This is a genomic window from Polyangium sp. 15x6 (assembly GCF_029960785.1).
Lineage (GTDB): Bacteria > Myxococcota_A > Polyangia > Polyangiales > Polyangiaceae > Polyangium.
The window spans coordinates 56,414-114,084 of the sequence record NZ_JASBQE010000010.1 but is presented as its reverse complement, the minus strand read 5'-3'; the positions used below and the strand labels follow the sequence as shown (position 1 = coordinate 114,084).

General features: G+C 69.6%; 48 protein-coding genes and 1 pseudogene (2 of these 49 running past the window's edge). 31 read left to right on the top strand and 18 right to left on the bottom strand.

What is annotated here, in order from left to right; all coding sequences use genetic code 11:
- On the top strand, positions 1–1,396 hold the 3' portion of the coding sequence (locus QHF83_RS10385; RefSeq protein WP_282417621.1) for a tetratricopeptide repeat protein. It extends 1,043 nt beyond the left edge of the window; 1,396 of the gene's 2,439 nt are visible here — the last part of the coding sequence; the start codon falls outside the window, past its left edge; its stop codon occupies positions 1,394–1,396.
- A 66-nt stretch (positions 1,397–1,462) separates the two neighbouring features.
- Here QHF83_RS10385 and QHF83_RS10380 read toward each other — a convergent pair whose 3' ends face one another.
- The 4 genes from QHF83_RS10380 to QHF83_RS10365 are packed head-to-tail and all read right to left on the bottom strand — an operon-like array spanning position 1,463 to position 6,069.
- Positions 1,463–2,845: a hypothetical protein gene (locus QHF83_RS10380; protein WP_282417620.1), complete on the bottom strand. Its 1,383-nt coding sequence runs from the start codon at positions 2,843–2,845 to the stop codon at positions 1,463–1,465.
- 11 nt (positions 2,846–2,856) lie between these two features.
- Positions 2,857–3,603: a hypothetical protein gene (locus QHF83_RS10375; RefSeq protein ID WP_282417619.1), complete on the bottom strand. Its 747-nt coding sequence runs from the start codon at positions 3,601–3,603 to the stop codon at positions 2,857–2,859.
- A gap of 28 nt (positions 3,604–3,631) precedes the next feature.
- A complete protein-coding gene (locus tag QHF83_RS10370) occupies positions 3,632–4,843 on the bottom strand; it encodes a DUF1549 domain-containing protein (protein ID WP_282417618.1) in 1,212 nt (403 codons plus the stop codon).
- A gap of 23 nt (positions 4,844–4,866) precedes the next feature.
- Positions 4,867–6,069: a hypothetical protein gene (locus QHF83_RS10365; protein ID WP_282417617.1), complete on the bottom strand. Its 1,203-nt coding sequence runs from the start codon at positions 6,067–6,069 to the stop codon at positions 4,867–4,869.
- Between the two features lie 267 nt (positions 6,070–6,336).
- Between QHF83_RS10365 and QHF83_RS10360 the strand changes: the two genes are divergently transcribed.
- Complete coding sequence (locus QHF83_RS10360; RefSeq protein ID WP_282417616.1) at positions 6,337–7,089, top strand: hypothetical protein; 753 nt, start codon at positions 6,337–6,339, stop codon at positions 7,087–7,089.
- Between the two features lie 21 nt (positions 7,090–7,110).
- Here QHF83_RS10360 and QHF83_RS10355 read toward each other — a convergent pair whose 3' ends face one another.
- On the bottom strand, positions 7,111–7,959 hold the full coding sequence (locus tag QHF83_RS10355) for a uroporphyrinogen-III synthase (RefSeq protein ID WP_282417615.1): 849 nt from the start codon (positions 7,957–7,959) through the stop codon (positions 7,111–7,113).
- A 92-nt stretch (positions 7,960–8,051) separates the two neighbouring features.
- Here QHF83_RS10355 and QHF83_RS10350 point away from each other — a divergent pair, with 92 nt between their 5' ends.
- Entirely contained in the window at positions 8,052–8,327 is a 276-nt protein-coding gene (locus QHF83_RS10350) for a hypothetical protein (RefSeq protein ID WP_272417137.1), read from the top strand.
- Positions 8,328–8,332: 5 nt separating this feature from the next.
- Here QHF83_RS10350 and QHF83_RS10345 read toward each other — a convergent pair whose 3' ends face one another.
- The 4 genes from QHF83_RS10345 to QHF83_RS10330 form a co-directional block, all read right to left on the bottom strand.
- A complete protein-coding gene (locus QHF83_RS10345) occupies positions 8,333–8,821 on the bottom strand; it encodes a TerB family tellurite resistance protein (RefSeq protein WP_282417614.1) in 489 nt (162 codons plus the stop codon).
- 34 nt (positions 8,822–8,855) lie between these two features.
- Positions 8,856–12,005, bottom strand: a complete 3,150-nt coding sequence (locus QHF83_RS10340; protein WP_282417613.1) for an MXAN_5808 family serine peptidase — start codon at positions 12,003–12,005, stop codon at positions 8,856–8,858.
- Between the two features lie 96 nt (positions 12,006–12,101).
- Positions 12,102–12,305 (bottom strand): twin-arginine translocase TatA/TatE family subunit, encoded by a 204-nt coding sequence (gene tatA, locus QHF83_RS10335; protein ID WP_136930433.1) that lies wholly within the window; start codon positions 12,303–12,305, stop codon positions 12,102–12,104.
- Positions 12,306–12,452: 147 nt separating this feature from the next.
- Complete coding sequence (locus tag QHF83_RS10330; protein WP_282417612.1) at positions 12,453–13,475, bottom strand: hypothetical protein; 1,023 nt, start codon at positions 13,473–13,475, stop codon at positions 12,453–12,455.
- Between the two features lie 72 nt (positions 13,476–13,547).
- Between QHF83_RS10330 and QHF83_RS10325 the strand changes: the two genes are divergently transcribed.
- Positions 13,548–14,831, top strand: a complete 1,284-nt coding sequence (locus tag QHF83_RS10325) for an adenylosuccinate synthase (RefSeq protein WP_282417611.1) — start codon at positions 13,548–13,550, stop codon at positions 14,829–14,831.
- A 3-nt stretch (positions 14,832–14,834) separates the two neighbouring features.
- Here the strand turns inward: QHF83_RS10325 and QHF83_RS10320 are convergent, their stop codons facing one another.
- A complete protein-coding gene (locus QHF83_RS10320) occupies positions 14,835–15,884 on the bottom strand; it encodes an NAD(P)-dependent alcohol dehydrogenase (RefSeq protein ID WP_282417610.1) in 1,050 nt (349 codons plus the stop codon).
- Between the two features lie 51 nt (positions 15,885–15,935).
- Complete coding sequence (locus tag QHF83_RS10315) at positions 15,936–19,643, bottom strand: serine/threonine-protein kinase (protein ID WP_282417609.1); 3,708 nt, start codon at positions 19,641–19,643, stop codon at positions 15,936–15,938.
- Positions 19,644–19,809: 166 nt separating this feature from the next.
- On the opposite strand from QHF83_RS10315, the gene QHF83_RS10310 reads away from it, so the two are divergent.
- The 3 genes from QHF83_RS10310 to QHF83_RS10300 all read left to right on the top strand — a co-directional run bounded on the left by QHF83_RS10310 (position 19,810) and on the right by QHF83_RS10300 (position 23,030).
- Positions 19,810–20,811: a tetratricopeptide repeat protein gene (locus QHF83_RS10310; protein WP_282417608.1), complete on the top strand. Its 1,002-nt coding sequence runs from the start codon at positions 19,810–19,812 to the stop codon at positions 20,809–20,811.
- Positions 20,808–21,833, top strand: coding sequence for a hypothetical protein (locus QHF83_RS10305; RefSeq protein WP_282417607.1), 1,026 nt, complete (start codon positions 20,808–20,810; stop codon positions 21,831–21,833). Before QHF83_RS10310 ends, QHF83_RS10305 begins: the two co-directional genes overlap by 4 nt.
- Positions 21,834–21,905: 72 nt before the next feature.
- Entirely contained in the window at positions 21,906–23,030 is a 1,125-nt protein-coding gene (locus tag QHF83_RS10300) for a hypothetical protein (protein WP_282417606.1), read from the top strand.
- On the opposite strand, the gene QHF83_RS10295 is transcribed toward QHF83_RS10300, so the two are convergent.
- From QHF83_RS10295 to QHF83_RS10280, 4 genes are all read right to left on the bottom strand, one after another.
- A complete protein-coding gene (locus QHF83_RS10295) occupies positions 23,027–23,677 on the bottom strand; it encodes a hypothetical protein (RefSeq protein WP_282417605.1) in 651 nt (216 codons plus the stop codon). The two genes, QHF83_RS10300 and QHF83_RS10295, sit on opposite strands and share 4 nt — an antisense overlap.
- A gap of 31 nt (positions 23,678–23,708) precedes the next feature.
- Complete coding sequence (locus tag QHF83_RS10290; protein WP_282417604.1) at positions 23,709–25,742, bottom strand: hypothetical protein; 2,034 nt, start codon at positions 25,740–25,742, stop codon at positions 23,709–23,711.
- Positions 25,743–25,771: 29 nt separating this feature from the next.
- Entirely contained in the window at positions 25,772–28,081 is a 2,310-nt protein-coding gene (locus QHF83_RS10285; protein WP_282417603.1) for a S16 family serine protease, read from the bottom strand.
- A gap of 108 nt (positions 28,082–28,189) precedes the next feature.
- The gene (locus tag QHF83_RS10280) at positions 28,190–28,954 is read right to left on the bottom strand and encodes a hypothetical protein (protein ID WP_282417602.1); all 765 of its coding nucleotides are present in this window, start codon (positions 28,952–28,954) and stop codon (positions 28,190–28,192) included.
- Positions 28,955–29,275: 321 nt separating this feature from the next.
- On the opposite strand from QHF83_RS10280, the gene QHF83_RS10275 reads away from it, so the two are divergent.
- From QHF83_RS10275 to QHF83_RS10190, 19 genes and pseudogenes are all read left to right on the top strand, one after another.
- Complete coding sequence (locus QHF83_RS10275) at positions 29,276–30,496, top strand: hypothetical protein (protein WP_282417601.1); 1,221 nt, start codon at positions 29,276–29,278, stop codon at positions 30,494–30,496.
- Positions 30,493–31,101: a hypothetical protein gene (locus QHF83_RS10270; RefSeq protein WP_282417600.1), complete on the top strand. Its 609-nt coding sequence runs from the start codon at positions 30,493–30,495 to the stop codon at positions 31,099–31,101. The genes QHF83_RS10275 and QHF83_RS10270 overlap by 4 nt, the downstream gene beginning before the upstream one ends.
- Positions 31,098–31,640, top strand: a complete 543-nt coding sequence (locus QHF83_RS10265; RefSeq protein ID WP_282417599.1) for a hypothetical protein — start codon at positions 31,098–31,100, stop codon at positions 31,638–31,640. The genes QHF83_RS10270 and QHF83_RS10265 overlap by 4 nt, the downstream gene beginning before the upstream one ends.
- 111 nt (positions 31,641–31,751) lie before the next feature.
- A pseudogene (locus tag QHF83_RS53455) lies at positions 31,752–32,624 on the top strand (2-isopropylmalate synthase); the annotation flags it as partial.
- Between the two features lie 180 nt (positions 32,625–32,804).
- A complete protein-coding gene (locus QHF83_RS53450; RefSeq protein WP_348980439.1) occupies positions 32,805–33,371 on the top strand; it encodes a (2Fe-2S)-binding protein in 567 nt (188 codons plus the stop codon).
- Positions 33,372–33,373: 2 nt separating this feature from the next.
- Positions 33,374–35,758 (top strand): molybdopterin cofactor-binding domain-containing protein, encoded by a 2,385-nt coding sequence (locus QHF83_RS10255; protein ID WP_282417597.1) that lies wholly within the window; start codon positions 33,374–33,376, stop codon positions 35,756–35,758.
- Positions 35,759–35,765: 7 nt separating this feature from the next.
- Positions 35,766–36,761, top strand: a complete 996-nt coding sequence (locus QHF83_RS10250; protein ID WP_282417596.1) for an FAD binding domain-containing protein — start codon at positions 35,766–35,768, stop codon at positions 36,759–36,761.
- Positions 36,762–36,909: 148 nt separating this feature from the next.
- On the top strand, positions 36,910–37,890 hold the full coding sequence (locus QHF83_RS10245) for a hypothetical protein (protein ID WP_282417595.1): 981 nt from the start codon (positions 36,910–36,912) through the stop codon (positions 37,888–37,890).
- 206 nt (positions 37,891–38,096) lie between these two features.
- Entirely contained in the window at positions 38,097–39,215 is a 1,119-nt protein-coding gene (locus QHF83_RS10240) for a hypothetical protein (RefSeq protein ID WP_272458277.1), read from the top strand.
- A 233-nt stretch (positions 39,216–39,448) separates the two neighbouring features.
- Positions 39,449–39,805: an NADH-quinone oxidoreductase subunit A gene (ndhC, locus tag QHF83_RS10235; RefSeq protein WP_281327590.1), complete on the top strand. Its 357-nt coding sequence runs from the start codon at positions 39,449–39,451 to the stop codon at positions 39,803–39,805.
- Positions 39,793–40,380: an NADH-quinone oxidoreductase subunit NuoB gene (gene nuoB, locus QHF83_RS10230; RefSeq protein ID WP_282417594.1), complete on the top strand. Its 588-nt coding sequence runs from the start codon at positions 39,793–39,795 to the stop codon at positions 40,378–40,380. The genes ndhC and nuoB overlap by 13 nt, the downstream gene beginning before the upstream one ends.
- Positions 40,377–40,958 (top strand): NADH-quinone oxidoreductase subunit C, encoded by a 582-nt coding sequence (locus QHF83_RS10225; protein ID WP_282417593.1) that lies wholly within the window; start codon positions 40,377–40,379, stop codon positions 40,956–40,958. The genes nuoB and QHF83_RS10225 overlap by 4 nt, the downstream gene beginning before the upstream one ends.
- A 3-nt stretch (positions 40,959–40,961) precedes the next feature.
- Positions 40,962–42,176, top strand: a complete 1,215-nt coding sequence (locus QHF83_RS10220) for an NADH-quinone oxidoreductase subunit D (RefSeq protein WP_282417592.1) — start codon at positions 40,962–40,964, stop codon at positions 42,174–42,176.
- 1 nt (position 42,177) lies between these two features.
- Positions 42,178–43,803: a molybdopterin-dependent oxidoreductase gene (locus QHF83_RS10215; protein WP_282417591.1), complete on the top strand. Its 1,626-nt coding sequence runs from the start codon at positions 42,178–42,180 to the stop codon at positions 43,801–43,803.
- Positions 43,800–45,569: a complex I subunit 1 family protein gene (locus QHF83_RS10210; RefSeq protein WP_282417590.1), complete on the top strand. Its 1,770-nt coding sequence runs from the start codon at positions 43,800–43,802 to the stop codon at positions 45,567–45,569. The genes QHF83_RS10215 and QHF83_RS10210 overlap by 4 nt, the downstream gene beginning before the upstream one ends.
- Positions 45,570–45,581: 12 nt before the next feature.
- Positions 45,582–46,256 carry an NADH-quinone oxidoreductase subunit I gene (locus QHF83_RS10205; protein ID WP_282417589.1) on the top strand — a complete coding sequence of 225 codons (675 nt, stop codon included), beginning with the start codon at positions 45,582–45,584 and terminating at the stop codon, positions 46,254–46,256.
- Between the two features lie 108 nt (positions 46,257–46,364).
- Positions 46,365–47,813, top strand: a complete 1,449-nt coding sequence (gene gatB / locus QHF83_RS10200; RefSeq protein WP_282417588.1) for an Asp-tRNA(Asn)/Glu-tRNA(Gln) amidotransferase subunit GatB — start codon at positions 46,365–46,367, stop codon at positions 47,811–47,813.
- A complete protein-coding gene (locus tag QHF83_RS10195) occupies positions 47,810–48,625 on the top strand; it encodes a lysophospholipid acyltransferase family protein (RefSeq protein WP_282417587.1) in 816 nt (271 codons plus the stop codon). The genes gatB and QHF83_RS10195 overlap by 4 nt, the downstream gene beginning before the upstream one ends.
- Positions 48,626–48,694: 69 nt before the next feature.
- A complete protein-coding gene (locus tag QHF83_RS10190; protein ID WP_282417586.1) occupies positions 48,695–51,976 on the top strand; it encodes a GAF domain-containing protein in 3,282 nt (1,093 codons plus the stop codon).
- A 120-nt stretch (positions 51,977–52,096) separates the two neighbouring features.
- On the opposite strand, the gene QHF83_RS10185 is transcribed toward QHF83_RS10190, so the two are convergent.
- A complete protein-coding gene (locus QHF83_RS10185; protein WP_282417585.1) occupies positions 52,097–52,348 on the bottom strand; it encodes a hypothetical protein in 252 nt (83 codons plus the stop codon).
- A 126-nt stretch (positions 52,349–52,474) separates the two neighbouring features.
- Here QHF83_RS10185 and QHF83_RS10180 point away from each other — a divergent pair, with 126 nt between their 5' ends.
- From QHF83_RS10180 to QHF83_RS10165, 4 genes are all read left to right on the top strand, one after another.
- On the top strand, positions 52,475–53,083 hold the full coding sequence (locus QHF83_RS10180) for a 2-hydroxychromene-2-carboxylate isomerase (RefSeq protein ID WP_282417584.1): 609 nt from the start codon (positions 52,475–52,477) through the stop codon (positions 53,081–53,083).
- A 62-nt stretch (positions 53,084–53,145) separates the two neighbouring features.
- Positions 53,146–53,493: a hypothetical protein gene (locus tag QHF83_RS10175; protein WP_282417583.1), complete on the top strand. Its 348-nt coding sequence runs from the start codon at positions 53,146–53,148 to the stop codon at positions 53,491–53,493.
- Between the two features lie 100 nt (positions 53,494–53,593).
- Positions 53,594–54,712 carry a D-alanine--D-alanine ligase family protein gene (locus QHF83_RS10170; protein ID WP_282417582.1) on the top strand — a complete coding sequence of 373 codons (1,119 nt, stop codon included), beginning with the start codon at positions 53,594–53,596 and terminating at the stop codon, positions 54,710–54,712.
- A gap of 1 nt (position 54,713) precedes the next feature.
- A complete protein-coding gene (locus QHF83_RS10165; RefSeq protein WP_282417581.1) occupies positions 54,714–55,748 on the top strand; it encodes a zinc-binding dehydrogenase in 1,035 nt (344 codons plus the stop codon).
- 1 nt (position 55,749) lies between these two features.
- Here QHF83_RS10165 and QHF83_RS10160 read toward each other — a convergent pair whose 3' ends face one another.
- The gene (locus QHF83_RS10160) at positions 55,750–56,706 is read right to left on the bottom strand and encodes a hypothetical protein (protein ID WP_282417580.1); all 957 of its coding nucleotides are present in this window, start codon (positions 56,704–56,706) and stop codon (positions 55,750–55,752) included.
- A gap of 216 nt (positions 56,707–56,922) precedes the next feature.
- Positions 56,923–57,324 carry a hypothetical protein gene (locus tag QHF83_RS10155; protein ID WP_282417579.1) on the bottom strand — a complete coding sequence of 134 codons (402 nt, stop codon included), beginning with the start codon at positions 57,322–57,324 and terminating at the stop codon, positions 56,923–56,925.
- A 244-nt stretch (positions 57,325–57,568) separates the two neighbouring features.
- Between QHF83_RS10155 and QHF83_RS10150 the strand changes: the two genes are divergently transcribed.
- A protein-coding gene (locus tag QHF83_RS10150; RefSeq protein ID WP_282417578.1) for a SulP family inorganic anion transporter crosses the window boundary here: on the top strand, positions 57,569–57,671 show its beginning. 1,526 nt of this gene lie beyond the right edge of the window; the window shows 103 of its 1,629 coding nt (coding positions 1–103); its start codon is at positions 57,569–57,571; its stop codon lies beyond the right edge, outside the window.

Here is a 57,671-nt window from a genome sequence, read left to right as displayed (position 1 = left end):
CCAGCCTTCGCACCACGACGACGAGGCCCTGCGCGCGCGGCACATCCTGCAGCGCGCCGAGGCAGCCCGGAGCCAGTACGACTACGCCAACGCGATCGTGATCCTGCGCGACGGCGTGACCATGGTGCCGAGCTCGCACGAGCTGCGATCGCGGCTCGTCGACGTCCTCAAGGAGGCCGGCGACGAGGAAGGCGCCATCCGCCAGATGTTGATCTTCGCGCAGCGACTGAGCGTCGAGGGCGACGTGCGGAGGGCGGCGGAGCTGCTCGACGAGGTCCTGCTCATGGATCCCGCGCAGCCCGAGGCGATCCAGATGCTGCGCGCGCTCGGCTACCAGGTCGAGGCGCCGCAGCCGCAGCCGGTCTACCCGCCGCAGAACGGCCACCCGTACCCGCCGCAGCCCGGGCAGCTCGCCGCGCTCGACGATCCGTTCACGGGCGTTCAGGCGCAGCAGCACCACGGCTACGCGCAGCAGCCGCAGTACCCGCCGCAGCCGGTCTACCCGCCGCAGCAGCCCGCGCCGACGCGTAGCCAAACGGGGCACGTCCTCGACGAGGATGTCCTCGAGCAGATCGATTTCTACGCGAACCAGGGCATGCTCGACGACGCGCGCGCCATGCTCGACGAGCAGCTCGCGCTCCTGCCGAACCACCCGCTTCTGCTCTACAAGCACGCCGAGCTCGAGCAGATGGGCCGGCCGTCCTACGTGCCGGAGCTGCCGGGCGGCGGCAGCGGGATCCTCACGAAGAAGAGCGAGTACCCGGCCGACAACGACTTCGAGACGATCCAGAACATGATCAATGAGCTGGAGTTCGCGCCCGAGGCCGCGGCGGCGCCGCCCGAATTCCCCGGGGTCAACGTCGACACGATCTTCCAGCAATTCAAGGCTGGCGTGCAGGCGCAGATCTCGGACGCGGACGCGGCCACGCATTACGATCTCGGCGTCGCCTATCGCGAGATGGGCATGTACACGGACGCGATCGGCGAATTCGAGGTCGCGGCGCGAGACCCCGCGCGCGAATGCGTGTGTCGGTCGGTGATCGGGATGATCCACCTGCAGCTCGGCAACGTGGACGCGGCGATCGACGCATTCTTGCGCGGGCTCGAGGCGCGGCAGAAGACCCGGGAGCAGGAGCTCGCGCTCGCGTACGAGCTCGCGGACGCGTACGAGGCCCGGAAAAACCCGGAGCAGGCGCTCTATTACTTCAAGCGCGCCGGGCAGATCGATTCGAACTACCGGGATCCGCGCGGCGGCGTGCAGGATCGTATTCGCCGACTGGAGCCGATCCCGGGGCCGGCCAAGCAAGCGAAGGCCGCCGGCGCGGAGCTGCTCGGCGACGATTTCGATCTCGCGTTCGACGATCTGCTCAGCACCAGCAAAGGCAAGATGCCGTAAAGGCGCCGAACGAAATGAAAAAGGGGCCCCCGGGTCGTTCCGGGAGCCCCTTTTCGTTTCAACCCGTCAAACCGGGTTTTCGTTCACGATGCCCTTGATGCTCGGACCGGTGTAGAAGTCCTGCACCCGGCGCATGTCGCCCTTGGCCACCGCGAAGGCCACGGCCGCGCCCGCCGCCGCGCTCGTCGCATTGCTCTGCTGGCCCGGCACGTTCTCGCCCGTCGTGGGATCGAACCCGTCCGTGCTGCCGTCGGCGCGCACGCCGCCGAACCAGCCCGTCTTCGTGTAGCCATTGCCCATCACGTAGAGCCAGTTCGAGTTGTTCGGCGTCCCGTCCGGCCAGCCGCCGCGGTCGCGCGGGTTCTTCGGCGTGTCGCCGTGCACCGTCATGACGATGTTGTCGGCGAGGGTGCGCGACGTGCAGACCGGGTCGGGAATGGCCGCGAGGTCGTTCACGAACTCGTCGAACATCTTGCCGAGCTGACCGACCGTATTGCGCAGGTTGTTCATGTCGTTGAACGCCCCGTGCGGATCGTCGCGCATCGCCGGCATCATCACGCTCTGCGTCAGGCCGAGCTTGAAGGCGCGCGCCGTCGTGATGAAGGCGCGGCCAATCTCGGCGAGGCGGTTCGGCGTGCCTTGCCCGATGTTGTAGCGGGTGAGGTCGTCGGCCGTCGGCGCGAGCTGCGCGGAGAGGTTTTTCCCGAGGAAGTTGGCGCTCGTCTTGCCCACGCGGAGCTGGCGCGACCAGGTCGGGCGGCCGGCCGCCGCATTGAGGCCGACGAAGGCCTTGTAATAGGCCTCGAACAGCGCCGCGTCCTCCTCGACGGCGAGCGTCACGCGGGACGCCGCGCTGTCGAAGAGATCGACCATGCCGCCCGCGTTGTTCACCGTCGCGACCTGCGGCGCGCCCGGGGCGGCGCCGAAGTTCAAGGGGTTGATCGCGATGACCGGCAGGAGCGACGGGGTTTGCCTTTGAATGGCGGCCGCCGTCGCGAGCATGCTGACGCCATTGCCGAGCGTCGCGGCGGAGCCGGGCGTCGGCGTGTGCGTCTGGTTCGTCCCGGCCATGAACGCCGAGATGCGGAAGCGCTTGTCACGCGCCTTCCAGGGGCTCTCGGGCGCGTAGACGAACGGTTTGTCCGTGTCCTTCGCGTCTTCGGTCTGGCCGAACGCGTGGAACGCGAAGTTGTCGTTGTTCGCCTTGGCGATCTGCGTGTGGGGCCAGAGGAGCTGGAACCACGCGAATCCGCCGTCGCCGGCCACGAGGTGGACCGAGCGGTTCGTCGCGGCGCACGCGTCGTCGGCCATGGCCGTGCCGGCCGAGTCCGCGATGACGTCGAGCACCTTCGCGCGATCGAGGGCGAGGACGGCGCCCATTGCGGTGGTCCAGCGCAGGAAATTGCGCCGGGCATTGCCTTGGAGGTACTTGAGCTTCTCGTCGACCATGGTCTCCTCCGTCACTCGCACGAATGGGCCGCGGCCATCATCGTACCGACCGCGATGCGCTTGCCTTTTTCCACATCGGAGGCGCTCGTCACGACCTTGTTGCAGATCGCGACGTGCGAGTCGGTCGCGGGGCGACCCGTGATGCAGGCGATGGCGTCCCGATTGCACTGGTTGTTCGCGTCGAACATCTCGACCCCGACGCCGTCGACCTTGCATTGGTCGACGTTCGGCAGGTTCGCGATGATCTCGGGCGCCGCTTGCACGAAGATGTCGAAGAGCTTGGCCGCGCCGGCCGCGCTCCACACGACCGCCTCGCCGACGCGCGCGTCGTAGCTCGCCGCGCCGAGCGCGCCGCCGCCGCCCTTGAAGAGCTGGCCTGCGGTGGGCACCTGCGCTGTCGCGTCGATGTTGACGCCGAGCGAGGTGAGCACGTTCTGGAGCGCATTGTTTTGCAGCTTCTGGCACGAATGCAGGCGCGTGCGCACCTCGGGCGGGCCCTCTTCCTGGCGCTGCGCGAGGACCTCGAATGGATCCTTGAACACGCCCTCACCGAGGTCGCCCATGTGGCTGTGCGTATTGTCCTCGTCGCCCGCGAAGACGCCCGGCTGGTTTTCGAAGTCCGTCGTCGGATCGTCGATCACCGGGTCCGGTCGCGAGAGGTTTCCGGACGGCGGCTCCTGCACGCAGGCCGTTGCGAAGAGGCCCGCGGCGAGGGCAAGGGGTGCGCCGCGGAGGAACGTCGAGATGATGCGATTCATGGTCTCTCTCCTTTCTTTCCGCATGCGCCTAGAACTTGGTGAAGTCGTCGCTGAGCAGGATCGTGCGCAGCGTCTTCTTCAGGTTCATGCCATTCGCGAGGAAATCCTCGACGTAGGGCTTGAGCACCTCGGGCGGCACCGTCGCGAGGTCCGAGACGATGTCTTCCTTCGACATCGCGAAGTTGTACATGCGCGCCACGGCGCAATCGTGGACGTCCTTGTCCGCCGCCATGGCCTGGCCGAGCGCCGGCAGGTCCGCGACGGGCTCGCCGAAGCGCCACGCCGTGCCCTCGCCGTCCTTGAGCCAGTGGGAGAGCACCGTCTTTTGCGGATCGGGCACGGTCGGGGTCTCGACCTGGCTGTCGTTCGCCCATTGCCCGTTCATGTTGAAGTTCGCGAAGAGCGGCGCGATGCGGTTGATCGTCACGTGGCAGTTCGCGCAGACGACCGACGACGTGTCCTGGAAATCGATCGGGGCCGTCGCCACCGATTCGAAGTTCCAGGGGCCCGTGTAATCGGCGCCGTTCACCTGCTTCGGCTCGGCCGCGTATTCCGCGGGGAACTTCGTGCAGACGAAGATCTCCTGCACCCAGCGCACGCGCCGGAACGCCATGTTGCCGTAGAACTGCATCATGACGCCGGGATTCGTGAGCACGCCGGCGTGCGTGGGGACGCCGTTGTCGCAATTGCCGTCGTTGAACGTGTTCGTCGCGCCGTCGTACGTCGGGCAGGTGTTCGTGGTGGCCGTGAAGAGGTCGGTGTAGGGCTTGTCCTCGATCATCACGCGCGTCGCGAAGACGGGCGCGGTGTCGCGGCTCGGCTTGTTGTCCTGCGCGCCGCCGCCCTGGCGCATGGTATCGCGCCACCATTTGATCATGCGCGCGGTGAAGCGCTGATCGGCGAGCATCGCGTCGATCTCGGCCTCGTACGCGGCGCGCTGATCGGTCGCGGTCTCGACGTTCTTGATCTGCTGGAGCGTCGGGAGGTTTCGCACGAGCTTCAGCGACGCCGTGCGCAGGGCCTCCGTGTAGCTCGTCACCCGGTCGTCGAGCACGGTCTTGTCCGGGATCGGGGGCGCCTCGGGATCGCCGCTGGTCGTGTTTTCGCCGCCGGTCGTGTTGTTGTTCCCGCCGGTGGTCGTATTGCCTCCCGTCGGCGGCTCGAGGCTACTGGGCCCCGAGCTCGAGCACGCGCCCGCCGCGAGCGCGGCGAGCAAGGTGAGCATTCTGGTCCGCTTCATGGGCCGCCTACCTTTCGTCCTCTTCATTTCTCCGCCGCGATCCAAATGGATACGCTGTCGCGGAAGTTGTTGAACGCGCCGCTCTGCCCGCCGAACTTGAACGGATGCGCGGCATTTCCGCCGGGATTCGTGGTGATGAAGATTTGGCTCGAGGCCGGGTCGTTCGGGTTGACGCGGTTTCTGATCTGCCCGCAGGCCTTCGCCGAGTCGTTATTGAGCCCCGTCATGTCGACCGCCGCGACGGCCTGGCCATTGCCGCCGCCGTGGCAATTCAGGCAGCTCCCGAACTGCTGCTTCGCATTGGCGTCGAACGAGGCGACGTCCTTGCATCCGCCCGTGGGCCCGCCGTCGCCCGCGTCCGGCGACGCCGGCTCGTACTTCTGGATGAGCTCGAACGCGAGCGAGACCTTCGCGTCCTTCGAATAATTCACGAGAATGAGCGTGCCGGGGCCGAGCGGGCCGGATTCGCCGGCCTGGTAAATCGTGTCCACGTTCGAGAAGCTGTCGACCGGATCCGGATTCGGGTCCTTGCCGAGCGGGTGCACGACCCAGAGCGGGTGGACGATCTTCACGCCCGTCTTCGAGGTCGGGTGCAATTCGATGTTCGTGAGCTCGAGCGTGGTCTCGGCGAGCAGGTCGGCCTGGAACGTGACGGCCATTCCCTCGAACTCGGGCCCGAGCGCGCCGAGGTAGATCGCATTGAAGCCCATGATGGGCACGAACGGATCGATGTGCGGGCCCGCCGCCGGCGGCGGCTGGGTGAAGTTCTTCGCCTCCTGCGCGAGCCACGCCTTGACCTTCGGCAAGAGCGTGTCCTTGAGCGCCGGCGAATCGAGGTTCGTCCCGCTGTGCCCCTTGCCCGTCATTGCATACGTGAGCAAGAGGCTGTGCTCGGCATCCGTGGCCACGACGCCCGGCCAGCTCGCGAAGGATTGATAACGATCCGGGCCGGCGAGGAAGGGCGTGTCCGCGAGCCCGGCGACGTCGTGGCAGAGGCCACATGCGCTCATCAGGTCCGCCTCCATGGACTCGAAGAGCTCCCGCCCGTTGATGATGACGGGTCCCCCACCCCCGGAACCGGCATCCTCCGTGCCGCCGCCGCCGGTGGGGCCGGGCGCGAGGCCCGAAGGCGCCTCGACACAGCCCGCAAAAGCGGCGGAAGCAGCGACCGTGAGCGCCCCGAGGCCGATGGCAATCGCTCGAAAGTATTGCTGTTTCGGTTTCATCTTCGCAAGCATGCCCATGGTTCGAGAATGGCCGAGTCGAAGACCGGCGAGAAGCCCCAAATGCTCTTGCACGCCCTGCGCCATCCGCTCTGCCTGTGCGTTTGCATCCGAGCCGTACGAACGAGGCCCTTGGGACGTCCTCACTGCGGGGGGGTGGGTGAGCGATGCCCCAGGGTGGATCTGTGTTGAACCAGGTCCAACGGACCAACCCGCGCCGATTTTTGGATCGCACAAAACTGGTCCCGATCCGCCCGGCGGATGTACCCGATGCGCATGAATCGGATCCTGCTCCCCGCCCTCGTATCGCTCCTCGCCATGGGCTGCGGCAAAGCCGCGGTCCGCACGCAAGCGCTCGCCCCGGAGAAGCCCGCTCCGGCCGTCACCGCGCAAAAAGAGACGGTCGCAAAGGCCGAGCCCGAGGCTTCCAAGGAGCAGGCGCCCGAGGAGGGTCGTCACGAGGTCGGCGATTACGTGGTGTATCGATTCTCGGGCAGCTTCCAGAAGGCGCCCGTGACGCTCACGGAGCGCGTCGTCGCCCGCGAGAAGAATGCACTCGTGATCGACTTCATCCTCGAGGAGGGCAAGGTGGCGACCGAGCTGCGCGTGCGCCTGAGCGATGCGTCCGAGACGCGCGGCGAGGTGCTCGGCGTGCAGCGCATCGAAAAAGGAAAGCTCGTGCCGGCCGGCGTCGACGAATACGAGGCGCTGATGGCGAAGACGATGGTCGTCGCCGACGAGAACGAGGCGGCCCTCGGCTCGGAGCACGTGGTCGCCGTGATGGGCAACGACCTCTTGCCCGCGAAGCGCACGAGCTTCCGCGTGAAGATCGGCGAAAAGAAGGCCACGCTCACCACGGTGGTCAGCGACAAATTCTCCTGGGGTGATCTCTCGGGCGAGATCACGGCCGATGACGGCTCGGTCATTTATCGCGCCGAGGTCGTGAACGTCGGCCACGTGGTCGAGACGAAGACGGGCAAGGAGCCCCAGGTCGCCCGCAGCGATTACGAAGATTACGAGTGATCGAAATGGCCACGCCCGGCGTCACGGGCGGCCTTTTCGCGTAAGGATCTCGTCCGCGCGGGTTGCCGCCTCCTTGACGAGGTGGCCCATCTTGGAATGCTCCGGCTCGACGTCGGGGCAAAGCCCTTCCTGCCGGAGCGCCTCCGAGCAGACAGGGCCGATCGATCCAAGGAGGCCGCGAGCGAGCGCCGCGCGAACAGGGCCGTCGATCCCCTCCTCGGCCGCGACGAGGAGCGCATGCTCGACCTGCGCGCGGCTCGTGAAGAGGGCGATCGGGATCTCGCCGGCCGCGAGCCTGTGGAGCGCGCTGCGGAGCGGCGCCGTGTCCTCGGGCAAGGCGTAACGATACACGGAGACGGGCAGGACCTCGGCTCCGCGCGCGAAAATGCCCTCGTGGAGCGCGGCGTTCGGAACGCCGTACTCCTGCACGGCGACGCGCTTGCCCACGAGCGGGCCTCGTGTGTCGAGCACGTCGAGCACCTCGCGGTGGCTGTTCGGCGCGGCGACCGTGACGAAATCAGGGACGCCGAGCTCACGGAGCGCGACGGCCGGCTTCGGGCCACGCACGACGACGGTCGTGCGGGCGAGCGCCGCGGCGAACGCGGGGCGATCGAGCACGGGCAGAACGGCGTCCACGAGGCCGCGGGTGCCGACGCCGGTCATGAGGACGACGACGTCGATCGTGCCCGCGGCGAGGGCCTCGGCAAACGCGAGCGCGCCCTCGGGCGCGTCGAGACCGACCTCCCGGAGCGCAGGCGCGCGGACGGGCAGGCCGCCGTGGCGCTCGACGAGCGAGGCCATCTCGGGCGCGCGCCGGCTCTCGAAGGAGACGACCAGGCGTCCGCCGAAGGAGGCAGGACCGGGAGACACGTGGGCCATCGTGCGTCCGCGCGTCCCGCGCCGCCAGCGCTTCGTCGAGGGCCGAGTCTGCGCTAGACTCGGATCGAGCAAGGAAGGTGCGCATGGACGAGAGCGCAGACGGGCTGCACGGAGCCGGCGGCGACCAGGAAGAGGTCGGGGAAGCGCTCGACACGAGGAAAGCAGAGGGGCCCGATCCGGTGATCGGCGCCGGCCTCGCGCTGTTCGGCATCTTCTTGATGGGCCTCGGCGGCGCGCGCGACCTGCACTACGTGTTCAACGCGGGGATGTTCATCGCGGTCGGCGGGGCCGTGACGTTCGTCCTGTTCGTCGCCCTTACGGCGATGAAACAACGCGCGGCGCGCAGCGCGAAGAGCTAGCGGACTTAGTCGACCTCTTCCTCGACCGCGGCGAGCTCGCTCTCGGGCACGCCGAGGTCCGCGGCGACGTGGTGCAGCTCCGCGCGCTCCACCTCCGAGAGCCTTCCATCCGCCACCGCGACCTTGGCGAGGAGCCGGATGACCTCGACGCGCTCGCGGCCGTCGCAGAGGCTCTTGAGCTCGCGCACGCAGAGCGTGAGCTCCTCGTCGCGGAGCTCCGGCAGCTTGCCCTTCAAGGCGTGCGTGACGGCCTCGATCGCCTCGGGGGACAAGCCCTCGATGTGCGCGAGCAAGCTGCGGAGCGTCTGCTCTTCCCCCTCGGTGAGGCGGCCGTCCACGCCCGCGACCTTGCCGAGCAGGACGACCACCGCAGCGATGTAACGAAGGACGACGGCCTCGTCGTCAGGCAGGGCGCGGCGTAGCTCCGCGAGCAACGCATCCACGTTCGGATACGTGTCCCCTCGCTTGAGGCCGAGCCAGGCTAGGAGTCCCACGACAGACCAACGTACTCGGGGTGATTCTCGGGGGTCAATCCTCGGGGAGCGCCGCCTCGCCGAGCCACTCGGCGACCGGATCGTCCGTCTTCGGCGTCTTCAGGATCGCGCCGTCCGTCCCGTCCTTGCGAACGACGAGCGTGCGGCGCGTCGTCGTGTCCGGGTTCTCGCGCGCCACGACCGTGATGACGTTCACGCCCGGGCGCAGCGGCGCATCGAACTCGAACGTCGCCTTCTTGGGGTCGGCGCCGTCGCGGTTCGACTTGTAGTAGAGCTTGCGCGAGCCGACGAAGACGTAGAGGTCGAGCAAGCGCTCGGCATCGGAAGCGGCGCCCGTGATCTTCACCTTGTCGTCGCGCGTGGCCATGGCCGCAACGCTCACGTCGAGCGTGGGCGGCGCCTTCGAGTAGACGTCCTCGAAGGACGGCGTGACCGACGGCGCGCCGCTGCCCGGCGTCGTCTCGCCGACGGACACGAAGGCGAAGCGGCTCGAACCGAGGTCGACCTTGTAGATGTCACCCGCTTTGCCCGTGATCGCCATGGTCTCGCCGGGCCGCAGCTTGCCGAAGACGAGCCCGTTCGGGTCCGCCGTCGCGAACAGCGTCGCGCCCTGCGGCCCCGCCTTCGCCGTACCCGAGGCCTTCGGGATCGTCATCGGGTTGCCGACGGGGATTTTTACCTTTTCGGTGGCGACCTCGCGCAGGTCCCGATCGCCGACGGACAGGCTCAGCGTGGCCTCGTTGTCTTGCAACTCGGGCTGCACGTCGAAGGTGAAGACCACCTTGCGCACGTCGCCGGGGTTCATGTTCGAGATGTCGAACCGACCCGCGCGAAGGAGCAGGCCCTCGCCCGAGAGGTTCGCGATGTTCGCCTGCGTCTCGAACGAGCGGCCCTTGCCGACGTTCTTCACGGTCAGGTACATCGAGACGCCCTCGCCGCGCTGGATGCGGCCGTCGCCGTTGCCGCTGCGGTCGTCGACGATTTGGTAGGCGTACTGGAAGAGCGGACGCTCGAGGGCGCGGATCGTCGGGCGAACCTCCGCCGTCGGGGGCTCGAAGCCGCCCGCGGCCTCGAACTTCACCTTCACGCCGTCCGAGCGGCTCAGCGCGTCCATCGGGATCTTGCAGACGCGCTTCTGGTTCGCGAGGCGCGGCTTCGTCGTGCCGATCTTGCGGCCCTCGACGTCGCACCAGCCGAGCGGCGCCTTCGCGGTCTTGCTCTGGCCAGGCGCGATCTTGCCGAAGACGAGCTCCTTGCCGTCGAGGTAGCCGCTGTCGCTCTCGGTGGAGGCGCGCAGGCGGTAGATCGGCTGCTTGCCGTTGTTCTTCACCGTGACCGAGAGGCTCATCGGCTCGCCCGCCGTGACCTCGTTGTTCGCGCGGTCGGTCTCGATCTTCACCTCGAGATCGCTCTTCGCCGGTCCCTGCGCGCCTTCGGGTGCGTCGGACCAGTCGTAGCCGAGCTTCGAGAGCTCGGCGGCGACCTTGTCGAGCTCGTCCTTGCGCGCCTTCTCGATGTGGTCGCGTGCGGCGTCGATCTGCGCGTTGCGCGCGACGCCGGGGGGCATGCGCTGCGCGAGATCACGCGCGAAGCGGATCGGGAAGTCGACGCGGAAGTCGTCGTCGGTCTCGCCGCCGCGCTCGCGCATCTCCTCGCGCTCGGCGCTCGTGAGCTGGTAGCGCACGACCTCGCGCGGCTTCGACCCGGCCAGGGCTTTGCCGTTCGTCAGGTGCGCCGAGAGGTCGCGCTCGCGCAGGCCGTCCTTCTGGATCGTGAGATCCATCTCGAGCTCGTCGACGGTCATCGGATCGAGCTCGATGTCGGGCGTGACGCCGACGCCCTGGATCGAGACGTCGCCGGGCGTGAGGTACTGCGCGATCGTGAGCTTGAGCGCGGCCTTCTCCGGCGTGACGTCGGGGAAGACGAGCTGCACGCTGCCCTTGCCGAACGTCGTCGAGCCGACGATGACGGCGCGATCGTGGTTCTTCAGCGCGCCCGCGACGATCTCGCTCGCGCTCGCGGAGTTGCCGTTCACGAGCACGGCGATCGGATACGCCGGCTCGGTGCCCGGGCTCTTGGCCTTCTTCTCGTCGCGGCCTTCGGAGGCGCCGACCGTGGAGACGATGACGCCGTCGGCGAGGAACTTGTCGGCGACGCGCGTGGCCTGATCGAGGAGGCCGCCGGGGTTACCGCGCAGGTCGAGCACGAGGCCCTTCAGCGAGCCCTTGTTGCGAAGGTCGTCGAGCGCGAGGTCGAGCTCCGTCGACGTCGTCGCCTGGAAGTTCTTGATGCGCACGTAGCCGATGCCCGAGGTCTCGAGCGGGCGCGACTCGACGGAGCGCACCTTGATGACCTCGCGCACGAGCTCGTAGGGCTTCGGCGTCTGCCAGCCTTGCTCGCCGTCACGCGTGACCCACACCGTGACCTTCGTTCCGGGGTCGCCGCGCAGGCGGCGCACGGCGTCGTCGAGCGGCATGTTGAGCGTCGACTCGTTGTTGATCTTGACGATCCGATCGTGACGCTTGATGCCCGCGCGCCCCGCCGGCGTGTCCGGCATGGGGTTGATCACGGTGAGGACCTGATCGCGGATCGAGATCACGATGCCGAGGCCGCCGAAATGGCCCGACGTGGAGAGGTTCATCTCCTTGTAGGCCTCGGGGCTCAGGAAGACCGAGTGCGGGTCGAGCGTGTGCAGCATGCCGTTGCACGCCGCGTACTCGACCTCGCGCAGATCGACCTCGGTGCCGCGCAGGTTTTTCTGGAGGAACGCGAAGACCTCGCGCAGGCGCGCCGAGACGTCCCAGGGGCCCTGCACGTTGTCGATGCGGAACTTCTTCTCCGCCGTCTCGACGCGGACGGTCACCTCGTTCGGATCGTCGTTCACGACGATCACCTGGGCGACGTCACGCTGGACGTAGTTCAAGGCCGAGAGGAGCATCTCCTTCGGCTTGACCCGTCCCGGCTCGACGTATTTGTCGCGGATGAGCTTGAGCGTCTCGTTGACGGCTTCGAGGCGCGTCAGATCGTAGGGTGCTTTCGCCGTCGGGCCGCTGCCCGTCACGGCGAGCGCGGGTTCGAATCCGCGCCACAGACCGCCTGCCCCGAACTGCACCGCGAAAAACGCGGCGATGGCGAACGACGCAAACGCGATGCCGATCTTCCCGAGACGCTCGAGGATCTTCATACGATTCCTCGAGTATAGGCGTCAGGGCGTCCGCGTCGACCACGCGCTGCGCCCCCGAAGGCCCGCCGGCGAAGAAAGATCGCGGGCCGACGGCGCTCAGGACGTCGACTTCTCGCCGCCCTCTTCGTCCTTCTTCGGCAGCTGCTTCGGCGGCGGTTGGTCCTCGTCCTTGAGGCCCTTCTTGAAGTTCCGGATGCCCTCGCCGAGGCCCTTGCCGATGTCGGAGATGCGCCCGGCGCCGAACAAGAGCAGAGCGACGCCCAGGATGAGAAGGAGTTCGGTGATGCTCAGTCGGCCCATGGTCGTGCTCCTGCCCGGGGAAGCTCCGAGCCTCCCGCGTCCACATCACCACCCGTACCACCCTCGGGCCTCTCCGGCAATGGACGCCAAGGCCGCAGGATCGCGGGTGACGGGGACGAGGCGCGCTGGATCCGCCGTCTTCTTTCGTCATGCGCCCGGGGCGCGGCGCGACGACAGAAATCGCGCGAAGCGGGCCGCCAGGAGCGGACCGAGCAAGCCGAGCGCAGGGACGAGGCCATAAACGAAGAGCGGACTTTTCTCGCGTTCGAGCGCCGAAAGGACGAGGAGCGCGAGCGCCGGGCCGGAGAGGCCGACGAAAAGAGCGAGCGCGCGGCTGCCAATCGAGGAAACGAGCACGGCGAGGCTCACGAGAAGGGCGCTCGCCGAAGACGTCGCGCCGAGGAGCACGGCGCGCACGGGGGCCCGGAGGTTCGAAGGGCGGCCGAGGGGCAAAAGGCCTCGCACCGAAGCGCGGGCGACGCGGACGGTCATGGGGCCGGTCGTTTCGTTCGAGGGCAAAACAAGGACGAGGTCGTCGGCCACGAGCGAGGCCGTGTCGGCGGAGAGCTCGATCGAGCGCGCCGCGAGCGCGGATCCGCCGAGGAGAGAAGGCGTCATGACGAGGCGCGGGGGCTCGCCGGGCAAGCAGATCCAGGTGGCCTCGGCGATCGGGACCGTCGCGGCATGCGGGGTTTTCGGATCTCGCGCGGCGTCGTCGACACAAGCGGCGCGGGCGTCCGTGAGGAGGCGGGACGCGAGGCGGCCGGGCGCTTCGGCTTCCATTCCCCACGCGAGCGAGGCGAGCGCGGAAAGGACGAACGCGAGGAGCCAGACGGGAAGGGCGGACGCGACGAGCGATCGCGGCGAAGCGCCCAGGGCGAAGACGGCGCGCGCCTCGCCACGATCGACGAATCGAGCTGCCGCCAAACCCGCGCCGAGGGAAGGGGCGAGCACGAGCGCGACTTCGAGCGAGACGGCGAGGGCGGCACGGGCAAACGGCAAGCCGAGCCGCACGGGCACGCTCGGCGCGAGCAGGAGCGGCATCGAACGGACGAGGCCCGCGAGGAGCGAGACCGAGGTGACGAGCGCGGCCACGAGCGAACCGTCCCGGAAGGTGGGAAGCGCGAGCAGGCGGAGCCCGGGCGGGATCGGGACGATCGAGCGGCTCATGGGTGGGACGGGTGCGGGGAGTGTACTAACGTTCCGGCTCGTGACGGACCGAGCAGCACGCAAGGAGGCCGGATGTCCGCGGTCGTGATCGTCGGCGCCCAGTGGGGGGACGAGGGAAAAGGCAAGATCGTCGACCTGTACACGGAGAGCGCGGACGTGGTCGTGCGCTTCGCCGGAGGGCCAAACGCCGGGCACACGCTCGTCGTGGGCGACGACAAGATCGTCGTCAGGCTCGTTCCGAGCGGGATCCTCCGCGCGCAGGCGCGGTGCATCATGGCGCAAGGCATGGTCGTCGACCCGGCCGTGCTCGTGTCGGAGCTCGACGTGCTCGAGGCGAAAGGGCACGCGACGCGCGGGCGGCTGTTCGTCTCGGACCTCGCGCATCTGATCCTGCCGTACCACCGGCTCGTCGACGGGCTGCGCGAGGCGGCCGCGACGGACGGTCAGAAGATCGGGACGACGAAGCGCGGGATCGGGCCGTGTTACGAGGACAAAGCGGCGCGGCGCGGGATCCGCGTGGGAGACCTCGCGGATCTCGACGGCCTCGAGCAGAAGCTCGCGCGCGCAGCGAGCGCGTGGGGCCCGGTGGTGCGCGAGCTCGGCGGCGAGATGCCGGACGTGTCCGCGATGATGTCGGAGCTCCGGCCGCTCGCGCCGCGGATCGTGCCGCTCATCGCGGACACGGCGGTGCTCGCGAACGACGCGATCCAGAAGGGCGAACGCGTGATGTTCGAGGGCGCGCAGGGCACGCTGCTCGACCTCGATCACGGGACGTACCCGTTCGTGACGTCGTCGTCGGCGGTGGCGGGCGGCGCGTGTGTGGGCGCGGGCGTGGGGCCGACGCGGATCAAGCGGGTCCTCGGGATCACGAAGGGCTACGCGACGCGCGTGGGCGAGGGGCCTTTCCCGACGGAGCTCTCGGACCATCTCGGCGAGCGTCTGCGGGTCGCGGGAGGCGAGTTCGGCTCGGTGACGGGACGGCCCCGGCGAACGGGCTGGCTCGATCTGCCGGCGCTCCGGTATGCGGCGCGGGTGAACGGTCTCGACGGGCTCGCCGTGACGAAGCTCGACGTGCTCTCGGGGCTCGACACGATCGAGGTGTGCGTCGCGTACGACACGCCGGAGGGACGCACGAAGGAGCTGCCGATCCGTCACGTCGGAGCGGTGAAGCCCGTGTACGAGAAGCGGCCGGGGTGGCGCGAGTCGCTCTCCCACGCGCGGACGATGGCCGATCTGCCCCAGGCCGCGCAGGACTACGTGCGGTACCTCGAAGCCGAGATCGGCGTGCCGGTGTTTCTGGTGTCGGTGGGGCCGCGGCGGGACGAGACGATCGTCCTCAGGGACGCGTTTGGTTGAGGGTCAAACGGACAGGCTCTTCATGTCGATCACGAAGCGATAACGAACGTCGCCTTTGACGGTCCGGTCGTACGCCTCGTTGACCTGCTGCATCGGGATCACCTCGACGTCGGAGGCGATCCCCTTCTCGCCGCAATAATCGAGCATCTCCTGCGTCTCGGCGATGCCGCCGATGAGCGAGCCCGCGAGCGTCTTGCGCCCCATGACGAGGCCGAACGCCGCGATGGGGAGCGGCTTCTCCGGCGCGCCCACGAGCACGATCGTGCCGTCGCGCCGGAGCAGGCCGAGGAGCGCATTGACGTCGTGCGTCGCCGAGACCGTGTCGAGGATGAAGTCGAACGAGCCCATCGCCTTCGCCATCGCGCTCGGGTCGGTGCTCACGAGGAACTGGTTCGCGCCGAGCCGGCGCGCGTCGGCCTCTTTCCGCGCCGACGTGCTGATCACCGTGACCTCGGCGCCGAACGACGCGGCGAACTTCACGCCCATGTGCCCGAGCCCGCCGAGCCCGACGACGCCGACGCGTTGCCCCGGGCTCACCTTCCAGTGGCGCAGCGGCGAATACGTCGTGATCCCGGCGCAGAGCAGGGGCGCCGCGGCCGCGGGATCGATGCCCTCCGGTACGCGCAGCACGTAGTTCTCGTCCGTCACGATGACGTCGGAGTACCCGCCGAACGTCGGCGTTTTGCCGTCGCGCTCGAAGCCGTTGTACGTGACGTTCATCCCGGCCGCGCAGAACTGCTCGACGCCTTCCTTGCAGCTCCCGCACTCGCGGCACGAATCGACGAAGCAGCCGACGCCGACGAGATCGCCCTCGCGGAACTTGGTGACGCCCTTGCCCTTCCCGGTCACGCGGCCGACGATCTCGTGGCCCGGCACCATCGGAAAGATCGAATTGCCCCACTCATTTCGGACCTGATGAATGTCGGAATGGCAGATCCCGGAGTAAAGGATCTGGATGACGACGTCGTGGTCGCGGGGATCACGCCGATCGAACGTGAACGGCGCGAGGCCAGACTGTGCATTCTGCGCGGCGTAGCCTTGGGCTTTGATCATCCGTCCTGCGTACACGGAAAGCAAAGGCGCGGCAACCGCAGGGCAAGGTGGTCACATCCCCGCTTCTTCTTCCAAAAGCGCGGGGACGAACCCTTCCACCGTCGCGAGCGCTTCGAGTAGCCCCGTCCGCGGCACCGTGTTCTGCAATCCGACCGATTGCGGCGCGCGCACGGTGCGGCTCGGCATCACCTGCGCCGTCGACGACACGGAAGCAGCCGTCGGGTTTTGCCCACCGCGCGTCGTCAGAAGCCGCGACGGCGAGACCTGCTGCGCCGGCAAACTCCACTCGCCCGAGGTGCGGCTGCGCGCCTGCTTGCTCCGCCAGTAGTCGCGTGGGCGCATGCCCGCCGCGCGCGCGTCGAGGTCCGGGATCCGCGGCCAGAAGCCGCCGTTCGCCGTGCCGAGCGACTGCGCGAGCGCCTCGTGTCGGGCCCGCACGTTCGCCGCGTCCTCGCCGAGCCGCACCTCGGCGAGTGATTCCGCGAATCGCTCGAGCGCGCCGAGCAGGGGCGCGCGCTGGCCCGCGACGATCATGCGCGACGTGGCCTCTTCGCCGAGCCGACGAACCTCCCGCGGATCGCCGCGCCGGAGCGCGGTGATGTGCATGCGGCCGAGGAGACCGAGGCAGACGGCCTGCTCGTCGCCGTTCGGGCCCGCGCCCTGCTCGATGGCGCGTTCGTACGAGAGCAGCGCGTCGGCGAGGTGGCCCTCGACGAGGTGCACGTCGCCGAGGAACACCTGCCCGAGGGCGCGGCCGAGGCCCGTGCCCACGATGCGCGCGAGGTTCAGCGCGTTCGTGACGAGCATGCGGGCGCGGTGGAGGTGGCCGACGTGGAACTGGTGACGGCCCGCGTAGAGCGTGCCCATGTAGAGGTAGTGGCCGCCGAGCTTGTGCTCCTCGGCGTACGCGAGGAGCTGCGCCGTCGAGCTCACGCCGAGATCCCAGTCGTACCGCGCCTCCGCGAGCAGCGCGCACGCGTGCCACGCGCCGAGCAGACGCGCAGGATCGGCGAGCTGCTCGGCGAGGTGGGCGGCGGCCTGGATCTCGCGCTCGGCGCCGTCGAGATCGCCGGTCCAGCCGAGGGCCACGCCGTACAGGCTCCGCGCGTGGCAGAGCTCGACGAGGTCGCCTTCACGCTCGGCGAGCGAAGAGCCCGCGGCGAGCGAGCGCGCGGCCTCCTCGACGAAGCCGCGGGCGAGATCGACGCGGCCGAGGATGTTCGTCGCGGCGGACCTGTGCCGTTCGAGGGAGGGCTCCTTTCCCGCCGCGGCGATCGATTGCTCGGCGTGCCGGCGCGCCTCCGTGAGCTCGCCGCGCGCCTCGTGCACACGGGCGAGCGCGGCGCCGAGCATCGCCGACGCCGCGGTCGTGTCCGCGGTGCACCGCTCGACGAGCTTGAGCAGCTCCTCCGTGCCGGCGAGCAGCCAGCGCATGCGCACGAGCTCGGCGGTCGCGACGAGCTGGATGCGGCGCTGCTCGGGGGAGGCGGGGAGCGTGGCGACGAGATCGATGGCGCGGTGGAGCTTCGGGCCCGCGCCGGGATCGTTTCCGGGCCTCGCGAGGGCCGCCGTGAGATAGGCGTCCGCCGCCCGGAGCGTCTCGCCGGCGCGCTCGAGGTGGCGCGCGAGCGTGCCGGGATCGGCGCCGCGTCGTTCGAGCTGGCGGGCGATGCGCAGGTGATGCTCGCGTAGATCGGCGCGCACCGCGCGCCGTTCGAGCTGTTCGAGCACGACGTCGTGCACGAACGTGGTGGACGTCGGCGCGTCGAGCAGGAGGCACCGCTTCTCGCCCTCGTCGAGGGCGCGATCGATGCGCTCGATCGAGAAGAGCCCGAGCGCGCGCAGGTCCGAGCGCAGGAAGTTACGGCCGAGGAGCGCGGCCACGCCGAGCACCTCGCGTGACTCGGGCGAGAGGCTATCGACGCCGCGGCGGAGCGCTTCGGTGATCGAGGCGGGGGCGCGGTAATCGGCGAGGTTGCGCGAGCCGAGGGACAACGTGCCGAACGTGGTTCGACCGACGAACCCTTCGACTTCGAGGTTCCGGATCACCTGGATCCCGAAGAGCGGATTGCCCGCGGCGAGCAGCGGCACGTGCTGTTCGAGCTCGCGCAGGATCGACTCGTCTCCGCCGCGCGCGAGCTCGGCGAGCAGCCGCCCGTTCTCCTCGCGATCGAGCGGACCGAGATCCATGAGCGCCGCGCCGCGCCAGGCCACGCGCAGCGGCGGTCGCGTCGTGCCCAGCAAGAACACCTTCGCGGCGCCGAGGGTCCCCGAGAGGAGCTCCAGCACGGCGAGCGTCGCCTCGTCGCCCCAGTGCATGTCCTCGATGGCGACGAGCACCGGCAGGTCGGCCGCGATGCGCGTGACGAGCCTGCGCACGAGCTCGGCCACCCGCTTGGCCGACGACGGCCGCAGCAACGTTCGTCGCGCGTCGGCGTCGCCGAGGCCGCGGCCGAGCTCGGGGACGAGCGCCGTGAGCAGCTCCGCGTCCTCGTCGTTCGTCGCGTCGATCGCGGCCTGCACGAGCGCGCCCGTCATGCTCTTGCGCCGCGTGGCCGTGGCGACGCGGCTCAGCGCCTCGCGCAGCGGCGAGTACGGCACGAGCGCGCTGAGCTCGCGGCAGCGCGCGTAGATCACCACCGCCGCGCCGTCCTGCTCGACGACGTTCAAGAGCTCCGAGACGAGCCGGCTCTTGCCGATCCCCGCGTCGCCCACGATCACCACGGGCGTCGCCGCGCGCGACGTCGTGCCGAGCACGCGCGAGGCGAGCAGCGACAGCTCCCGCTCGCGCCCCACGAACGGCGCCTCCTCGGTATTGTGCCGCGGCGGCAAGGACGTCATGCGCCCGCTTTGCGGCACCCGCGTGCTCTGCGGCCCGCGCTCTCCCTCCGGCTCCTCGCCGCGCAGGGTGTCGTAGTAGACCTCTTTCAGCCGCGCGCAGAGCTGCGCCGCGCTCCCCGGCCGCTGCGAAGGATCCTGCGCGAGCAGCTCGTCGATCAGCGCCGCGATCGCGGGCGGCACGCTCGGGGCCACGTCGCGCAGCGGCACCATCTCGCCCACGGTCCGGTTCATCATGATCGTCCGCTGCCCGCGGCCCTCGAAGGGCAACTTCCCCGAGACGAGCTCGTAGAGGATCGTCCCGAGCGCGTAGAGATCCATGCGCGGATCGGGCCGCGCGCGCCCGCTGCGCAGGCACTCGGGCGCCATGTAGCCCACGGTCCCCGCGGTCACGCGCGTATCGTCCGGCTGCCAGCCCGACGTCAGCGTGGCGAGCCCGAAATCGAGCACTTTGACCCGCGGCTCGTGCGGATCGACGATCACGATGTTGCTCGGCTTCAGGTCGAGGTGCAGCACGTCGCGCGCGTGGCAGTGCGCGAGCGCCTCGGCCACCTTGCGCATGAGCCGCACCGCGTCGAGCGCGTCGAGCGCGCCGACGCGCTCGAGGTAGGCGTCGAGCGTCTCGCCCACCGCGATCTCCATCGCCAGGTAAAACCCCACGCCCTCGACGAACCCGTAGCCGTAGAGCTGGATCAGCGACGGATGGTCGAGCTTGAGCAGCGCCTCGATCTCGTTCTGCTGGCTGATCAGCCGCTCGGCCGTCAGCTCGGCTGCGGTCGTCTTGAAGACCTTCAGCGCGGCGAGGACCCCGGCGTCGCTTCGCGCGCGGAACACGGCTCCGAACCCACCTTCGCCGAGGAGATCCTCGATGGTGTAGTCCCCGACCCGCGCCCCTCGCTCGAGCCAGCGGTCGCCCTCCATCACATCGAATCCTTCGAGGTCGTTCTTTCTGCTTCTACAGACTGCCGGAGGCGACGCCCGAAAGATACGGCCAAGACGCGACGAATGCGTGCGCTCTCTCCGTCCCTGTTCGCTCTCGCGAGGACCGCGTGATGCGCGCCACGCCGCGGACCGGTATACTGCGGCTGTGATCCCGAGCGTCTTCCTCGCCTCGATCGTCCTCGCGTCTCCGACGCCTCCATCGAGCGGACAAGGCGCGAGCCTCGTCGCTGCCGCGGCCGCGTCGGGGCGTCCGCGGGAGTGCGCTTCGACCGTCCGACGTGGATTGTCCCGACGTCCCACGGTCTGGGAGCTCGTGCGCGCCCCGGAGCTCGGGCGGTATTGCGACCTCGTCGCGCGCGCCAAGGCGCTGCTCGTCTCGGACCCGGCCGCCGCGAAGACCGCCGCCGAGAACGCCGAAAAGGTGCTGCCCGGGTACGCCGCGCCTCGCGTGCTCCTCGCCCGCGCGGCACTCGCGCTCGGCAAGATCGACGACGCCGCGCGCGAGTTCGAGGCCGCGCGCGGAAAGGATCCGCGCAGCGTCGAGGACCCGCCCACGATGCACGACCTCGCCGAGGTCCTCCGGCGCACGGGCAAACTCGAGGACGCGCTCGCCGTCTACCGCGCGCTCGTGCCGCGCATCGACCTGCTCGGCTCGCCCGATCGCCGCGTCGCCGTGCTGCTCGAAGCCGCGCACGTCTCCATGGCCGTCGCGGCCTCGCGCGCGGCGGGCGGCGCCACACCGGCCGAAGCGCCTTCCACCGAACCGAAGCGCGCGCCGCTCGACGAGGCCGCGGCGTACCTGCGTGAAGCGCGGCAACGCCCGCCGAGCGCGCTCTCCGGGGACGTGCTCCTCTCGCTCGTGCTCGTCCTCGATCGCAACGGCGATCGCGTGCAGGCCGACGCGGCGCTCGCCGACGCGCGCGCCTCGGGCGTTCACCTGCGCACGGGCGGCCCGAGTTACCTCGCGGCGGCCGAGGACAAGGCTTGCCTCGAAGCGCTCGCGGCCGAGGGCGCGGCCGCGGTGAAACTCTGGGAGACGTACCTCGCCGGCCCCGGCGCCAAGACTCCGTGGGCGGCCTCCGCGCGGGCGCGGCTCGAAGCCGCCAAGAAGGCGCCGCGTCCCGCCGGCGCGAAGGGGGGCCCGTGAGACGAAGGTTCTTTGTCGCCGCGTTCGTCGCGGCCGCGCTCCTCTCCGTGCCCCTCGCGGGCGAGGCGCTCGCCGCGCCCTCCGTGTGGCTGCAGGCGCGTGATCCCGTCGCTGCGTCGCGCACCACGCTCCTCGAAGAGGCCGACCAGTTCCTCCTCAAGCACGACCTCGCGCAGAGCGAGTCCATGTTCGACGCGAGCCCCGCCGTCGACCTCCTGCGCATGCGGGACGTCTACTTGCTCGAAGCGCTCAAGCGCCTCGAACAGGCGGGCGGCGCGGAGAGCCCCGATCCGCGCGTGCGCTTGCGCATGGGCCACGTGCTGCGGAGGCTCGGTCAGGATCGCAAGCCGCCGAACCCGGGCCGCGTCGAGGAGGCGATCCGCGTGCTCCTCACCGTCGCGCACGGCAGCGCGCCGCAAGCGCTCACCACCTCCGCGTGGAACGAGCTCGCGATCGCCTACGCCGTCCTCGGCAAGCGCGACCAAGAGGTCCACGCGTATGGCGAGGCGCTCGCGCACGAGCCGCTCGGCCATCACCGCGCCGTCCTCTTCGCCAACCGCGCCGAGTCGTACATGGGCATGGGCCGCCTCGACGACGCCATCCAGGGCTACCGCCAGGCGCTCCGCTCGCTCCTGCCGATCGAGATGTTCCAGTACGGGGTCACTGCCCTCTGGGGCCTCGCCGTTGCCACGGATCGCGACGGCGACCTCGACGGCGCGCTCGCCTCGATCGCGCTCGCCCGCGCGTACGACCGCGACGATCGCAAGATCCACGAGCCGAGCTGGTTCTTCTCACCGCCGCACGACGAGGCCTGGTACGACGCGCTCGGCGCGTGGAGCGCGGCGCGCACCACCGACCTCGGCGCCGTGCGTGCCGAGGCGTACACGCGCGCCATCGAGGCCTGGGAGGCGTACCTCGAACGTGCGCCGGACGACGATCGCTGGGTCCCCCTCGGCCGCGTGCGCCTCGAAGCTTGCAAGAAGGAGCGGGAGCGCGTCCTTCAGGCCGCGCGAAGGCGCTGAGATCGCACTGACCTCTTTACGGTGACCCAAGGACGCTCCACGCTCCACTGTCACCACGGCGGAGGGCGTTGATTGAAGCGGGATTCGCTCTTCGAGGAGTCGGTCGTCTGGTCGGGTCGCCCCAAGGCCGTCACGTGCCCGGTGCTCTACCAGATCGCGGCCGCGATCGCGGGCATCATCTCGGCGATCACCACCGCCTCCGCCGTCGTCGTCGCCACCGCGCTCGGATCGAGCCCCGGAGCTCTCCTCGTGTTCGCCGCGTGGATGGCCATCCTCGCCGTCGCCTTCGCGCTCGGGCCCAAGTGGTGGCGCAGCGAGCTCGAGTTCGTCGTGACCGAGCGCCACATCATCCTCCAGCGCGGCAGCCTCCGTCGCATGATGGACCGCTCGGCGATCAGCTTCGCCCGCATTCATTGGGACCCCAAGCGTCCTGGCATCGGCGACCTCGAGCTCGTGCGCGCCGTGCCCACCGGCGCCTTGCGCCGCCGCCTCGCGATCGTCTTCCACGGCCTCGTCGCGCCCGACCGCGTCTGGGCCATCGTCCGCGGCGTCACGCCGTCCACCCCGGCGGGCGACGGCCAGCGCCTCCTCGCCCAGCGCCTCGACGACGGCGAGCGTGTCCTCTGGTCGGGCCATCCGCCCGACGGCTTTCGCAAATGGCTCCCGTCGAGCGGACGCGCGGCCCTCGGCCTCGTGCTCGGCATCGGCCTCTTCGTCGCGGCGATCGTCTCGTCGAGCCACGCCGTGCACGCGACGCGCACCGTCGTGCGTGGCGGCCTCTCGCCCGAGTCGCTCTCCTTCTTCGCGCTCGTCACCTCGCTCGCGCTCACGATCCTCCTGCTCGTCTCGGCGGGCGTTCTCGTCGTGTATGCCTCGATCGTCCGGCCTGCGCGCCTCGAAACGCGCACGCGGTACTGGGTGACGAACCGGCGTGTCCTCATCCAGCGCGGCGACGAGGAGCTGCACCTCGAGCGCACGCGCATCGTCGACGTCATCGACAGCCCGGCGGCGGGCGGCCTCAACGATCTTTTCCTGGTGCTCGACGGCCCGCGCGCGCGCGCCTTCGCCTCGAGCGGCGCGTTCGGCGAGCGTGATGCCGAGGGCCTCCAGCCCGTGCTCCGCCGCATCACGGACCCGGAGGCCGTGCGTCGGATCATCCTGCGCGCGCCGAGCGCGCCGGCGATCTCGGTGGCTTAAAAGCGGGGCTCGCGCGCCTTTTCGAGCAGCATCCGCGCGCAGGGGATCGCGTCTTCGGCCGCGGGTGTGTCGGCGCGTAGCTCCATCGCGTCGGCGTTCATCGTGACGAGCCACGTTCCTTGCGGGAACGAATCGATCCATCCGGTGAGGGCCGCGATATCGATCGCCGCGCCCTCTTCGTTCTCGATCACGAGCTCGACGCCGCCCGGCGTGACCAGCGTCGGCGCCTCGCCGGGGAGGCCTTCGCGCCGTTCGAGGGAGGTCTGCACGGGCGGCCGCACCTTCACCCCTGCGGGGAAACCGGGCGGGCCTTTGGTCTTTAGCTTCATCCAGTCGACGAGCTTGTCCTTTTTGAACGAGCCCGCGAAAACTGCGGGCGAGCCCATCCAAAAGGTGACGCCGTCGCTCGCTTTGGGCGCATGCAGCCGGAACGTGGTGGGAATCTCGGCGTCCTGCTCCGCGACGAACCCGAGAGCTTTCGCGACGGCGTTCGCGCGCTCGACGCTCCTTTGCAGCGCGCGGCGCTCCGTGCGGGGGTGCGGGCTCATGCGGGGGTGCGGGCTCATGCGGGGGTGCGGGCTCATGCGGTTCCCTGCGATGAGCGCGAAGAGCAGGGCGCCGAGGATTCCGAGGAGCAGGGCGGGCATCGAGGGGAAGGGGATACCACGCGATCCGGGATCACGCTTCGTCCTCTTCGTCCATCCAGTCTCCGCCGGACGTCGCCTCGGCCTTCTCCGCGTCGTCGGCGGGCTTCTTGGGCAAGCCGAGCCTCTCGCGGGTCGAGTACAGGTTCGAGCGCACGAGCGCGCGGTGGTCGGGGGCGCGCTGGATCAGCCGATCGAAGATGGGCAGATCGTCGACCGTCGCCTTCGCGGTGAGGCACATCGAGATCGGCATCGCGAGCTCCGGGCGCTCCTCGAAGGCCGCGAGAGCGCGATCGATCAGCGCGCGGTCCTCCGGGTGCCAGGGACCTTCGGGCAGGACGCCGAGGGTGCGCATCCAGGCCCCGTACTCGTTCGGGGGGTTCGCGTCCCGGGCGCGGCGCAGCGCGGTCCACTCGTCCTCGGTGACGGGGCCGCGGAGCTCCTCCGGCCCGAGGAACGGCGCGTGTTCGTCGCGCAGCTTGCTCCGCGCCTCGTCCTTCTCTGCGCCCGTGAAGACCCTCGAGAAGAACATCGGCGCGACGCCGCCCCAGAGCTCGGAGATCGCCGAGACCACGTTGAGCGCCTCCGTGCACGCGAGCTCTCCACGCCGGAGCGCGGCGCGTAGCGGCATGATGGCCATCTTGGTCAACGTGGGGTCGGCGACGATCAGGCCCCGCAGGCGCGCGTCCTCGCAGAGACGAGCCGCGAGCTCGATCCGGCTCCCGTCCGTCTCCGCGGCATATGCGTCCGTCAGGATGCACCGCAGCCCCCAGCGCGTGAGCTTGTCGTCCTCGCTCCGCAAGGCCTGCTCCACGGCGGGGCGGAGCAGCTCGAACGGCGCCTTTTGCACGAGCTTGTCGATGTTCGCGCCCATCCGCGACCAGGCGCCTGGATACCCGGCGAGGCGCGCCTCGAGCAGGCGCTCCGAGAGCGCCCCGGGCCTCGCGTTCTTCGCGCCGAGCACGTTCGCGATCTTGTTCATGATGAAGTCCATTCCTCGGCTCGTCGTCACCTCGGGCGCTTCGAGGACCATCTCGACGATCGGCGAGAGATCCGCGCCCGGAGGCATCACCTCCTCGGCGAGCTCGGCGGCCAGGAAGTAGGGCGTGGCCACCTCGTCGCGCATCGAGGCCGGCGCGGACAGCGCGTACTTCGCGAGCGCGAGGCCTACCGTCACGGCCCGCTCGTGCGACAGCGACGCGACCATCGCCTTGTGATCGGCCGTCAGGTGGAACGCGCGACCCTTGGCCCAGCCCTCGAGCACCCGGAGGAACGCCTCGGTGCCGCCTTCGCGTGACAGGAGGTGCGCCCCCGTCAGGGGCATCCTCGTCGCGTGGTTCCCGCCGGACCCGAGCGTCGTCTCCAGCACGTCGACGGCGATCGGGTCCGGCAGCTTCGCGACGAGCTCGGTGAACTCGCGCTCCTGCTTCATCAAGGTCCAGCGGGACTCGTCGAGCATCGCCGAGATGCGCTGGATCGGCTCGCGGATCGCCTCGGCGTCCGCCTCGGGCAGGTGCGCGAGCGGATCACGCTGCCACTTCCCTGCCCACCACGGCAGCTCGCCGCGCGACGCCAGCGCCTCCTGCGCGGGCTTGCGCACGTCGGCGATGGGATCCTTGGCCAGCCTCTCGAGGAGCTTGACGGCGCGCTCGTTCGTCGGGCGCACGCCCGCGGCGATGATGGCGCGGATTTCGTCGTTCGGGCTCGCGGCGAACGCCTCCACGCTGTCGTTCACCGGCGCGCCTCGCCGGAGCAGCTCCCCGAGCCCTTCGGCCACGACGTCCGTGTCCTTGTCGGCGTGATCGTCCCACCCGCCTTGCTCCTCCAGCAGCGCCACGACGAGCTGGAGCAGCGACGCGTCTCCGAGCAGGCCCGCCGCGGTCGCGCAGAAGCGCATGGCCTCCTTCGCGCCGCGGAACACGAGGTTGTCGAGCCTCTGCGCGTCCGGATCGTTCCACGCGACGTCGTCGTCGTGCCCCTCGTGCAGGACCTCCATCAGCGTGATGGCGCGGCGCGCGATCGTGCGGATCTCCTCGGCCGTCGCGAGCAGCGGATACTGTTTGGGCATGAGCGCGTCCTTTCCCTCGGAGCGCTCTCCTACGACGGGAAGAGCGCGCGGTATACTTCGTCGATCGTGCGCACGAACGTCACGTCGAGGTGGATGTCCTCGGGGACATCGGCGCGGTTCGCCTCGGGGATCACCACGCGCGCGAGGCCGGCGCGCTCGGCGGCGATGAGCTTCGCGCGGATGCCGCCGACGGCGAGCACGCGACCGCTCAGCGAGAGCTCCCCGGAGAGCGCGGTATCGGCGGGCGCCGGCCTGCCCGACAGGGCCGAGACCAGCGCGGCGAAGATGGCCGTCCCGGCGCTCGGGCCGTCCTTCGCGAGGCTCGCCTCGGGCACGTGCACGTGCACGTCGGTCGCCGCGAGCCTGCCCTGCTCGACGCCGTAGCGGCTCATCTCGGCCCGCACGTGCGAGAACGCCGCGCGGACGGACTCCTTCAGCACGTCGCCGAGGTTGCCCGTCGACACGAGCTCCCCGCGCCCCGGCATGGTCGCGGCCTCCACGAAGAGCACCGAGCCGCCGCCGGGCCCGACGGAGAGGCCGGTCGTCACGCCGACGGGCAGCGCGCCGAGGGCCTTCTCCTTCGTGAACCGCGGCGGACCGAGCGCGGCCTCGACCTCGGCCTGGGTGATCGGCGGGGCTTGCTCCTCGCCGGCGGCGTCGGCCTCGCCTTGCTCTCGGCGCGTGACGAGCGCGAGCGCGCGGGCGCGGAGCACCGTCGCGAGCGCGTGACGGAGCTGCCGGACGCCGGCCTCGCGCGTGTAGCCGTCGATGAGCACCGTCACGGCGTCGTCCTCGATCGCGGGCGTCTTCGGCAGCCCGATCTCGGCGCGCAGCCGGTCGAGCAGGTGCGTCCGCAGGATCGCGGTCTTCTCGACGGCCGTGTACCCCTCGATCTCGCAAAGCTCCAGCCGGTCGAGCAGCGTCGGGTGGATCTGGGAGGTGTCGTTCGCCGTGGCCACGAAGAGCACGTGCGACAGGTCGTACGGCACGCCGAGGAAGTTGTCCTGGAAGTGCGGGTTCTGCTCCGGATCCAGCACCTCGAGCAGCGCGGCCATGGGGCTGCGGGCGCGCCCTTCGCCGATCTTGTCGATCTCGTCGAGCAAGACGAGCGCGCTCGCGCTGCCTGCCTCCACGATGGCGCGCAGGATCCGGCCTGCCGACGCGGCGACGTAGCTCAGGCGGTGGCCGCGGATCTCGCTCTCGTCGTGCACGCCGCCGAGCGCGACGCGGGCGAAGGGGCGCCCGAGCGCCTCGGCCATCGCGCGGGCGATCGTCGTCTTGCCGACGCCGGGCGGGCCGGCGAGGCAGAGGATCATCGAGGCGTTCTCGCCGCCGAGCTTGCGCACGGCGAGGTACTCGGCGACGCGCCGCTTCGGCTTCTCCAGGCCGTGGTGGCCGCGATCGAGCGCGGCGCGCACGGCGGCGAGATCGATGGGGCGCTCCGGGTCGGGCTGCCAGGGCAGGCGCGCCATGAAGTCGAGGTGGTTCGTGTACGTGGAGTAGTCGTGGTGGTTCGACTGCATGCCCCGCAAGAGGCGCAGCTCGCGCTTGGCCGTCTCGCGCGCGAGCTTGGGCATCCCTGCCTGCGACAGCTTGCGCTGCAGCCGGGCGAGGTCGTCGCCCTCCTCGGCGATCGCGGGATCGTGCAGGTCGAGCCGCTTCTGCAGCTCGACGATCTGCGACCAGAGCTTCTGCCGGAGCGCCTTCGGCACCTCGGGTTTGGCCATCGCCTGGCGGAGCATCGCTTCGAGCTCGGGGGCGGCGTTTCGCCCCTCGGCGCGGGCCGCGAGCAGGAGCGCGACGCGGCGGATCCCTTCCTCGAGCGGGTGTTGCGTGAGCTCGGCGAACTCGGCCTTGCCGGAGACCGCGCGCGCGGCGGCGGCGAGCGCGGTGCGCAGGGGGGCGTGGAAGTCCAGGGGCTCGGGCACCGCGCCTCCGTCGAGGGCGGCGAAGAGCAGGTGGGCGGCGGAGAGCAGCGCCTTCGTGTCCGGCGTGGACTCGTCCTCGTCGGGCGTGTCCACGTCGGCCGTGTACGGGGGCTCCTTTCCGCGCGCGGCCACGAGCCGGCCTCTTCGGAGGCCGGCGAGCGTGAGGGTCGTCGCGTCGACGGAGACGATCCGACACGTCGTGCCCCACCTGCCGGTGACCAGCGAGGGCAGCTCGACCGAGGAGGTGATCGTGACCGCGAGGATCTCCGCGGGGAGCTTCGCCTCACGGGCGGCGCGCGACAGCGCGACGAGGGCGACGGTGTCGATGGCGGGCACGGCGAACGTGCGTTCTTCGCCGGGGAGGATGGCCTCTTCGAGGAGGCCGACGAGGGGGAGCTGGATACGCGCCACGTTCGTGCAATCAGGGTCCGAGGGCAGGGATTGCCCGTGGACGGACCGGGGTTTTACCGGGTCAGGGGTGTGTCGCGCCAGCCAGATTTCGGTGGGGGGAGGCGCGGGCTACGCCGGAATCGCGGTCGCGTCGGCTCGGACCGGCGGGGTGCGCGCGGCGGACGCGTCTTCCAGAGCCTCGTCGTCCGTCACCTCGACGTCCTTTCCGCCGGGCGTCGTTCGCAGGAACCCGAGCTGCCGGAGCAGGCCGCGCTGGGTGATGGCCCGCCGGGCGATGGCGCTCCATTCGAGGTACCAGGCCCAGAGGGCCGTCTCGGCCTTCTCGAAGCTCTCGTCCTCGGCGGCGAGCTTCTCCAGATCGGGCAGCGGCCCGTCGACGTTGCGGAGTTTTCCGAGCAGCGCCTTGGCCTCGTCGACCACCATCTCGGTGAGCCCGCGCTGGGCGAGCAGCGCGCGTGCATCCTTCCCCGCCTGGCCGAATCCGCCGTTCCACGCGGGGTCGTCGATGGTCTCGAGTCGTTCGACGAAGGTGCCGACGGAGACGATGACGGCCATGCCGTCGGTCTGGGAGAGGTTGCGGAAGACCTGCGCGTGAATCTCCGGCGCGTGCCGCTTCAAGGTGGCATCCGCGATGACGAACCATTGATTCTCCCAGGCGTCGAGGGCGCGTAGGGCGTCGGGGTCCGTGGTGGGCGGCGCCTCGACGAAATCGAGTTTTGTCCGCGTCACGTTCTTGAGGAGTGTCCATCCCTCGTCGAGGTCGGCGTTCGTGAAGCCGTGCCGGGCGAGGGGAGCGGCGATCCGCGGGTTGCGGAGCGCGATGAGGAGCTTGAGGACGCGTTCGGCCTTCTGACCAATCGTGAGCTTTGCCATGACGGAACCTCCCTATGGGGGGTGGACCCAGGTAGTTCCCGTCCGGAACGCGTGTGACAGCGATCGAGAACGACGCAATCGTGCTCTCGGAAGGTGAGCCCCCCGCTCCGGGAGGTGAGCCCCCGCGGGGGATCGGTGGTCGGAGGCGGGGGGTGGGTTCGAGGGAGCGGGGGGATGTGAAGTCGGATACGGGGGATCGGGTCCGGGAGCAGGGGGATGACCTGCGGGAGCAGGGGGATCGCTCGTGGGAGCAGGGGGGTGTGAGGGCGGATACGGGGGATCGGGGTTTGGAGGTGGGGGGAGCTGTGCGATGCTGGCTGCATGACGCGGCTGCAGCGCTTCAGGGCGTACATGGCTCGGATGAATCCGGTCGCCGACCCGGAGACGGCGTTGCGGGAAGGGCTCTACGTCGACCCGCCGGGCAGGACGGTGGCGAACGCGCTGGCCACGCGGTTGGAGCTGGAGCCGACGTCGACGCATTTGGTGCTCGGGGGGATCGGGTCGGGGAAGACCTCCGAGGTGCTGCGGGCTGCCGCACGTACCAAGGGATCCGTGGCCGATGCAGGCGATCTTGTGGAGTACTGCGATGTCAGTCGATTCCACGACGTGCAATCGGAATCGTGGACGGGCGTACTGACCGCTCTCGTGGGGTTATCGCTGGCTGATGCGTGTCGGGGGCTCGTGCCGCCGAAGACCCCCGAGGCCGCGGCGGTCCGAGCCGTGCGACACTACGCCCACGGGCGGACGCGCAGGCGTTTTCCTGATGATGATTTCGACTTCTCCATCGCTCACGATGATGGGAGCGTGACCGAGCACGTCGCGGGAGTGCTCAAGGCGCCTGACAAGCCGCTTCCCGATGAGCTCGCCGGAGTCGCCGCGCACATCCGCTTGCTCAAGAACGCCTGCCTTGGTGAGCACAAGCAGGCCATATTCCTCTTCGACTCCCTCGATCGCCTCGCGGATCCCGAGCGCTTTCGGGAGGCTGTGGAGGACGATTTGCGGGCGCTGAAGAGTGTCGGTATCGGTGTCGTCGTCGTAGGCCCCATCCGCTTCATGGCCGGCGTCGACCGCGCCATCGCCAATCTATTCGACGAGACGCACTATCATCTCGCCGCTGAGCCGGCGCGGCCCGAGGGGCACGATTTCCTGGTCGAGGTTCTACGGCGGCGCGCAGGAAGCGAGATGTTGCCGGACGCTTGCCTCGAACCATTGGCGCGGGCCTCGGGGGGCGTCCTGCGTGATCTCATTTCTCTGGCGAAGCGCGCGGGTGAGGAGGCATATGCGTTCGGCAACGACTACGTGACCCCGGAGGACGTTGCACGCGCGGCTGACGCATTCGGACGCGCACTCGCAGTTGGGCTCGACGATGCGCAGGTGAAGCTCTTGCGTCATATCCGAAAAACGGGGGGCTTCGTCATTCGGGGCGAGCGCGAGTTGTCTTTGATCGAGACGGGGCGGGTCCTTCTGTACGAAGGACCGCGCTGGGTCGTTCACCCGACGCTGGCCCCGCTGCTCGATGCCATGCCCGAGGTTGCCGCGTGAACGAGCTCGGGTTGGCCCCCATCGCGATATGGCCGCTCGCGGCCAGGCTCGCCAGTACACCGACCATGAATGAATGGGTCGTCCTTGCTACTGCCTCCGGAACGGTCGATGCCGCCGCCGCTGAAATGACGGCTCAGCTCCAGTCTCTGTTCGAGGGGCCTGTAGAGCGACGGCGCATCACATCGCTCTCCGAGCTCATGAAGGTCATTGGCGAGCATGGAGATAGAATGCTCGTCTTGCACGGCCTCGATGAGTTCGGACCCCGTGACTTGCGGCAAGTGGACATGTACCGCAGCCGTCTCATCCGCGAGCAGCCAACGGTGCTGGTGCTAGCCGAGCCGGTCGTAGCGCTGTTCCCCGAGCACGCCCCGAATTTCTGGAGCTGGGTCCGTGCGTCGACGTTCCGTGCAATTCTCGAAGACACGTTGCCCGAGGAGGACCGCGAGCAGCGGCTCGCAGCAATGCGGGAGCATTTCGGGTTCAATGATGAAGAGCTCGTGCGTCGGGCCCTCGATGGGTCCTTGCCCGACGAGCCAGACATTGCGGAGTGGCTGGTGCTAATCGGTCGAGGGGAGCTTGTCGGACGCCGAGGCCCCGGCACATGAGGGCAGTACAAGCCCGTATCCTGGGCGCAGGGCTCCCGCTCGGGGTCACGACGCCGAAGGAGCTCCGTGATCGCATCCGGACGAGGCTCCTCCGCGCCTCCAATCAGGAGCGCATCCGTACGCCCCTTCAAGGGATTCACAGGTGGGTGAACGAAGGGCCGGGGGACAAGCGCTACGAACGTGTGATTACGGGTGGAATCAAAGATTTTGCACGTCGTCCGGAGAGTGCGCGCATCAAGCGGGACGATGGAGCGTGGCTCCACTTCACGATGACCGTCCGCTGGGACGGAAAGAGCGCGCTGGAGATGCTCGCTTACGACTTCGAGCTCGTCTTCCCTACCGGCCACGTGCCGCCCTTCGTTCGCCTCGACCTCAACGAGCCGGGTCACCACAACGAGGCGATTGGGCTGCGGAGCCACATCCATCCCGGCAATGACGATCTCCAACTCCCGGCCCCCCTCATGACCCCCGAAGAGCTCCTCGACCTGTTTCTAGGCGACGAGCTGCGCCCGAGAGACAAGGACAAGCCCCGTACCTGATCTCCGCCGCACCGCGCCATACACGTCTCCCCATACGTCCGCGCGATCCAGCGTCCCGGCCGAACCTCGTTCCGTGGTACTCATCACCTCGGATCACTCCCGGGGGTTGCCATGTACGACTGGAACGACAGCGTCCCGTCCGTCGATGGATCGGGCCGCGTGCTCTCCCTCTCCGGCGGGCCCGTGCGGCGCGACTTCGCGCGCAGGGTGCGGGCCGTCAAGGTCGTCGACGAGACCCTCCGGGATGGATTGCAGAGCGCCGCCGGCTATCAGCCCGATGCCGCGCAGAAGATCGATCTCCTCTACGCCATGGCCGCGATCGGCGTCGACGTCGTCAGCGTCGGACTTCCCGCCGCCGGCCTCGCCAATGCCGAGGATTGTTTCCTCCTCTGCCGCGAGATCGTCCGCTCCAAGCTCCGCGTCGTCCCCACCGCCGCCGCGCGCACCGTCGTCGCCGACGTCCACGGCATCGCCCGCGCCGCCGATCGCGCCGGCATCCCCATCGAGGTCTACGCCTTCATCGGCAGCTCCCCCATTCGCCTCGCCGTCGAAGGCTGGGACACGGGCTTCCTCATCGGCGCCATCACCGCCGCCGCGCGCGAGGCCAAGGCCGCGGGCTTGCCCTTCTGCCTCGTCACCGAGGACACGACCCGCTCGAACCCCGACGTCCTTCGATGCCTCTACAGCGCCGCCATCGACGCGGGCGCGGGCCGCATTTGCATCTGCGACACCACCGGCCACGTCACGCCGTACGGCATCGAGGCGCTCGTCTGCTTCGCGCGACGCACCCTCGACGAGCTCGGCGCGCGGCACGTCGAGCTCGACTGGCACGGGCACAACGACCGCGGCATCGGCCTGCCGAACGCGCTCTGGGCGGCCGCCTCGGGCGTCGACCGTGTGCACGGCACCGGCCTCGGCGTCGGCGAGCGGGTCGGCAACACGAGCCTCGAGCTGCTCGTCGAGAACCTCGGCCTCCTCGGCGCGCGTCCGCGTGTCCCCGAGGCGCGCCTCGTCGAGTATTGCGAGCTCGCCTCCCGCGCGCTCCGGTATCCCATCCCCGCGGGGCATCCGATCGCCGGCGCGGACATGCGCGGCGCGCGTTTCGAGGTACGTCCCTACCACGCGACGCCCGAGGAGGCGCCAGCATCGGAGCCCCTGGAGCCCATGGAAAAACTCGTACCGATGTGCATGAAGATCGGCGGCAGCGCCGTCGCGCTCGCCGTCCCTCCGCGCAGGACGCTGCTCGAAGCGCTGCGGTACGACCTCGACCTCGTCGGCACGAAGCAGGGCTGTGACAAGGGCGATTGCGGCGCGTGTACGGTCGTCGTGGACGGCGTCGCGACCCTCTCCTGCCTCACGCTCGCGCTCGACGCGGACGGCAAGGACGTGCGCACGGTGGAGACGCTCGAAGGCGCGCCGCACATCGACGCGCTGCTCGACGGCTTCGACAGGCTCGGCGGCGGGCAGTGCGGCTTCTGCACGCCCGGCATGCTCATGACCGCGACGGCGCTGCTCGACAGGAACCCGCGACCGACGCGCGACGAGATCAAGTGCGCGATCGCGGGCAACCTCTGCCGCTGTACCGGCTACGGGAAGATCGTCGACGCGATCGATCTCGCGGCGAAGATCCGGCGCGGCGAGGCGGAGGCGGGCGTGGGCCTGCCGGGGATCGAGAACACGCCGCCGCCGTTGCCTTCGAACAAGAGCTCGCGCGAAGGGAGGCAGGGCTAGCCATGACGGACACGGGAAAGCCGAGTGGGCTCCGGGGCCTCGTCGGCAGCCGGACGCGCACGCTGCTCGCGCCGCGCGTGACCGGGCAGGTCCGCTACACCGACGACATCCACCTGCCGCGCATGCTGTGGGGTCGGATCGTCCGCTCACCGCATCCGCACGCGCGCATCGTGCGCATCGACGCGACGCGCGCGCTCGCGAAGCCCGGCGTCATCGCCGTCATCACGGGCAAGGACATGCCCGAGCGCTTCGGCATCATCCCGTGGACGCCGGACGAGTACCCGCTCGCCCTCGACCACGCGCGCTTCATCGGCGATGCCGTCGCTGCGGTCGCCGCGACCGACGAGCGCATCGCGCACGAGGCCGCGGAGCTCGTGGACGTCGAGTACGAGGTGCTGCCGGCCGCGACCGATCTGCAGACGGCGATCGACAAGCCCGAGATCGGGCTCGGCAAGGGCGGCAAGGACAACGTCTCGAAGGAGGTCGACCTCGCGTTCGGGGACGTCGACGCCGCGCTCGCCGGGAGCGACGTCGTCACGGAGGGCGACTACTACTACGAGGGCAGCGCGCACGTCCCGATCGAGACCCACTGCGCCATCGGGAACCTCGACAAGAACGGCCTGCTCACGGTCTGGTCGACGACGCAGGTCCCGCACTACCTGCACCGCGAGCTCTCGCGTGTCTTGCGCGTCCCGCCCACGCGCATCCGCGTCATCCAGCCGCCCGTCGGCGGCGCGTTCGGCGGCAAGAGCGAGCCTTTTTCGCTCGAGTTCTGCGCGGCGAAGCTCGCGATGATCACGGGCCGCCCCGTGAAGTTCCTCTACACGCGCGAAGAGGAGTTTTACGCGCATCGTGGTCGTCACCCGATGCAGATCCACATGAAGGTCGGCGCGAAGCGCGACGGCAAGCTCACGGGCGTCGACGCGCGCACGTTCATCGACGGCGGCGCGTACTCCTCGTTCGGCCTCGTCACGACGTACTACTCGGGTCAGCTCCTCACGCTGCCCGCGTTCGCCGACACCTACCGCTTCCGCTCGACGCGCCTCTTCACGAACAAGCCTCCGTGCGGCCCGAAGCGCGGCCATGGCAGCGTGCAGCCGCGCTTCGCCTTCGAGGTCTCGCTCGACAAGATCTCCCGCGCGCTCGGGATCGATCCGATCGAGCTGCGAAGGAAAAACCTCGTCCCGCCGAACACGACCACGCTGAACGGCCTGCGCGTCACCTCGAACGGCATCGAGCAGTGCCTCGACGCCGTCGCGAAGGCAAGCGACTGGAAGGAGCGCTGGGGCAAGCTGCCCAAGGGGCGCGGGCTCGGCGTGGCGACGAGCGCGTACATCAGCGGGACGAACTACGCGATCTACCCGAACGCGATGCCCCAGAGCGCCGTGCAGCTCAAGGTCGATCGCTCGGGCGTCGTGACGGTCTTTTCTGGTCAAAGCGAGATCGGCCAGGGCTGCGACCTCATGCTCGCCGTGCTCGTCGCCGACGAGCTCGGGCTGGATCTCGGGTCGGTGCGCGTCGTCTCCGGCGACACGGACCTCACGCCCGTCGACCTCGGCGCCTACTCCTCGCGCGGCACGTTCATGAACGGCAACGCGTGCCTGATGGCCGCGCGCGAGATCAAGAGCAAGCTCGTCGCCGCCGTCGCCGAGAAGCTCGACGTCGATCCGCGCAACGTGCTCGTCACGCGCGGCGCGCTCGTCGTCGTGCACGATCCGGCCCGCGGCGTCTCCGTCACCGAGGCCATCCAGCTCGCCGAGGCGAAGTTCGGCACGCTCGGCGCGGTCGGCCACTACAACACGCCGAAGCTCGGCGGCGACTACCGCGGCGGCACCATCGGCGCGTCGCCCGCGTACTCGTTCACGGCGCACGTCGCCGAGGTCTCGGTCGACTCGCGCTCGGGGTTCGTGCGCGTCGAGAAGATCTGGGTCGCGCACGACTGCGGCAAGGCGCTCTGTCCCGTGATCGTCGAGGGGCAGATGGAAGGATCGGCGTACATGGGCGCGGCCGAGGCGCTGCTCGAAGAGCACGTGATCGGCCCCGACGGCCTGCACAAGGGGCCGAACCTGCTCGACTACCGGATCCCGACGAGCCTCGACGTCCCGGATCTTCATGCGCTCATCGTCGAGTCCGAGGATCAAGAGGGCCCGCTCGGCGCCAAGGAGTCGGGCGAGGGCCCGCTGCATCCGTCGATCCCGGCCATCGCGAACGCCATCTTCGACGCCGTCGGCGTGCGCATCGACAGGCTCCCCTTCTCGCCCGCGCGCGTGCTCGCGGCCCTGCGGAAGAAGCAGGCCGACGAGCAAGCCGCATCGATCGACTCTTCGCTCGGGGGCTTCGCTCCGCGACGCGGAGCTGCGCCCCCGAACCCCCCGGCTGCGGAGTGAGGTCCTCGTGTTACCGCTGCCCGTCTTCGATCATCACAAGCCTCGCACGCTCCCCGAAGCGATCGACTTGCTCGCGCGCCTCGGCGACAAGGCCGTCGTCATCGCGGGCGGCACCGACGTGCTGCCCAACATGAAGCACGGGCTCGTCGAGCCCGAGCACGTCGTCTCCATCGCGGGCATCGAGGAGCTCGGCGGCATCTCGCTCGTGCGCGAGGGCGACGACGACAAGCTCGTGCTCGGCGCGGGCGCGCGACTTTCCGAGATCGAGAGCTCGATCCTCGTGCGTCGCATCGCGCCCGCGCTCGCCGAGGCCGCGGGCCAGGTCGGCGGACCACACCACCGCGCCATGGGCACGCTCGGCGGCAACATCTGCCTCGACACGCGCTGCCGCTACTACAACCAGACCTACTTCTGGCGCAAATCGCTGGGCTTTTGCCTCAAGAAGGACGGCACGGTCTGCCACGTCGTGCGCGGCGGATCCCGCTGCGTCGCCGCTGCGTCGAACGACACGGCGCCCGCGCTCATCGCGCTCGAAGCCGACCTCCATCTCCTCGGCCCGCGCGGCGCGCGCATCGTAAAAGCTCACGATTTCTACGTGGCCGACGGCGTGAAGAACACCGTGCTCGAGCCCGGCGAGCTCGTCGTGCGTGTCTCCATCACGCGAAGCCCCGGCCGCCGTTCGAGCTTCGAGAAACTTCGGCGGAGGAACGCGATCGACTTCCCGCTGCTCTCGATCGCCGTGCGGCTCGACGTGTCCGGCGTGGAGACGACGCGCGTCGACGGCGCGGACGTCGTCGTCTCGGCGCTCGGCGCTCGCCCGCGCCGCATCCGCGCCGCCTCGAAGATCGGTCCCGGGACGCCGTTCGACGTCGCCGCGCGCGAGCTCGGAGGCGGCGCCTACGCCGAGTGCAAGCCGCTCCCGAACGTCGACGACGACACCGAGTGGCGCCGCGAGATGGTCCCCGCCCTCGTCGAGCGCGCCGTCCTCCGCCTCGAAGGCTGAAGGCCGAGATCGAAGGCAAAGTGCGATCCTCCCTGCCTTCGCCTCGAACCCCCGACGCTCCCTGACTCCGCGGCGGGGGCGCGGATCCCCGCGCGCCTCCGAATTCCTCCCTTGCAGCGCCGACGCGCGCGGACCAAGGTCCTCGTAGGTGCGCTTTCTCCAGTTCGTCCTCGTCGCCACCGGGTTGCATTTTTTCATCCCGGTCGTCGCTCGAGTCGCGCCGCAGCCTCAAGGGCCGCTCCTCGCGATCTCGACCGGCATGGCGCGGCGCATGGAGATCGACATCGAGGACGTCCCGATCGAGCCGCCGCGCCCGGACGAACTCCGCGAGCGCCAGCCGGATCCGGCCGTCGCGATGAACGACACGCGTCCGCGCACGACGGAGTCCGTCGACCCGCGCATCGTGGAGCCGACGACCGCGCAACCGAACAACACCAGCGAGCCGCGGCAGGTCGAGCCCGTGCCGACGGCCGCGCCTTCGGCGGGCCCGCCCGACGAGTACGGCGCGCCGCCGCCGGTGCCCGGAGGCCCCGGGATCCCCGGGATCGGCGGCCCCGTGTGGGCGATGCCCGGCGTGATCCCCGAGGCGGGCAAGCCGAAGCCCGCGCCCACCACGGTCGGGCCTCCGCCGGAGGTCGATCGCAAGATCGCGGGCCGCGTGATCTCCGACGTGATGCGCGAAAAGGATCGACAGCTCGGCCTGGATCTGCCGGGCGCGGGCACGATCGCGTCCGTCGTCTCGGATGTCGTGCGTGGCTCGGGCACGCCCGACGTCGCGCGCGCGACGCTCGAAGTGCGCATCGCGCCCGGCGGTCGCGTGGCGAGCGTGCGTGTCGTGCGTTCGTCGGCGGGCAACGCGGGCGACTGGAGCGCGGTCGCAGGCGCGGTGAGCGGTCGGCTCGCGAGCCGTCAGTTCACGCTGCCGGAGTCGTACGCGCAGGGCGCGATCGTGATGGTCGAGGTCGTCTCGCAGCTGCAGATGCCCGACGGCAGCACGGGCGGCACGAACATCAACAAGGGCGGGTCGAGCGACAGCCTCGGCGGCAGCGTGAGCTTCGACGTGGCGAACATCGGCGCGCGACCCAAGCGCCACGTGCGCGCCTCCGCCAGCGCGCGCCCGGCGACCTGATCGGCGCGTTCGCGCAAAAATCGCGGCCCTGGCGTCGATTGGTGGGCCCGCCCTCAGGTTTTTGAGGATTTTGTGGCACGAAGCACAAAATTCTTCGCAGAAGGGGGCTTTTCGGCGACCCGATGGACGGGCAAGACTGCTCGCGGCGACGACCACGGGCGGTGACATCCCGCGCGGCTCGTGCGACTCTCCCCAATCTCCCGCTCATGGCGAAGGAACGAGTTTTCTCTCTCGATGCGGTCCGCACCGACGGCTGGTTCGAGCGCATCGGCGATGGGATCGGCAGCTTTCAGGCTCTCTGCGACATCGTCGGCGAGACGTTCTTCGCCTTTTCGATGATCACGGGAGCGCGCATCACCGCGCTCACGGTCGACCGCCGCAACCCCGACAACACCCTCGTCGACTTCGTCATCGCGCCTCCGGGCGACGAAGAAGAAGAGAGCGAGGTCCAGCGGCTCACGCTGGCCGATTTCCGGCATCGGCTCGTCGGCGCGCTCCTCACCGAGGACGCGACGCCAGGCCCCCCCGAGCGCGACACGGACATCGAAGCGCTGCAGCTCCACATCGGCGTGCGCTACCTGCTGCTCGCGCCGCTCTTCGGCTACAGCCTGCGCAAGCTCTACGTCGACGGTCGCACCTCGAGGCTGCTCGTCCTGCGCGACGGCCTCGAGCAGACCTACGAGCTCGGAGAGTTCCGGGCGCGCATCCGCGCGCACGTGCGCGAAGAGCTCGAGCGTGCCTCGGCGGGCTCGCGCTCGGCGATCGATCTGACGCGCGTGGCGGAGGCCGAGGCGGCGAGCCAGCGCGGCGACTGGTCGCGCGTGGTGCAGCTCCTCGGCGCATGGCCGGCGCCGCTCGCGATCTTCCTTCGCACGCCCGAGGGACAGATGCTCACGACCGACGCGCGCGCGCTCATCGCGAAGGGGCTCGGCTTGCTCGGCACGGCGTGCGTCAAGCTCGGCGAGGAGCACCAGGGCGAGGAGGTCATGCGCCTCGCGGTGCAGTACGCGCAGGATGGTGCGGCGGCGGCGGACATCTTCCGCCGGCTCGGGGAGGCGCAGCTCGAGAACGGGCGTGCAGGGGAGGCCATCGGCGGGCTCCGGCGCGCGGCGAGCCTCGGCGCGCCGCCCAAGCTCATCTGGCCGCTCCTGGCGAAGGCGTACGTGAAGCGGCAGCGCTACGTGGCCGCGTTCGCGTGTGTGCGGGAGGCTCGCGCGGCGGGCGTGCCCGACGCCGAGCTCATCGAGGAGATCCGCGAGATCGAGGCCCGGCTCGGCACGGCGCTGACGGCGTTCCGTGGGCTCGTGCTGAGCTCCAGGAGTTGACGCGCGTGCAGGGGGCCCCATACCCCCTGGCCGCGCAATTGACACCCCAGAACCCCAAAGCTACATAGCCGCGGCGATTGTGCCGAGATCGCACGGATTTCGATGCATCTCGGAGCCTGCCAGCGCCCGCTCGTGATCGCGAGCGATCGCGCGAGAGGACCCACCTTCTCGGTCGGCACTAGAACCGGAGTACATCGCGTACCCCGGAGCACCCGGAGCACCCGGAGCGAACGATGTCCACCTACGTCCCCCTGTTCCTGCTCTTCATCGTGGCGGCGGTCCTCGCGGGCGCGCTGTTCACGATCAGCACCCTGCTCGGACCGAAGAACCCGACGCCGGAGAAGATGATCCCGTACGAGTGCGGCAGCGAAACGACGGGCGGCCGCTTCGTCAAGCCGAGCGTCAAGTTCTACCTGACGGCGATCCTCTTCGTGGTCTTCGACATCGAAGCGGTGCTCATCTACCCGTGGACGGTGGAGTTCAAGAACCTCGGCTGGATCGGCCTCGCGACCATGGGGTCGTTCATCCTCATGCTCGTGGTGGCGCTGCTCTACATCTGGAAGAAAGGAGCCCTCGAATGGGAGAAATGACCACTGGCGGCGCTGGCACGACGATCCAGGTCCTCGAGGGTTCGGAGACCGGCTTCGCCACGACGCGCTTCAACGACCTCCTCAACTGGGCGAGGAAGTACTCGCTGTTCCAGTACCCGTTCATCACGGCGTGCTGCGCGATGGAGTTCATGGCCATGGCGAGCCCGCGCTTCGACATGGCGCGCTTCGGCGCCGAGGCGCCGCGCTTCTCGCCGCGCCAGTCGGACCTGCTCTGGGTCGTGGGCACGATCAGCCAGCGCCAGGCGCCCGCGCTCAAGCGCATCTACGAGCAGATGGCGGACCCGAAGTACGTCTTCGCCTTCGGCACGTGCGCGTCGTGCGGCGGCTTCTACGACAACTACACGACGCTCGCGGGCATCGACAAAGTCGTCCCCGTCGACGTCTACGTCCCTGGCTGCCCGCCGCGCCCCGAGGCCGTGATCGACGGGCTCCTGCTCTTGCAGGACAAGATCGCGCGTGGTGACCGCACGCCGGCGATCGTGAAGCCGCGCCGCGACCCCACCGTGCAAGCGGGCAACCTCGTCAGGCTCGGCAAGAAGAGCACCGCAACATGAGCAAGCGCGTCCTCGAGATCCTGAAGAGCAAGTTCGGCGCCGACATCTACGAGACCCACTCGCAGTTCGGCGACGACACGGCCGTGGTGAACCCCGAGAAGTGGCGCGAGATCGCGCGGTTTCTCCGGGACGACTCCCAGTGCGCGATGAACATGTTCGTCGACCTCACCGCCGTCGACTACCTCGGCCGGCAGACGCCGCGCTTCGAGGTCGTGCTGCACCTGCGCTCGCTGGAGAGGGGCCACCGCATCCGGCTGAAGGCGCGCATCGGCGACGATGACGCGAACGGCGTGGAGATCGACTCGGTCGTGCCCGTGTGGAAAGGCGCGAACTGGTTCGAGCGCGAGTGCTTCGACATGTTCGGCGTGAACTTCAAGGGCCACCCCGATCTGCGGCGCATCCTGATGTACCCCGAGTTCGTCGGGTACCCGCTTCGCAAGGACTATCCGGCGGACAAGACCCAGCCGCTCGTCGAGCTGCGCAACGTCCCCGACAAACTACCCCCCTTCGGCATCGACGAGGGCATGCCGTTCGGGCGTCAGACCCACGATTACCCGCGGGGCGAGGAGACGAACTGAGTCATGGAACCGTTGGATCGTGATCTCGAGGAGGGCCTCCTCGAGCTGCCCAGCGAGCCGATGATGCTCAACATGGGCCCGTCCCACCCGGCCATGCACGGGACGGTGCGCATCGTGCTCGAGCTCTCGGGTGAGATGATCCAGAAGGCCGACGTGCAGATCGGCTACCTGCATCGCGGCTTCGAGAAGATGTGCGAGCGGGGCACCTGGACGCAGATCTTCCCGTACGTCGATCGCTGCAACTACGTCTCGCCGATGCTGAACAACGTGGGCTTCGCGCTCGCGGTGGAGAAGATGCTCGGCGTGACGGTGCCCGAGCGCTGCCAGTACTACCGCGTGGCGCTCGGCGAGCTCGCGCGCATCTGCGACCACATGATCTGCTCGGGCGCGATGTGCATGGAGCTCGGCGCGTTCACGCCGTTCCTCTACTTCGCCCGCGCCCGCGAGATCATCTGGGACATCTTCGAAGAGGAGACGGGCGCGCGCGTCACGCACAGCTTCGGCCGCGTGGGCGGCATGGCGAACCCGCCGACGAAGTACTTCAAGGAGATGGTCCGCGCAGGCGTGCCGCGCGTGCTGCAGCTCATCAGCGAGGGCGAGAAGCTCCTCTTGAAGAACCGCATCTTCCTCGACCGCCTCGAAGGCGTCGGCGTGATGTCGAAGGAGGACGCGCTCGCGCTCGGGTGGACGGGCGTCGTCCTGCGCGCCTCGGGCGTGCCGTACGACGTGCGTCGCGCGCACCCGTACATGGTCTACGACCGGATGGAGTTCGACGTGCCCGTGGGCACGACGGGCGACAACTACGACCGGTTCATGTGCCGCCAGGAGGAGATCCGGCAGACGGCACGGATCATCGAGCAGGCGCTCGATCAGATGCCGGACGAGGGCCCGATCAACATCGAAGATCCGCGGATCATCCTGCCGCCGAAGCAGGACGTCTACACGACCATCGAGGCCACCATCCAGCACTTCAAGATCGTGATGGAGGGCATCAAGGTCCCGGCGGGCGAGTGTTACTCGTACACCGAGGCGGGCAACGGCGAGCTCGGCTTCTACCTGGTCTCCGACGGCAGCGGCACGCCCTACCGCGTGCGGATCCGGCCCCCCTGCTTCGCCACCACGCAGGGCCTCGAGCAGCTCATCACGGGCCTGATGATCCCGGACGTCGTCCCGACGTTCGGTTCCCTCAACATGATCGGCGGGGAGTGCGATCACTGAGATGGCTACGATCAAGATCGACGGGCGCGAGATCCCCTTCGAGCAAGGGGACACCATCATCACAGCGGCGCACCGCGCCGGCATCGACATCCCGCACTACTGCTGGCACCCGGGCCTCTCCGTCGCGGCGAACTGCCGCATGTGCCTCGTCGAGGTCGCGCCGCCTCCCGGCCGCCCCGCCATGCAGCTCGACATCCTGCGCTGGGATCCGCAGAAGAAGGACTACGTCCCCGCGCGCAAGCCGAAGCTCGTGCCCGCCTGCCAGCAGGCCTGCGCGCCCGGCATGGAGGTCCTCTCCGAGGGCAGCGATCACGTCGAGGAGGCGCGCGGCGCGGTGCAGGAGCTCCTGCTCCTGAACCACCCGGTCGACTGCCCGATCTGCGATCAGGCAGGCGAGTGCCGGCTGCAGGACTACTGGCTCGAGCATCAGGGCACGGGCAAGCGCATGCAGCAGGAGGTCGTGCACAAGCCGAAGGCCGTCGATTTCGGGCCGACCATCGTCTACGACGCCGAGCGCTGCATCGTGTGCACGCGTTGCGTCCGCTTCACGGCGGAGGTCGCGAAGGATCCGGTCCTCAGCGTGCGCGAGCGCGGCAACCTCAACGAGATCGTCGTCTCGCCGGGCCGCGAGCTCGATCACGACTACACGCTCATGACGGAGCACGTCTGCCCCGTCGGCGCTTTGACCTCCAAGGACTTCCGCTTCAAGGCGCGCGTGTGGTTCCTCCGCAGCGCGCGGACGGTCTGCCAGGGCTGCGCGACGGGCTGCAACGCGTACCTCGACTACGATCCGCGGACGAACGTCCCGCACCGGCATCGCCCGCGCGACAACGAAGAGGTCAACAAGTACTGGATGTGCGACGAGGGCATGCTCTCGTACAAGCGCGCGGTCGAGGATCGCCTCGGCACGGCGCTCGTCGGCGGCGAGGACGCGAGCCTCGAAGAGGCGCTCGCGGCGGCGAAGGATCAGCTCGCGGGCCTCAAGGACGATCCGGGTCGGGTCGCCGTGGTGCTCAGCGCGCAGCACTCGAACGAGGACAACTACGCGCTCCTCACGCTCGCGCGCACGTTCATCGGCGCCAAGGACCTCTACGTGTCGGGTCGTCCGCTCGGCCGCGGCGACAAGATCCTCATGAGCGAGGACAAGAACCCGAACACGCTCGGCGTCATGCAGCTCGCGGGCGCGCCGGCGCCGAAGCCGATCGCGTCGCTCTTCGACGCGATCAAGGCGGGCAAGTACTCGTTCGTGATCGCGCTCGGCTCCGAGATCGAGGTCGACGCGAAGGACGCCGAGAGCGCGCTGTCGAAGCTCAAGGGCGTGGTGACGATCGCCGCGCACGACGGGCCGCTCGCGCGCGCCGCGCACGTCGCGCTCGCCGCGACCGCGTGGGCCGAGCAGGACGGCACGTACGTCAACCGCCAGGGTCTCGCGCAGAAGAGCGAGCGCGCGCTCAAGCCGCGCGGCGACGCGCGACCCGGCTGGGAGCTCGTGGCGAAGCTCGGCAAAGAGCTCGGCTACGCGATGACCTACAAGACGCTCGCGGACGTGCGTCGGGCCATGACGCCCGAGACGCCCGCCCCGAGCCGTGAGGCGGATCGGGCCGCGAAGCCCGAGGTGAGCGCATGAGTGCCGTCGAGATCGTCCTGGCAATCGTCAAGATCCTCATCCTCGCCCTGTTCTTCCTGAACATGGCGGCGCTCAGCACGTGGGCGGACCGCCGGCAGGGCGCGATGGTGCAGGACCGCGTCGGCCCGAACCGCGCGGTCGTGTACCTGCCGAACATGGCGGCGCGGGCCATCGTGCTCCTGCCGCCCGCGCTCTTCGGCGTGCTCGCGATCTTCACCTCGCTCGGTCAGGTCGTGGGGCGCGCGGCGGCCGAGCGGTTCACGGTGAACGTGCAGCTCACGATCCTCGTGGCCTGGTTCAGCCTGCTCGTGCTCTGCGCGAAGGTGCGCAGCGGCGGCGCCATCAACCGCGCCGAGCAGGTGTTCGAGGACGTGGACCCGCGATCGATCTTCTTCGCGGGCCTCGGCGTGCACGCGATCGGCCTCGTGGCCGGGCGCCTCGTGCCGCAGGCGTCGTGGCCGCTCGCGGCGCAGGTCACGGGCTTCGTGCTCGGCGGCGTCTTCCTGCTCGTCGGTCTCTACGCGACCTCGCGCGTGCCCGACGGCAAGATCCCGCTGCGCCTCGCAGGCACGCTCCACGCGCTCGCCGATTCGATCAAGATGATCTGGAAGGAGGACTTCATCCCGAAGAACGGGGATCGCCTCCTCCACGGCCTCGCGCCGATCCTGGCGGTCTTCTCCGCGCTCGCGGTGATGGCCGTCATCCCCTTCGGCAACGACCTCTGCTTCGCCGACGGCAACAAGAACGGCACGCTCGACTTCTCGGACCTCGCGAACCTCATGGCCACGGTCCCCGCGAGCGGCGTGTGCAACGGCTTCCGCGTGAAGCTGCAGATCATCGATCTCAACGTCGGCATCCTCTACATCTTCGGCATCGCGGGCACGGGCATCATCGGCGCGGCCATCGCGGGCTGGGCGAGCGACAACAAGTTCGCGCTCCTCGGCGGCCTGCGCGCGTCGAGCCAGATGGTCTCGTACGAGGTCGCGATGGGCCTCTCGCTCGTCGGCCTCTTCCTCATCTACGGCAGCGTCCGGCTCAGCGACATGGCCGTGTGGCAGGGCCAGAACGCGTGGGGCGTCTTCGTGCAGCCGCTCGGGTTCGTCCTGTTCCTGACGGCGCTCTGCGCCGAGACGAAGCGTGTGCCGTTCGACCAGCCCGAAGGCGAGAGCGAGATCGTCGCCGGCTACTTCCTCGAGTACTCGGGGTTCAAGTGGGGCATGTTCATGACGGGCGAGTACATCGAGCTCGTCTTCTCGAGCGCGCTCCTCGTCGCGCTCTTCTTCGGCGGCTACTCGCTGCCGTTCCTGCACCCGGACGGCATCACCGTCGCGTTCGGCAACACGGTGCTGTTCCAGTACAAGATGACGCACCTCGCGGTGAGCCTCATCTCGGCGCTCGCGTTCTTCGGCAAGACGGTCTTCGTCACGTGGGTGCAGATCTTCTTCCGCTGGACGCTGCCGCGCTTCCGTTACGACCAGCTCATGAAGCTCGGCTGGACCAAGCTCCTGCCGCTCGCCATCGCGAACATGATGGTGACGGGCGTGGTCGTGCTGGCGCTCCGCAACGCGGGCCCGGAGGCGGACGCGTGGCTCAAGCTCCTCGGGGACATCACGCAGGGCGTCGTCGCGGTCGCCACGCTTGCCGGCTTCGTGGCGGTCGTGGTCGGGTTGCTCGAGCCGGTCGAGCGCAAGAAGTTCCTCGCCTCGTCTGCGGCGCGCTTCGCGGCCGCGATGGGCGGGGTCAAGCCGGAGCCTCAGCAGGCCTGAGAGGATCGAACGATGGCGAAGCGCACTCCCTCGAACCCGTGGACCAAGCCTGCAGGCGCGCCCATTCAGGGCAAGGCCATCCCGCGGCCGCGCCGCACGGCCGAGGTCCAGTCCTACCTGCCCGAGCTCTTCCGGGGCATGGCGATCACCATGCGTCACTTCTTCAAGAACACGAAGGAGATGATGCTCGGCCAGAAGCCCGACCCGGTGCTCGAGGCCCTCAACGATGGCGTCACGACGATCTGCTACCCCGAGGAGAAGCGCCCCTATCCGGAGCGCTTCCGCGGGCTGCATCGCCTCACGCTCCGTGACGACGGCTCGCCGCGCTGCGTGGCGTGCCTGTGCTGCTCGACGGCTTGCCCCGCGCAGTGCATCCACATCGAGGCGGGCGAGTACGGCGAGGGCGACCAGCGGCGCGGCTACGAGCGTTTCCCGAAGACGTTCGTCATCGACGAGCTGCGCTGCATCTTCTGCGGGTTCTGCGTCGAGGCTTGCCCCTGCGACGCGATCCGCATGGACACGGGCATGCACGCGACGCCGTACGACTCGCGCGAGCAGTTCATCTACAGGAAGGATCTGCTCATGGAGTTCACCGGCCGGGACGGTTCGCGCAAGTCGGCGAACCCGCGCCACGAGCCGGGCGATCCGACGCATCCGGGCCTGTCGCGCGAGCAGATGGATCACTGATCCGATTCGCTGACGGACAGAAACCCCCTCTTCCTCGCGGGAGAGGGGGTTTTTGCTTTCAGCGGGAAAACAGAGGCATCCGAGCCTCGGCTTGCCATAATCCGCCCGATGACCGCCTACGGTGCGTACGAGCCGGTGATCGGGCTCGAGGTGCACGCGCAGCTTCTCACGCGGACGAAGGCGTTCTGCGGCTGCGCCACGAGCTTCGGCGACCCGCCGAACACGCACACTTGCCCCGTCTGCCTCGGCTTGCCCGGCGCGCTCCCCGTCCTGAACGCCGAGGCCGTGTCCCTCGCGGTGCGCGCCTCGCTCGCGCTCGGCTGCTCCTTGCAGGCGCGCAGCGTGTTTGCCCGGAAGAACTATTTTTATCCGGACCTGCCGAAGGGCTACCAGATCAGCCAGTACGACCTGCCGCTCGCGCTCTCGGGCGTGCTCGACATCGAGGTCGACGGCACGCCGCGCCGCGTGGGGATCCGCCGCATCCACATGGAGGAGGACGCGGGCAAGAACCTGCACGGCATCGGCGATGAGTCCGTCGTCGATCTGAACCGCGCGGGCACGCCGCTCATCGAGATCGTGAGCGAGCCCGATCTGCGCTCCGGCCCCGAGGCAGCCGAATATCTGCGGCGGCTGCGCGAGGTCCTGATGTTCACGGGCGTGAACGACGGCAACCTCGAACAGGGCAGCTTCCGCTGCGACGCGAACGTCTCGATCCGCAAGGTGGGCGAGACGCGGCTCGGCACGCGCGTCGAGCTCAAGAACATCAACTCGTTCAAGTTCGTCGCCGACGCGATCGACGTGGAGATTCGCCGGCAGGTGAACCTCGTCGAGCGAGGCGAGCGCGTCCGACAGCAGACGCGCGGCTACAGCGCGGAGAAGCGCGAGAGTTACCTCCTGCGCGACAAGGAGAGCGAGTCCGACTACCGCTACTTCCCCGAGCCGGATCTGCCTCCGCTCGTGCTCGAAGAGGCGCACGTCGAGTCGATTCGCAGCGCGTTGCCGGAGCTGCCCGTCGCGAAACGCGCGCGATGGGCCCTCGAGCTCGGCCTCACGGCGTACGCGACGGGCGTGCTCGGCGCGCATCCCGCGATCGCGCGTTTCTTCGACGAGGCGCGCGCGCTGTATCCCGACGCCGTGAAGCTCGCGAACTTCGTGCAGAGCGAGGTCCTGCGCGACGTCACGACGACGGGGCTCACGGCGAGCTTCCCCGTGACGCCCGCGCAGGTGGCCGAGATCCTGCGGCTCGTCGACGCGGGCACGATCAGCGGCAAGCAGGCGAAGGAGCTCTACGCGGCCGTCGCGGGCACGGACCACGCGCCCGCGGACATCGTGCGCGAGCGTGGCATGGCCGTGCTCGGCGACGTGTCGGCGATCGAGGCCATCGCGCGCGGCGTGATGGAGGCGAACCCGAAGCAGGTCGCCTCGTACCGCGCCGGCAAGACGGCGCTCCTCGGGTTTTTCGTCGGACAGATCATGAAGCAGACGAAGGGCAGCGCGGACCCGGCCACGGTGAACGCGGTGCTCGTGCGTCTCCTCGGCGAAGGGAGCGAGGCATGAGCGGACAGTCCCTCGTGGAGAAGGGGCGATTCGTCGGGCGCACGGCGGCGTTCGTGGGCCTCACGTTCAGCATGTACGGGATGCTCGAGCTCGACACCGCGATCTCGCCCACGTCCGAGCGCGAAGCCGTGCTCCACGCGTGGATCCGTCGCTACGGCGAGGCGCTCCTCAAATTGTATGGGGTCAAAATGATCGCCTGCGGTCCTCACATCGAGCGCGGCGACATCTACCCGGGCCGCGGCGCCGGCGAGCGCGGGCGCGTGTTCGTCATGAACCACCGCTCCGGCCTGGACATCCCGATCTGCCTTGCCTACATCGAGGCCACGATCCTGAGCCGCGCCGATCTCTCGGGCTGGCCCGTCATCGGCGTCGCCGCGAGGCGCGTGGGCACGCTCTTCGTGGATCGCACGAACAAGCAGAGCGGAGCCGCTGCCATCAACGCCATGACCGCCTCCATCGAGCGAGGCCGCGGCGTGCTCGTCTACCCCGAGGGCACGACGTACGAGGGCGACGAGGTGCGACCATTCAAGCCCGGCGCCTTCCTCGCCGCGCAACGCACGGGCGCGGAGATCGTCCCGGTTGGTCTCGCGTACGAAGGCGCGGCCGCGTCGTTCGGCTCCGAGAGCTTCGCCGATCACATGGTCCGCGTGAGCGGCTCGCCGCGAACACGCGCGGCGATCGTCGTCGGCGAGCCGATCGTCGACGTTGACGGCGACGTCGGCGAGCTTCGTGAGCGAGCGCGCGCCGAGGTCCAATCGCTCGTGTACACGGCGCGCCGGGCGCTCGACGCAGACGGAGAAGGGTCCTCCTGACAAGAGAGCAAGGTACCCGCACGCTGGCGAGCATGCTCACCGATCGCTAGGCTGAGCGATCGGGGCACGATGGCGGGGGATGCATCGAAGACGGAGCGCGTCCGCGAGCAGGCGCAGACTGGCGTGACGCACATCAACGACGCTCGGACGCGGCGCCGCGCCGCGTTCGCGGAGCGAGCGGCCGAGGAGCTCTTGCGCGTGTCGACACTCGAAGAGGTGCTCACGCGGGTCGTGTGGCTCGTGGTGCCGGACCTCGCGGATTACTGCACGCTCGACCTGCTGGAGCGCGGCGAGCTGCGCCGCGTCGCGGTCGCGCACGTGGACATGCGTGACGAGCAGCGGCTCTGGGACGTGTGTAGCCCGGACGGCGACGCCGAGGCCCACGAACGCGCCGCGCGTGCAGCCCTCGAGAGCGGAGAGCCGCAGACGCGGCGCGGATCGATGTGCATCACGCGAATCGCCCCCGACGGCAAGGCGACGCCTGCGCGGTCGCGCGAGACGCGTGTGCTCAGCGAGATGATCTACCCCTTGCGCGTCGCGAACCGCACGCACGGCGTCCTGTCCGTCGGCGTGGGTCCGTTCCGCGAGGTGATGCCGCGCGACGAGCGCGCGCTGATCGAGATGCTCGTTCGTCTCGGCGCTTCGGCCATCGACACGGCACTCGTGCGCGCTTCACGCGAGCGGGCCTTCGAGGCGGCCGAGCGTGGGCTCTCGCAGATGAAACGCCTCTCCGAGGTCACCGCGGCGCTCTCGCGTGCCGTCTCGCCGAACGAGGTCGCGCGGCGCGTGGTCGAGGACGGCGCGCGTGTGCTCGGGGCTCGCGCGTGTGTGATCGCGCGCCTGTCTCCGTGCGGCGCCGAGCTCGAGATCGTCCATGCCGCGGGCTTTCCCGAGGTGATCCCCGCGCACACCCCGCGCATCTCCATGGCCACCGAGGCGCCCGTCGCCGAGGCCGTGCGCATCAAACAGCCGATCTGGCTCCGCTCGCGCGCCGATCTCGCGGCACGTTATCCCGGCCTCCCGCTCGGCGATCTCGTGCAGGGCAGCCACGCGTGGGCGGCGGTGCCGCTCTTCGTCGACGGCCAGGTCGTCGGCAGCCTCGCGCTCTCGTTCCAGGAGCCGCGCGCCTTCGACGACAACGAGCGCTGGCTCGTCCTTTCGCTCGCCCAGCATTGCGCCGACGCCCTCGATCGCGCCTCGCTCTCCGCGGGCGCCGCCGAGGAGGCGGTCCACCTCTCGCACGAGATCTTGAAGCAGATGCCCGAGGCGATCCTCGTGACCGACCTCTACGGCACGATCCTGCGCTGGATGGGCAAGGCCACGCAGATCTTCGGCTTCACCGAGACCGAGGCCGTCGGTCGCCCGGTCACGATCCTCGCGCACCCCGACACGGTCGAGCGCCTCGGTCCTCGCATCCTGCGTGGCATCCGCGATCAGGGCGCGTTCCTCGGCGAGCTCGTTTGTGTTCGAAAGGATGGCACGACGGTCCCGATCGAGACCACGGCCAAGCCCGTCTTCGACAAGGAGGGCCGCGCGCGTTTCCTCGTCGGCGTTTGTCGCGACATCAGCGAGCGCAAGCGCGCCGAGGAGGAGAGGACGCGCCTCATCCGCGAGCAGATCGCGCGCGCCGAGGCCGAGGACGCGGCCCGGCGCTCCTCGTTCCTCGCCGAGGCGAGCGCGCTGCTCTCCGCCTCGCTCGACTACGAGGCCACGCTCGAAAAGATCGTCCGCCTCGTCGTGCCCACGATGGCGACGTACGCGATGCTCGACGTCGCCTCCGAGGACGGCACCACGGTCACCGTCGCCGTGGCGCACGAGGATCCGGCTCTGGAGCGCGACGTCCAGGATCTCCGCGGCGGCAGCACGCCCGACGGCTGGAGCGAAGGCCCCGTCACGCGCGTGCTCGGCACCCGCACCTCGGAGATCTACTCCGACCTCGGCGTCTCCTCGCTCGAGCGCATCGTGGGCTCGCCCGAGCAGGCCGCGCGGTTTGCAAAGCTCCGGGCACGCTCGGCCATCGTCGTCCCCTTGACCGTGGGCGACACGGCCTCTGCCACACTCTCGCTCTTCCGCGTCGGCGATCGGTACTCGACGAAAGATCTCCCATTCGCCGAGGAGCTCGCGCATCGCGCCGCGATGGCCCTGGAGAACGCGCGCCTCTACCAGAACGCGCAGGAGGCCACGCGCATGCGGGACGAGTTCCTCGGCACCGTCTCGCACGAGCTGCGCACGCCGCTCAACGCGGTCCTCGGCTGGACACGCATGCTCCGCACCGCGTCGCTCAACGGCACCTCGCAGGAGCGCGCCCTCGCGACGATCGAGCGCAACGCCATGCTGCAAGCGCGGCTCGTCGAGGACTTGCTCGACGCCTCGCGCATCGTCATGGGCAAGCTGCGCCTCGAGCTGCGCACGCTCGACCTCGTCGGCCCGATCAACGCGGCCATCGAGGCCGTTCGCCCCGCGGCCACGGCGAAGTCGGTTTGCCTGGAAAACAGCCTGGAGCGCGGCGCTTGTCTCGTCGAAGGGGACCCGAGCCGCGTGCAGCAGATCGTCTGGAACCTCCTGACGAACGCGATCAAGTTCACCCCGCACGGCGGCCGCGTCGAGCTCACGCTCGGCCGATCGGGCCAGCACGCGCGCATCACGGTCCGCGACACGGGCGAGGGGATCAGGCCGGAGTTCCTCCCGTACGTCTTCGATCGTTTCCGCCAGGGCGACAGCACCACGACGCGCAAGCACGGCGGCCTCGGCCTCGGGCTCGCGATCGTTCGGCACCTCGTCGAGCTGCACGGCGGCGGGGTGCGCGCCGACAGCGCGGGCGAGGGCAAGGGCGCGATCTTCTCGGTGCTCCTGCCGCTCAGCCCGAACCCGGATCTGCTCGCGAGCCTCGACCGCTTCACGCCGCAGCCGGCGGGCCTCGAAGAGTTGCCTTCGCTCGAAGGCCTGCGCCTCTTGCTCGTCGACGACGAGCAGGACAGCCGCGAGATGCTGGCCGCGATGCTCCAGCAGTGTGGCGCCGTCGTGCGGTGCGTGTCCTCGGCGGCCGCGGCCTTGTCCGCGCTCGACGAGTTCCGCCCCGACGTCCTCGTCTCCGACATCGGCATGCCCGGCGAGGACGGCTACGCGCTCATCCGGCAGATCCGCGCGCTCAAGCCGGCGCGCTGGGGCGCGCTCCCCGCAGTTGCGCTCACGGCCTACGCGAGCGCCGAAGACCGCGTGCGTGTGCTCGCCGCCGGCTTCCAGATGCACGTCCCGAAGCCCGTGGACGCGGCCGAGCTCGCGGCGACGGTGGCGAGTTTGTCCCCGCGCACCACGTCGCGCGAATCCGCGCCGCCGCCCGTGTCGACGTGAGGGACGAGCCTCTCCGCGCGGGCGGGCGAAGCTCGGCCCGCGCGGAGGCGCTCTGCGTGACGATGCGAGTGGATGTGTAGGGAGAGAGGCGGGGTGGGTCGTCGTCCGGAAGGTCGCGGCTCAGAGCGCTTCGACGGACTTCAGGAGCTCGTTCACGAACTGCACGCGCGGGCGGATCAGCTTGTCGCGCGTCCCCTTCTGCCGGACCTTGATCATGCCGGTCTGGACGCCGAGGTCGCCCCCGAGAAGGTCGTCGTCCTCGAACGTGTAGCCGTAGTTCTCGGCCTTCTCCTTCTTGGGCTCCGCGTACGCCGCGCTCGTGAAGAGGGTCGTGCCGAGGGTCGCGAGCAGGATCATCGTCGTCTTTCGCATCGTCGTGCCTCCGTTCGCTCCTTCCGACACGGCCCCCTCGCCGGGCTTTGGGCCCGGATCGCGGACGGAAGAATTTTGGGTTGAGCCCCGCGTGAACCTCGGTCGAATCTCGTGTTCCGAACCTCCATGAAGCGCGTCGAGTTCTTCTTCGATTTCTCGAGCCCCTTCGCCTACCTCGCTTCCACGCAGATCGAGGACCTCGCTGCGCGGAAGGGCGCCTCGCTCGTGTATCGGCCCTTCCTGCTCGGCGCCCTCTTCAAGGCGATCGGCACTCCCAACGTCCCGCTCTTCGCCATGCCCGAGCCCAAGCAAAAGCTCGTGAGGGCGGACCTTCATCGCTGGGCGGATCACTGGGGCGTCCCGTTCCGCTTCGCCTCGCGCTTCCCCATGAACACGGTCAAGCCGCTGCGGATGGTGCTCGCAGCGCCGGAGGACCGTGTCTCCGCGCTCGTCGCCGCTGTGTACCGCGCTTACTGGGCCCTTGATCGCGACATCTCCGCGGACGAGGTCCTCGTGGATGTCGCGACCTCCGTGGGGCTCGATGGCGCCGCGCTCGTGGCTGCGACGGCGGACGAGCGGATGAAGCAGCGCCTCAAGGACGTTACCGAGCAGGCCGAGCGGATCGGGGTCTGCGGCGCGCCGAGCTTCCTCGTCGACGACCTCTTGTTCTGGGGTCAGGACCGCCTGCTCTTCGTGGAGAAGGCGCTCGATGGTTGGCGTCCCAAAGAATCGTGAAGGCCGCGGCCGCCCGGTGAAAAGTCGAGCTTCGATCGCGGGAATCTTGTAGGATGGTGGGCATGCGCGCGCGGCTTTTGTCCTCGCTCCTGACCCTGGTCGCCGCTTCGGCGGGCCTCGTGGCCACGTCGAGCGTCGCCCACGCAGACACGCCGGATACGAACGACGCGCCTGCGGCCGGCGAGCCACGCGAGATCGGCGTGGGGATGTATCTCGTCGCGACCGAGGACGTGACCCTGCGCGACGCAGCGCTCAGCAAAGGCGCGCGTATCCACGTCACGCGCGTCGGCCACCAGAAGGGCCGCGTGACCACGGTGGACGTCGAGCTCGCGGATGGACACGTCTTGAAGCGCGTCGCGGTCGACACGATTCGCAAGGCGTTCATCGTCGCAGACGAGTCCAAGGAGTAACCGGGCTCGACTGTGGCAGGGCCGCTCGATCCTGCGTGGATCGAGCCTCCTCGGCCGGATGTTTCACCGGGCCCGAGCACCCTGCTAGGGTGCGGCCTTCATGAGCGCCCCGCGCAAGCTCCGTGTCGCCGTGCTCTTCGGCGGTCGCTCTGCCGAGCACGAGATCTCCCTCCTTTCGGCCCGCAACGTCGTCGAGGCCCTCGATCGGGATCGCTTCGAGCCCGTCCTCATCGGCATCGACAAGGCGGGCCGGTGGCTCTTGCAGGAGGAGGCGCTCCTCCTCGGCGCCTCGCGTGATCCGCGCCTCGCGCGCCTCAACCAGTCGGCCCCCGACGTCGCGCTCCTCGCGCATCCGAGCCCGGCCGGCGAGGCGGCGCTCACGATCGGCGGATCCTCGCAGGCGATCGACGTGGTCTTCCCCGTGCTGCACGGGCCGCTGGGCGAGGACGGCTCCGTGCAGGGCCTGCTCGAGCTCGCGGGTGTGCCGTACGTCGGCTCGGGCGTGCTCGGCTCGGCCGTGGGCATGGACAAGGACGTGATGAAGCGCCTGCTCGCGCAGGACGAGCTGCCCCTCGTCCCTTACGAGACCGTGCGTCGCCTCGCGTGGGAGCGGGATCCGAGCGAGGTCCTCGCGCGTTGCGAGAGGCTCGCGCTCCCGCTCTTCGTCAAACCCGCGAACCTCGGCTCGTCGGTCGGCGTGACGAAGGTGAAGACGTACGAGGCGCTCGCCGACGCGATCAGCCTCGCGTTCGAGTTCGACACCAAGATCGTCGTCGAGCAGGGCGTCGAGGGCGCGCGCGAGATCGAGTGCGCGGTCCTCGGCGACGAGGAGCCCATCGTGAGCATCCCGGGCGAGATCGTGGTCGATCACCCGGACGGGTTTTACTCGTACGCCGCCAAGTACATCGACGAACGCGGCGTGACCACGCGCGTCCCGGCCGACCTCACCGACGCCGAGACGCGCGCCGTGCAGCTCCTCGCGCTGCGCACCTTCCGCGTCCTCGAAGCCTCCGGCCTCGCGCGGATCGACCTCTTCATGTCGAAGGGCGGTGAGGTCTACGTGAACGAGATCAACACGCTGCCCGGCTTCACCTCGATCTCGATGTATCCGAAGCTCTGGGAGGCGAGCGGCATCCCGCCGCGCGAGCTCGTCGCGCGCCTCATCGACCTCGCGCTCGCGCGGTCCGAGCGCCGTCGCAAGCTCCGGACCTCGACCTGACATGCGCGCCGTCGTCCTTCACGAGACCGGCGGACCGGACAAACTCGTCCCGTCTCCGAACACGCCCGACCCCGTCCCCGCGGCCGACGAGGTCCTCGTCCGCGTCCGCGCCTCGGCCGTTTGCGGTCGTGATCTCATCGATCGGCGCGGCGGCTTCCCGCTGATGAAGCTGCCCACGATCCTCGGCCACGAGTTCGCCGGCGAGGTCGAATCCGTGGGCGAGGAGGCGGCGCGCGCCGGGTTTGCCCCGGGCGATCGCGTGGCCAACCTGCACCGGCCGAGCTGCGGCGAATGCCCGCGCTGCGCGGGCGGCGAGGAGCTCCTCTGCGAGCGCGCCTATCAGAGCTTCGGCCACACCGTCGACGGCGGTTACGCCGAGCTCGTCGTCGCGCACCACCGGGCCCTCGTGAAGGTCCCCGCGTCCGTCCCGCTCGAGGACGCCTCGACGCTCATGTGTACCGCGGGCGTCGCCTACCAGGCGCTTGCTTCCCGCGCGCGGCTCGCCGCGGGCGAGACCGTGCTCATCACGGGCGCGAGCGGCGGTGTCGGCACCGCGGCGATCCAGGTCGCGCGGCACCTCGGCGCCCGCGTCGTCGCCGTGACCGGCAGCCCCTCGAAGGCCGCTGCCCTCGCCGATCTCGGCGCGCACGAGGTCCTCGTGAGCCCCGACGGCCGATTCGAGGACGACGTCAAAGCGCGCCTCGGCGGCCCCGTCGACGTAGCGCTCGAGCTGACCGGCAGCGCTACCTTCGGCTCCGCGTTGAAGGCGCTGCGCCGCGGCGGACGCATGATCGTCGTGGGCAACATCGACCAGGCCAAAGTCTCGATCAAGCTCGGCGCGCTGATCCTTTGGAGTCATACGATCGCCGGGTCGGCCTCCTGCACGCGGCAGGATTTCGCACACGTGCTCGACCTCGCGGCCTCGGGCGCGCTGCGCGCGGTGATCGATCGCAAGCTCCCGCTCCGCTACGCCGCCGAAGCGCACTCCCTGCTCGAAGCGCGCGCCGTCTTCGGCCGCGTCGTGCTGATCCCCTAGGCTAGGCCGGCTCGATCCGTACGCCGGGCGCGGAGAGCGCGGGCCTTCGCACGGTCGCAGGGCCGAGTGCGCGCAAGATCTCCGCGTGACGCGCCTCGGGCGCCCATACGAGCACGTGTCCGCCTCCGCCTGCGCCGCACGCGCGGATCACCTCCACGCCGAGCCCCGCGAGCTTGTCGCCGAGCTCCGTCGCGAGTGCGCTCGCCTCCGGCGCGCGCCGCACCTTGGCCATCGCGGTCCTTCGCATCCCCGCGAGAGCGCGCGCGAGCGATCCCTCGCGCAGCGCCGCAGACACCTCCGTCGCGGACTCCACGAGCTCCGCCACGTTCGCGAGCGCCGCCGCCGCGTCGACCTGCCCGAGCACCTCGCCCGACACGCGCCGCACGTGCGTGTCGACGAGCAAGAGCCCCGCTTCGAGCTCCGCCGCGAGCTCTTTTTCCGGCGTGATCCGCTCGATCCGCGTGCACCCCGCCTCGCCGAACGCGAGGTCGAGCAGACCGCCGCACGCGGCGAAGATCGCGTCCTGCGCGCCGCACACGATCGACAGACCTTCGCGCTCCATCGTCGTCGCCTCGCGCGCGAGCTCCTCCTCGGCCGTCACTTCGCCCACGCTCCACCGCAGCGCCGACAGCGTGGCCACCGCGGTCGACGCGCTCCCGCCGAGCCCTGCGCCCGGCGCGACGTCGGTGTCGATCCGGAGCTTCACGCCGTCCGTCACGCCCGTGTGCGCGAGCGCGGCTTCCAGCAGTCGGAACGCGAGCTCGCTCGACGGCGGCTCGTGGCTTCGACGCGTGGTCGACTCGTCCGCCACGGGCACCTCGAGCCGCACCCAGCCTCGATCGAACGGCTCCACGAGCGCTCGCACGCGGAGGCCGATCGCGCTGCCCACGACACGTCCGGGCAGACCCTCGATGAAGGGCGGGAGATCGGTGCCGCCTCCGGCGAACGACACGCGCATCGGTGCGCTCGCGACGGCGCGCCTTTGCGGGCTACGTGCGGAGCGGGCGGAGGGCATGGAGACGGCGCAGGTGCTCATGGGGTGCGCGCGGAGGTGCCGCTCCTCGGCGTATCACGCCGGCACGGACGTCCGCGGCGCGCGGTGCAGCACGGACCGCGCCAGGGGGCTCGGGGGACGCGTGCGCACCGGGGTGACACGGCGAACCCTCGCGCCCGGCTAGTTCAGGACCGGCGGCGTGGACGGCTCGGCCGCCTTCGCGCGCTCTTTGGCCTCGTCGAGGATCCGATCGATCAGACGGAGCCCTGCGAGGAGCACCTTGCCCTCCTCTTGCTCGCCGCCGTCCTGGGCAGCGGACGCGAAGGTCCTGAGCGACAGCGCGTCCTTGCGGATCGCCGTGAGATCCATCGCGCGTGCGGCCGCCGCGATCAGATCGGCCAGATCGATCACCGTGTTCGCGTCCCCGATCTCGAACCCGGTCTTCGCGGCGCGACTGAGCACCCCTGTGAGCTCCACGCGATACGTCGCGAGCACCAGGTGGAAGAGCGCATCCCGTTGCCGGAAGGAGCGCAGGATCAGGTCGTGGAGGGGAAGCGCGTCATCCGGAAAGGAGCGTTCCATGCATGAAAACCCATAAGCCCAGTGCGCCTCGGTCTCAAGACCGCCGTGGACCCCGGCCAGACTGCGTACTTTGGAACACGGAACCGCCCGCGATTCGCTCTTGCGCCGTGTTTGTGCGATCCTTCGAGTTCGGATGAATTCGCGTGCGTCGGACTCGGCGATTGCCGGGGTTTGCCGTGCACGCTACTCCCCTACCGTTCCTTCAGCGGTGGGGAAAACAAGCCGGATACGGAGCAAGGAAGCGATGGCCAACGCGAAGACGAGCGGCGCCGGTGTGACGCGGCCGAATCTCAGCCCGCTCGCGAATCTCAAGTACGACCTGCCCGCGGGCCTCGTCGTGTTCCTCG

Bases quoted from the DNA above. Each gene is read 5' to 3' on its own strand.
- QHF83_RS10380 (WP_282417620.1), bottom strand. From the start codon at position 2,845: ATGGTCGACGAGAAGCTCAAGTACCTCCAAGGCAATGCCCGGCGCAAT.
- QHF83_RS10375 (WP_282417619.1), bottom strand. From the start codon at position 3,603: ATGAATCGCATCATCTCGACGTTCCTCCGCGGCGCACCCCTTGCCCTC.
- QHF83_RS10370 (WP_282417618.1), bottom strand. From the start codon at position 4,843: ATGAAGCGGACCAGAATGCTCACCTTGCTCGCCGCGCTCGCGGCGGGC.
- QHF83_RS10365 (WP_282417617.1), bottom strand. From the start codon at position 6,069: ATGAAACCGAAACAGCAATACTTTCGAGCGATTGCCATCGGCCTCGGG.
- QHF83_RS10360 (WP_282417616.1), top strand. From the start codon at position 6,337: ATGCGCATGAATCGGATCCTGCTCCCCGCCCTCGTATCGCTCCTCGCC.
- QHF83_RS10350 (WP_272417137.1), top strand. From the start codon at position 8,052: ATGGACGAGAGCGCAGACGGGCTGCACGGAGCCGGCGGCGACCAGGAA.
- QHF83_RS10340 (WP_282417613.1), bottom strand. From the start codon at position 12,005: ATGAAGATCCTCGAGCGTCTCGGGAAGATCGGCATCGCGTTTGCGTCG.
- tatA (WP_136930433.1), bottom strand. From the start codon at position 12,305: ATGGGCCGACTGAGCATCACCGAACTCCTTCTCATCCTGGGCGTCGCT.
- QHF83_RS10330 (WP_282417612.1), bottom strand. From the start codon at position 13,475: ATGAGCCGCTCGATCGTCCCGATCCCGCCCGGGCTCCGCCTGCTCGCG.
- QHF83_RS10325 (WP_282417611.1), top strand. From the start codon at position 13,548: ATGTCCGCGGTCGTGATCGTCGGCGCCCAGTGGGGGGACGAGGGAAAA.
- QHF83_RS10320 (WP_282417610.1), bottom strand. From the start codon at position 15,884: ATGATCAAAGCCCAAGGCTACGCCGCGCAGAATGCACAGTCTGGCCTC.
- QHF83_RS10315 (WP_282417609.1), bottom strand. From the start codon at position 19,643: ATGGAGGGCGACCGCTGGCTCGAGCGAGGGGCGCGGGTCGGGGACTAC.
- QHF83_RS10295 (WP_282417605.1), bottom strand. From the start codon at position 23,677: ATGCCCGCCCTGCTCCTCGGAATCCTCGGCGCCCTGCTCTTCGCGCTC.
- QHF83_RS10290 (WP_282417604.1), bottom strand. From the start codon at position 25,742: ATGCCCAAACAGTATCCGCTGCTCGCGACGGCCGAGGAGATCCGCACG.
- QHF83_RS10280 (WP_282417602.1), bottom strand. From the start codon at position 28,954: ATGGCAAAGCTCACGATTGGTCAGAAGGCCGAACGCGTCCTCAAGCTC.
- QHF83_RS10275 (WP_282417601.1), top strand. From the start codon at position 29,276: ATGACGCGGCTGCAGCGCTTCAGGGCGTACATGGCTCGGATGAATCCG.
- QHF83_RS10265 (WP_282417599.1), top strand. From the start codon at position 31,098: ATGAGGGCAGTACAAGCCCGTATCCTGGGCGCAGGGCTCCCGCTCGGG.
- QHF83_RS53450 (WP_348980439.1), top strand. From the start codon at position 32,805: ATGGAAAAACTCGTACCGATGTGCATGAAGATCGGCGGCAGCGCCGTC.
- QHF83_RS10255 (WP_282417597.1), top strand. From the start codon at position 33,374: ATGACGGACACGGGAAAGCCGAGTGGGCTCCGGGGCCTCGTCGGCAGC.
- QHF83_RS10240 (WP_272458277.1), top strand. From the start codon at position 38,097: ATGGCGAAGGAACGAGTTTTCTCTCTCGATGCGGTCCGCACCGACGGC.
- ndhC (WP_281327590.1), top strand. From the start codon at position 39,449: ATGTCCACCTACGTCCCCCTGTTCCTGCTCTTCATCGTGGCGGCGGTC.
- nuoB (WP_282417594.1), top strand. From the start codon at position 39,793: ATGGGAGAAATGACCACTGGCGGCGCTGGCACGACGATCCAGGTCCTC.
- QHF83_RS10225 (WP_282417593.1), top strand. From the start codon at position 40,377: ATGAGCAAGCGCGTCCTCGAGATCCTGAAGAGCAAGTTCGGCGCCGAC.
- QHF83_RS10220 (WP_282417592.1), top strand. From the start codon at position 40,962: ATGGAACCGTTGGATCGTGATCTCGAGGAGGGCCTCCTCGAGCTGCCC.
- QHF83_RS10215 (WP_282417591.1), top strand. From the start codon at position 42,178: ATGGCTACGATCAAGATCGACGGGCGCGAGATCCCCTTCGAGCAAGGG.
- QHF83_RS10210 (WP_282417590.1), top strand. From the start codon at position 43,800: ATGAGTGCCGTCGAGATCGTCCTGGCAATCGTCAAGATCCTCATCCTC.
- QHF83_RS10205 (WP_282417589.1), top strand. From the start codon at position 45,582: ATGGCGAAGCGCACTCCCTCGAACCCGTGGACCAAGCCTGCAGGCGCG.
- gatB (WP_282417588.1), top strand. From the start codon at position 46,365: ATGACCGCCTACGGTGCGTACGAGCCGGTGATCGGGCTCGAGGTGCAC.
- QHF83_RS10195 (WP_282417587.1), top strand. From the start codon at position 47,810: ATGAGCGGACAGTCCCTCGTGGAGAAGGGGCGATTCGTCGGGCGCACG.
- QHF83_RS10190 (WP_282417586.1), top strand. From the start codon at position 48,695: ATGGCGGGGGATGCATCGAAGACGGAGCGCGTCCGCGAGCAGGCGCAG.
- QHF83_RS10185 (WP_282417585.1), bottom strand. From the start codon at position 52,348: ATGCGAAAGACGACGATGATCCTGCTCGCGACCCTCGGCACGACCCTC.
- QHF83_RS10180 (WP_282417584.1), top strand. From the start codon at position 52,475: ATGAAGCGCGTCGAGTTCTTCTTCGATTTCTCGAGCCCCTTCGCCTAC.
- QHF83_RS10175 (WP_282417583.1), top strand. From the start codon at position 53,146: ATGCGCGCGCGGCTTTTGTCCTCGCTCCTGACCCTGGTCGCCGCTTCG.
- QHF83_RS10170 (WP_282417582.1), top strand. From the start codon at position 53,594: ATGAGCGCCCCGCGCAAGCTCCGTGTCGCCGTGCTCTTCGGCGGTCGC.
- QHF83_RS10165 (WP_282417581.1), top strand. From the start codon at position 54,714: ATGCGCGCCGTCGTCCTTCACGAGACCGGCGGACCGGACAAACTCGTC.
- QHF83_RS10160 (WP_282417580.1), bottom strand. From the start codon at position 56,706: ATGCGCGTGTCGTTCGCCGGAGGCGGCACCGATCTCCCGCCCTTCATC.
- QHF83_RS10155 (WP_282417579.1), bottom strand. From the start codon at position 57,324: ATGGAACGCTCCTTTCCGGATGACGCGCTTCCCCTCCACGACCTGATC.